Origin of the sequence: Brachybacterium nesterenkovii, assembly GCF_900163655.1 — a bacterium.
Classification (GTDB): Bacteria; Actinomycetota; Actinomycetes; order Actinomycetales; family Dermabacteraceae; genus Brachybacterium; species Brachybacterium nesterenkovii.
Genome location: NZ_FWFG01000059.1, coordinates 1 through 47,888, shown reverse-complemented (window position 1 = coordinate 47,888; position 47,888 = coordinate 1). Strand labels below are relative to the sequence as shown.

Here is a 47,888-nt window from a genome sequence, read left to right as displayed (position 1 = left end):
CCTCGCCCCTCGCCCCTCGCCCCGAGGAGAGCATCACCTGCCGGCCGGAAGCGCACGGCCGTGTGGTCACTTTTCGTCGGAATGCCTGCACGGAATGGTCGTTCCTCGTCGGAAAGAGGCTCGAATTCCGACGACAATCGACCAATCCGCCCACGGCCGAGCCCCAGCGGAACGCCCCGCCGCCCCGTCCCCCGCGGCTCGTAGGCTCGAGGCATGCCGATCCCCGACCCCGACACCCCGGAGTCCACCGCCTCGACGCCCGTCCAGGCGAACCCCGCCACGTCTAGCCCCGCCCGTGCGGAGCCCGACGCCCACGCGCCTCTGCCCCGTCCCGGGTGGGCGCCGTTCCTCGTGCCCGGGGTGCGCGTGGTGCTGCGCTACCGGATCGATCCCGACGCCTCTCCGCACGGCGAGAGCGTGACGGATGCGCTCGGGTACATCGAGAGCGTCGATGACGACACCGTCACGGTGATGACGAAGCGGGGCGCCGCCCGCGTGGTCCGCGGCCTCGTGGTCGCCGCGAAGCAGGTCCCGCCCCCGCCCGTCCGGCGCCGCCCGGCACCACCGCAGGCCTGACGCACTGACGGCACGCCCCGGCCCCGCCACCGGCACGAGGCCACGCCATAGAGCTGCGCGGGAGATAGGCCGGAGAATGCGCGAGCTCGTCATGCGGCGGCGCAGACCCCACCGCAGGCGTGACGCACCGCCGCGACCTCCCGCCGAGCGACGCCGACGCTCCATGGTCGACTCGCCGCAGCCCCGTCTCTCCGTGGGCGTCGGCTCTCGACCGACACCGACTCTCCGAGGACGTCGGCGCACCATCGACAGCGACCGTCCCCGCGGCCGTCAGCCCCGACGGACCCGCCTCGCCCGAGCCGTGAGCAGGAAGCCCACGCCGGCGACGGCGCACCATCGACAGCGACCGCCCCAGCGACCGTCCCCGCGGCCGTCAGCCCCGACGGACCCGCCTCGCCCGAGCCGTGAGCAGGAAGCCCACGCCGGCGACGGCGCACCATCGACAGCGACCGCCCCAGCGACCGTCCCCGCGGCCGTCAGCCCCGACGGACCCGCCTCGCCCGAGCCGTGAGCAGGTAGCCGATGCCTGCGACGACGTGCAGGGCGGCCCCCAGCCACACGAGGGCCTGCGCGGCGGCGATCAGGGACGGCGCCCAGGCGGCCGCGGCGGCCAGCAGGAACACCCCGATCATGAGGATCGCGGTGCGCGCCTTGCCGATCTTCGAGACGCCGAGGCTCTCCCGCAGCGCGGAGCGCCCCGTCGCCGAGGCCATCACGACGTCCACGACGAGCACGACCCCCAGGGCGGCCCACGGCAGCAGACCGGCGAGGGCGAGCGCGAGGCAGATGCCGACGAGGCCGAGGCGGTCGGCGACGGGATCGAGGGCCTCGCCGACGCGGCTGACCTGGTCGAGCCGCCGCGCGAGGAAGCCGTCGATCCAGTCGGTCAGCGCCCAGCACAGCAGCAGCACGACCGCCAGCGGATCGGGGCCGCCGCGCACGAGCAGGACGCACACGGGGACGAGCAGCAACAGGCGGACGAGGGTGACGGCGTTGGGGATCGTCGCCCAATCCGAGCGGCTGGTCGGCGTCCCGGGTCCGGGATCGGGGCGGCGCTCCCCGTCCTCGACCCGGTTCATTCCTGCTCCCGCGCATCGGCCGTGACGGATGCCCCGGGCCTCCGGGGGGCTCTTGGCCGACAGGCGCCGCATCCGCTGGACCCAGCAGAGCGCGAGGGCGAGCAGCGGGATGCCGATCCCGAGGATCTGCACCACCCAGCCCTGGTACTGCACCGTCTCGCCGATCGCCGCGGGCATGAGCACTCCCCCGCCGGCGCTCTGCCCGGCGAAGGGCAGGGCCACGAGGAACCACACGACGGCGAGAGTGACGACGCCCAGTCGGCGCCCGGTCGAGGCGAGCAGGAAGACGCAGCAGGCCGTCTGCAGCACCGCGCCCAGGATCAGGCCGATCGGCAGCTCAAACCCACCCGCGCCGCCCGAAGCCCCCGAGCCCCCGAGGGGCAGGCTCAGGCGATGGCAGGTGACCATGAGCAGCGCGGAGACGACGCCCAGCAGCGCCCCCATCAGGGCCTGCGCGATGCGGCTGGCCCGGTCGGTCCCCTCCTCGACGGCGGTGGGGTCTGCGTGAGCGGCCCCGCCTGGCGCCGCTGCTGCTCCGTGGGACGCCGCTGCGCCGCGCGACGCCGGACGCCCGGAGGGCGCGGCCGCGGATCGGGACGGCTGACGGCCGACGCGCGACGCCCCCGCGGGATCGGGCGCGCTCCGGTCCCAGTGCGCCCCGCGCACCGCTCCCGGAGCCGCCCGATCGGTCACACGGACGCCTTGGCGCGGGCGCGCGAGCGGGCGCGCTCCGTCGGGTCCAGGATGACCTTGCGGATGCGCACGGTCTCGGGCGTGACCTCGACGCACTCGTCATCGGCGGCGAACTCGAGGGACTCCTCGAGGGTGAGCTTGCGCGGCGGCACCAAGTTCTCGAAGGAGTCCGACGACGCGGCGCGCATGTTCGTCAGCTTCTTCTCCTTGGTGATGTTGACGTCCATCTCCTCGTTGCGGGAGTTCTCGCCGACGACCTGGCCCATGTACACCTCGGAGGTGGGCTCGACGAAGAACGAGCCGCGCTCCTGCAGGTTGATCATCGCGTAGGGCGTCACCGCGCCGGGACGGTCGGCGACGAGGGAGCCGCTGGCACGCAGCTCGATCGGGCCCATCCACGGCTCGTAGCCCTCGGCGATCGAGGAGGCGATGCCGGTGCCGCGGGTCTCGGTGAGGAAGCGGGTGCGGAAGCCGATGAGGCCGCGCGAGGGGACCATGAACTCCATGCGGACCCAGCCGGAGCCGTGGTTGGACATGGTCTCCATGCGGCCCTTGCGGGCGGCCATGAGCTGGGTGACGGCGCCGAGGTACTCCTCGGGCACGTCGATGGTCATGCGCTCGACGGGCTCGCAGCGCTTGCCGTCGATCTCGCGGGTGAGCACCTGCGGCTTGCCGACGGTGAGCTCGAAGCCCTCGCGGCGCATCTGCTCGACGAGGATCGCGAGCGCGAGCTCGCCGCGGCCCTGGACCTCCCACGCGTCGGGGCGATCGGTGGGCAGCACGCGCAGGGACACGTTGCCGACGAGCTCAGCGTCGAGGCGGTCCTTGACCTGGCGGGCGGTGAGCTTGTGGCCCTTGCCGTGCTTCCCGGCGATCGGCGAGGTGTTGATGCCGATGGTCATGGAGATCGCGGGGTCGTCGACCGTGATCAGCGGCAGGGGGCGCGGGTCCTCGACGTCGGTGAGGGTCTCGCCGATCATGATGTCCGCGAAGCCGGCGACCGCGACGATGTCGCCGGGGCGGGCGGCGCGGGTCATGGGCTCGCGGGTCAGGCCCTTGGTCTCGAGCAGCTCGGTGATGCGGGCGTTCTTGATCGTGCCGTCCTGGCGGGCCCACGCGACGGTGTCGCCCTTGGACAGCTCGCCGCTCTTGATGCGCAGCAGCGCGAGGCGCCCGAGGAACGGGGACGCGTCGAGGTTGGTGACGTGCGCCTGCAGCGGCATCTCGTCGTCGTAGGACGGGGCGGGGATCGACTCGAGGATCGTCTTGAACAGCGGCTCGACGGTCTCGGAATCCGGGAGGGCGCCGTCGGCCGGCTGGGTGAGGCTGGCGCGGCCGGCCTTGCCGGAGGCGTAGACGACGGGCACGTCCAGGACGGCGTCGAGGTCGAGGTCGTCGACCTCGTCGGCCAGGTCGGAGGCCAGGCCCAGCAGCAGATCGGTGGTCTCGGAGACGACCTCGTCGATGCGGGCGTCGGGGCGATCGGTCTTGTTGACCACGAGGATCACGGGCAGCTTCGCGGCGAGCGCCTTGCGCAGCACGAAGCGGGTCTGCGGGAGGGGGCCCTCGGAGGCGTCGACCAGGAGCACGACGCCGTCGACCATCGACAGGCCGCGCTCGACCTCGCCGCCGAAGTCGGCGTGGCCGGGGGTGTCGATGACGTTGATGATGATGCCCTCGGGGTGGCCCGCGGCGGCCGCGGAGGGGCCGTGGTACCGGATCGCCGTGTTCTTGGCGAGGATCGTGATGCCCTTCTCGCGCTCGAGCTCGCCCGAGTCCATCGCGCGGTCGTCGTGCTTGTCGCGGTCCCCGAGGGCGCCGCCCTGGGTCAGCATGGCGTCGACCAGGGTGGTCTTGCCGTGGTCGACGTGGGCCACGATGGCGACATTGCGCAGGTCGGTGCGGTGCTGGATGGACATGCGGGGGCAACTCGATTCGTCGATGGAGGCCGGCACTCCGACAGAGCGGCCTCCAGCATCCTACGGTCCGCTCTCCAGGCCGGTCAGGGTCGGGCGACGTGATCTTGGGCCCGTTCTGCGCGGCGCGAGTGGGATGCGCAGCGCGCCGCCGCCCTGAGGGGCGACGGCGCGCTGGATGCACCGGGACGGGCGGCCGTCAGGCGCGACCGGCCGCGGTGAACGGGTCCGTGGGCTCCCCGCCGAGCGGCGATGAGGGGCCCTCGACCTCGGCCTCGGCCGCCGCGGCGGCCTCCGCCGCCTCCTCCGGGTCGATGTCGACCTCGATGGTCTCGGAGCCCGCGAGCGGGATCGAGCCGCCGGGGATCGCCGCGAGCAGCCGCTTGGTGTAGTCCTGCTGCGGGGAGTGGAAGACCTCCTCGGTGGTCCCCTGCTCGACCACACGGCCCTTCTCCATGACGAGGGTGCGGTCCGCGATCTGGCGCACGACCGCGAGGTCGTGCGTGATGAAGATGTAGGACAGCCCGAGCTCGGCCTGGAGGTCGTTGAGCAGCTGCAGCACCTGCGCCTGGACCAGCACGTCGAGCGCCGAGACGGCCTCGTCGCACACGACGACCTCGGGGTCCAGCGCGAGCGCGCGGGCGATCGCGATGCGCTGGCGCTGGCCGCCGGAGAGCTCGTTGGGGTAGCGCTGGAGCATCGAGGCCGGCAGCGAGACCTTGTCGAGCAGGTCGCGCACCTTCGCCTCGCGGGACCTCTGGTTGCCGATGGAGTGGAGGCGCAGCGGCTCCTCGATCGTGCGGTAGATCGAGAACGTCGGGTCGAGCGTCCCGTACGGGTTCTGGAAGATCGGCTGGACGCGGCGGCGCAGGGCCATGAGGTCGCGCCCCGTGATCTCCGTGATGTCGCGCCCCTCGAACAGCACGCGGCCGGAGGTGGGCTGCAGCAGCTTGAGCACCATCTGGGCGACGGTCGACTTGCCCGAGCCGGACTCGCCGACGATCGCCGTGGTGGTGCCGCGCTCGAGCTCGAAGGAGACGTCATCGACCGCGGTGAACGGCGTCGACTTCCACGGGACCTTGCCGCGGATCGGGAACACCTTGGTGAGGTTCTCGACCTTCACGACGACGTCCGGGCCGTCGACCTGCCGCATCGAGCCGGTGAGGGTGGTGGGCTCGAGCGAGGACGCCGCGTGCTGGGCCTGCTCGAGCACCTCCTCGCGCTCCTTGGCGGAGACCAGGCGGCGGGACGACAGCGACGGGGCCGCCGCGATGAGCCGCTTGGTGTACGGGTGCTGGGGCTTCTGGAGGAGCTCGAGCGCGGGACCGGACTCGACGACCTGCCCCTTGTACATGACGACGAGGTGCTGGGCGCGCTCGGCGGCCAGGCCCAGATCGTGCGTGATCAGCAGGACGGTCGTTCCCAGCTCGCTGGTGAGAGAGTCGAGGTGGTCGAGGATCTGCTGCTGGACGGTCACGTCGAGCGCGCTCGTGGGCTCGTCGGCGATGAGCAGGCGCGGGCGCGCCGCGAGGCCCATGGCGATGAGCGCGCGCTGGCGCATGCCGCCGGAGAACTCGTGGGGGTACTGGCCGGCGCGGCGCTCCGCGTCGGGCAGACCGGCCTCCTCGAGCAGCTCGATCGTCCGCTTGCGCGCCGCACCGCCCTTGGCGACGCCGTTGGCGGCGAGCGCCTCGTCGATCTGGGTGCCGACCTTCCACAGGGGGTTGAGGTTGCTCATCGGGTCCTGCGGGACCAGGCCGATCTCGCTGCCGCGCAGGGCGAGGATCTCGCGGTTGGGGACGTCGGTGATGTCCTTGCCGCCGAAGCGGATGGTGCCGCCGGTGACCTTGCCGTTGCGGGGCAGGAGGCGGGCGATGGACATCGCGGTGGTGGACTTGCCGGAGCCGGACTCGCCGACGATCGCGACGGTCTGGCCGGGGTAGACGCTCAGGTTCGCGCCGCGGACCGCGTTGACGTGGCCCGTGGAGGTGGTGAACGTGATGTCGAGGTCGCGGATCTCGAGCAGCGGCCGCTCGGTGTCGCCGCCCTGGCCCGCCGCGTGCGAACCGGTCATGTCTGCGGTGGCGGTCATCGCTTCCTCGCCTTCGGGTCGAGGGCGTCGCGCACGGCGTCGCCCATCATGATGAAGCTCAGCACGGTCAGCGCCAGCGCGATCGAGGGGGCGAACAGCACCCACGGGTTGTTCTCGAGCGTGCGCATAGAGTCCTTGGCCGAGGAGAGGTCCGCGCCCCAGGACACCGCGTTGGTGATGCCGACGCCGAGGAAGCTCAGCGTGGCCTCCGCGACGATGAACACGCCCAGGTTCACCGTGGCCGTCACGATCACGGGGGCGATCGCATTGGGGATCACGTGGCGCAGGAGGATCTTGGTCTTCGAGGCGCCGAGCGCGGTCGAGGCCATGACGAAGTCCTGGTTCTTCACGGAGATGACGCTGCCGCGCATGATGCGGGCGATCGACGTCCAGCCGAAGATCGACAGGACGAGCGACACGGTCCACAGGTTCATGCCGTTGGGGAAGCGGTTGGCGAAGACGATGGCGCCCAGCACCAGCGGGATCGCGAAGAAGATGTCGTTGATGCGCGAGAGGACCTCGTCGAGCCAGCCGCCGACGTAGCCGGCGATCGCGCCGAGCGTGCCGCCGATGAGCGTGGACAGCAGCATGGTGAAGAAGCCGACGAGCACGGAGATGCGGGCGCCGTGCACGGTGCGGGCCCAGATGTCGTAGCCCTGGCGGCTGGTGCCGAGCACGTGCCCGCCCTCGCCGGGGGCCAGGTTCGAGTCGGAGATGACGCCGTAGGTCGGGTCGACCTTCGTGAACACGCCCGGGAAGGCGGCCACGAACAGCACGAACAGGATCAGCAGGGTCGAGACGACGAAGACGGGGTTGCGCAGCAGGGTGTGCATCGCCTCGCCCCACAGGGAGCGGGGCGTCGCGTTCGGGTCGACCGAGTCGACCTCCTGCAGCGGGGTCTCGCCGAGCGGAGCGACGTAATGGCCCTGGTCCGCGCGGGGGGCATCGGGGTTCATGACATCACTTCGCATAGCGGATCCTCGGGTCGAGCACGGCGTAGAGCAGGTCCACGATGAGGTTGGCGATCAGGAAGATGACCACGAGCAGCGTCACGATCGTGACGATCTTGGGGCTGTCGGACTTGGTGATCGCCTTCCACAGCTCCGAGCCGATGCCGTGGACGTTGAAGATGCGCTCGGTGACGATCGCGCCGCCCATGAGGGCGCCGAGGTCGGCGCCGATGAACGTGACGACGGGGATCAGCGAGTTGCGCAGGATGTGCTTGGTGACGACGCCGCCGCGGGACAGGCCCTTGGCCGTCGCCGTGCGGACGTGGTCGGCCGTCGCGACCTCCGCGACCGACGTGCGCGTCAGGCGCAGCACGTAGGCGAAGGACACGACGCCCAGCACGCAGCCGGGCAGGATCAGATCCCCGAAGCCGCCGCCGGAGGCGTTGACCGGCACGAGCTCGAGCTTGACGCCCAGGAGGAACTGGGCGACGAAGCCGATCACGAAGGTGGGGACGGCGATCACGAGCAGCGAGACCATGAGGAAGGCCGTGTCGATGATCGTGCCCTTCTTCAGGCCCGAGATCACACCGGCCGCGACGCCCAGGACGGTCTCGACGACGATCGCGATGAGCGCCATGCGGAACGTCACCGGGAACGCGGACTGCAGGGAGTCGGCGATCGGGCGCCCCTGGAGGGAGATGCCGAGGTCGCCCCGCACGAGGTTGCCCAGGTAGATGAGCCACTGGACGATCAGGGGCTTGTCGAGGTTGTACTGCTCGCGGAGCTGGGCGACGACCGCCGGCGAGAGGGGCTTGTCGCCCGCGATCGCCGCGATCGGGTCTCCGCCGGCGTAGAACGCCATGGCGTAGACGAGGAGGGTCGCGCCCAGGAACACGGGGATCATCTGCAGCACGCGCCGCGCGATGTACCAGATCACAAGGGTCACCTTCGAAAGGGGGTCGGGACGGTCGACGACGGAGGACGACCGCGACGGCGGTGCGGCGCTCGACGGCGCTCGCATCGTGCCGTTGGGGGCTCAGTGTACGGACCCGGCGCAGGACAGTCCTTCCCAGGTCCGGCATGACGACGGCGGGAGCGGGCCCCGCTGGGCCGGCTCCCGCCGTCTGATCAGCCGATCCTCGGGGGATCAGGCCTCCTTGGTGGCCTCGTAGCACAGCGGGACGGTGTCCCAGCCGAACTCGACGTCGCTCACGTTGTTCGAGTAGCCGCCGAGGGTGTTCTGGTACCACAGCGGGATGGCCGGGAGATCCTGCATGAGGATCGCCTGGGCCGCCTTGTACTTCTCGAGCGCGGCGGCGTCGTCCGCGGCCGAGAGGCCCTCGGCGAGCAGGCCGTCGAACTCGGGGTTCTTGTAGTCGCCGTCGTTCGAGCCCTTGCCGTCGGCCGCGGCCGTGGAGTAGAGCGGGCCGAGGAAGTTGAACACCGACGGGTAGTCGGCCTGCCAGCCCGAGCGGAACGCGCCCTTCATCTGGCGGTCCGTGATCTGCTTGCGGAACTCGCCGAAGGCCGGGAACGGCTGCGGCGTGGCGGTGATGCCCAGGTTGTTCTTGATCGAGTTGCACACGGCCTCGACCCAGTCCTTGTGCGGGCCGTCCGCGTTGTAGGACAGCGTGAACTCGCCGGAGAAGGGCTGCATGCCCTCGGCCTGCTGCCACAGCTCCTTGGCCTTGGCCGCATCGAAGGTCAGGACCTCCGCGCCGGGGATGTCCTTGGCGCCGCCGCCAGGGATCGTCGGAGCGACGAAGTCGGTGGCCGGGGTGCGGGTGCCGTTGAACAGCGAGTCGCAGATCTGCTTGCGGTCGATCGCGTAGGAGATCGCCTGACGGCGCAGTTTCCCGGCCTCGCCCGAGAAGTTCGGGTCGTTCTGGGCGATCGTGAAGGACTGGAACACGGCGCCGGGGGCGTTGACCGCACGGTCCCCGAGGTCCTCCTCGAAGGTCGACAGGACGGAGGTCGGCATCGACTGGCTGTCTACGATGTCGACCGTGTCCGTCTGCAGGTCGTTGTAAGCGGTCTCCGGATCCGAGTAGATCACGAAGGTCACACCCGAGTTCTTGGCCTTGCGCGGGCCGTCGTAGTTCTCGTTGACCGTCAGCACGATCTCCTGATCATGGGTCCAGGTCTCGAACTTGTAGGGGCCGTTGCCGACGGGCTTCTCCCCGAAGGCCTTCATATCCGCGAGAGCGGACTCGGGAAGCGGCATGTAGGCCGAATAGCCGAGACGCTTGGGGAAGTCCGACTGCGGGGAGACGAGCTTGACGGTAAAGGTCGTGTCATCGACGACCGCGAGGCCCGAGAGGGTCTCCGCAGTGGGCGTCTCGGCGGCGACGTCCTCGAAGCCCTCGATCGGTTCGAAGAAGGACTGCGCCTTCTGCGCGTTAGTGGTGAGCGCCCCGTAGTTCCAGGCGTCCACGAAGGACTTCGCGGTGACCGCGGAACCGTCGGAGAACTTCTGACCGGACTTGATCTTGATGGTCCAGGTCTGCTTGTCCTCGGAGTCGATCGACTCCGCGACCTCGTTCTCCACCTCACCCTTGGCCGTGTAGTACACGAGGCCGGAGAACATGGACTGGATGACTTTGCCTCCACCAGTCTCGTTGGTGTTGGTCGGGACGAGCGGGTTCTCGGGCTCAGAGCCGTTGGTGCGGATCGCGTCCGCGGCGGCACCCGAGCCGCCGTCGCTGCCGCCGTCGCTGCCGCCGCCGCAGGCCGCGAGGGCCACAGCCGAGGTGCCGGCCGCGGCGGTGCCGAGGATCATCGAACGTCGCGAAATCGCCATGGACGTCTCCTGTGTGTCGTGGGGCGCGCCCGGGCGGGGAGCACACGGGCGCCTTGGTAGATCAAGTCTCCCCCACGCCCCGACCCCCACAGGTCACAGTTCCGTCTCGGATTCGTCAAGTTCCCACCCGGCCGGGACACCTACGGCCTCACCTCATATGAACTACAAGCCGCGGAGGACCAGCCTTCCCACAGTCCACCGCACACCAAGACGGATCGCTTCGGAGCGCCAAAGATCTCCACAGCCACTCGACCTCGGTCACCTGACTGCGCGTCGAAAAATATCGTGCGGGTCAGCCTTGACGATCACTCGCCTTTCTGTGAAACCCATTTACACAGGGCCAACACAGGCCACCCTAGCCTCGGGATTCCACGGGGGTGTGGTCCCGATCGGCGGACGGCATAGAGAAAGGTGCTCCTGACCTGGAATGATACGGGTTGTTCAGATTCGTATTGATCCGCCGGAAGGAGCACCTTTCAGGTGTCCCACCCTACCTTGTTCTTCTACCCCCGCCCGCGCGTGGACATCGCTGAGGTCCCCGCGGTCTCGCACGCCGGCGCGGTGCTGTTGACCGACACGATCCACGCCACCGGCCTGGCTCCTTCGCTGCGTGAGGTGCTGGGTCCGTGGACGAAGCCGCTGGCAGAGCACCACGCGGCGAAGGTTTTGCTGGACCTCGCGATGACTCTCGCGGTGGGCGGAGAGGTCGCCTCGGATACCGATCTGCTGCGCTGCGAGCCGGGAGTGTTCGGTGACGTCGCCTCGGCTCCGACGATCTCCCGCATGCTCACCGTGCTCGCCCAGGATGCTTCTGCCGTGATCGAAGCGATCTCCCAGGCCCGTCGGACCGCGCGTGAACGAGCCTGGGCCCTTGCTGGCGGCCACTCTCCAGCCGCGGGGGCCAGTGTGAAGAAGCCGCTGGTCATCGACCTCGACGCCACCCTGATCACCGCCCACAGCGAGAAGGAGCAGGCCGCACCGACGTTCAAACGCGGCTTCGGCTACCACCCTCTATGCGCGTTCCTCGACCACGGCCAGACCGGGACCGGTGAGCCGCTGGCGATCCAGCTCCGTCCCGGCAACGCCGGCTCCAACACGGCCGCCGATCACATCACCGTTACCCGTGAGGCTCTTGCACAGCTCCCAGCGGCCCTGCTGGGCCGGGGCGGGCGGGGGTCGAAGAAGATCCTGATCCGCACCGATGGGGCCGGCGGCACCAAGGACTTTCTCCAGTGGGTGACCACACGGCGGCTGGCCTACTCCGTCGGGTTCACCCTCCCCGCGAGCACCCCTGACCTGCTCAAACGCATCGACGAGGCCGCGGCGTGGACCCCCGCCTATGACAGTGATGACGATGGCGTCCGCGACGGGGCGTTCGTGGCGGAGCTGACCGGACTGCTGGACCTTTCCGGCTGGCCTGCGGGGATGCGGGTGATCGTGCGGAAGGAACGCCCCCACCCCGGAGCGCAGCTGCTGATCACCGATCACGAAGGAATGCGCATCACCGCGTTCGCCACAAACACCCCGCGCGGCCAACTTCCCGTCCTCGAGCTGCGACACCGTCGCCGCGCGCGTTGCGAAGACAGGATCCGTAACGCCAAGGACATGGGCCTTGCGAAGTTCCCGTTGCAGGGGTACGCGCAGAACCAGATCTGGTGCCAGATCATTCAGCTCGCCTCCGAGCTTGTCGCCTGGATGCAGACCATCGCTCTGACCGGCCACGATGCCAGGAAGTGGGAACCCAAACGGCTCCGCGCGCGGTTGTTCGAGATCCCCGCGACCCTCGTGCGCCGCAGCCGGCACAAGGTCCTCCATCTCGCCCAGCACGCCCCTGAAGCCGTGAGGGTCCTGACCGGCGTCAACCGGCTCCGCACCGCCGTCGCACAGACCTGACCAAGCTGCTCCACCCGCCCCACCGACCAGCATCAACCTCTCGGGAGTGGAACCCGACCGCCCGCAACGGACACTGCGACGATCTGTCATACCCGGATGCCAGAATCAGCAGCTGAACACCGGCAACGACGCCGACTGCCCGCGCTCACCAACTCGATGAAAGATCGAGGCTAGGACCGACACCATTCCATTGTCAGCACCACTGCCACGTCCCCTTGTACTGATGCACAAACACGCCACGCTTAGGCGTTCCCGTGACTGAAGTAGATTTACCCGGGGCCAACGAAACGCATTTCCCCACGTATGCGGTGCCGTCAAGATAGACTACAGCCTTGATTCGCTTCGTTGCAGGAAAACAGTTCTTGGCGGTATAGGTCCAGCCGCTCCGGGTTCCGACGATTCGCGCCGTACCGCCGCATGGCCCAGAATTTGCAGCGAACGCCGGGATCCCACCTCCGAGGACAAGACTTGCTGACAGCAGTCCCGCGCCCACAAGCGCGGCACCCGTTCTTCTGACGTTACCCAAGAACCCCATTGGAACTCCTTTGTTTCGACTCGGTCAACTGCTGATAATTACATGCTCGGCAAGCATACAACGGCACGCCCGCCAGCGACAACGGCCGCAGTGCGGTTTCAGAGCGGATCATTCGCGGCGCCGCACCACATCCCTGCTGAACCGATTCTGGACGCCAGCTCATTCATCTCACCTCACTCCTTGACCATCTGGCTGTAGAGCGCGGAGCCGTTCCAGGTGAACTCGACGTCGGACATGCTCTGGGCGTAGCCGCCCACGTTGTTCTGGTACCACAGCGGGATCAGCGGCAGGTCCTGCATGAGGATCGCCTGGGCGGCCTTCGCCTTCTCCAGCGCACCGGCCTCGTCGGTCGCCTCCTGCATCTCGACCAGCAGGGCGTCGAGCTCGGGGTTCTTGTAGTTGGTCTGGTTGCCGCCCTTGCCGTCGGCCGAGTCGGTCGCGAACAGCGGGTACAGGAAGTTGAACGCGGAGGGGTAGTCCGCGACCCAGATCTGACGGAAGGGCACGTCGATCGTGTGGTCCGCGATGAGCTTCTTGTACTCGCCGAAGGACGGGAACGGCCGCGGCTCGATCTCCACGCCCAGGGTGTTCTTGATCGAGTTCAGCACGGCCTCGACCCAGTCCTTGTTGGCGCCGTCCGCGTTGTAGGCCATCGCGACCTTCCCGCCGGACGGGCTGATCTCCTCGGCCTGGGCCCACAGGTCCTTGGCGGCCGCGGCGTCGTACTGGAGCACCTCGCCGCCGGGGATATCGGTCGCGCCGCCTCCCTTGACGGCGGGCGCGACGAAGTCCGTCGCCGGGACGCGGGTGCCGAAGAACAGGCCGTCGCAGATGGCCTTGCGGTCGATCGCCCGCGAGACCGCCTGCCGCCGCAGAGCCCCGGCCTCGCCGGAGAACTGCTCGGACCACGACGGGATGCCCATGTAGATGAGGGTCGCGCCCGGCTGGTTGACCGCGCGGTCCCCGAGCTCGTCCTCGAAGGTCTCCAGGGCCGACGTGGGGACGGAGCCCAGCACGTCGAGCTCGTCCGAGACGAGATCGTTGTAGGCGGTCTCGACGTCCTGGTACACGGTGAACGTGACCCCGTCGTTCTTCGCGGCGCGCGGACCGTCGTAGTCGGGGTTCTTGACGATCTCGATGCTCTCGTTGCTCGTCCAGGCCTTGACCGTGTACGGACCGTTGGAGATCGGCTTCTTGCCGAAGGCCTCCATGTCCTTCAGACCCGCCTCGGGCAGCGGCGCGTAGGCCCAGTAGCCCAGGCGCAGCGGGAAGTCCGACTGCGGGGAGGTGAGCTTGACGGTGAACGTGGTGTCGTCGACCACCTGCAGGCCCGACATCGTCTCGGCGGTCGGATTCTCCGCGGCCACGGCGTCGAAGCCCTCGATGGGCGAGAAGAACGACTGCCCCACCTGGGCGTTGGTCGCCAGCGCGCCGTAGTTCCAGGCGTCCACGAAGGACTTCGCGGTGACCGCGGAGCCGTCGGAGAACGTCTGGCCGGACCTGATCTTGATCGTCCAGTTCTGCTGGTCCTCGGACTCGATCGACTCGGCGGCGTCGTTGGCGACCGTGCCGTCGACCGTGTAGTAGGACAGGCACGCGAAGCAGGCGGTGAGCACGTCGCCGCCCGCGAGCTCGGAGGTGTTGGTCGGGATCAGCGGATTCTCCGGCTCGCGGCTGTCGACCCGGATGACCGCTCCCCCTCCCCCGGCGTCGCTGGCGCCGGACCCCGAGCCGGAGCCGGAGCCGCAGGCGGTGAGGAGACCTGCCGAGGCGGCGGTCGCCGCCGTGCCGAGGATCATCGCGCGTCGGGTGAGGTGGTTCATGGGAGCTCCTGAGGTCGTGCATCCGATGGGCAGGGTCGGCACCGCGCGGACCCGCCCGCCCCGCGCCGCAGCGTGACGGGGGTCACTGCAGAATGCCAGACCCGCACCGTTCCGGCCCCCTCCGTCCGCCGCGGCGCGCGGATCGACACGAGTTCGTGACCTGCCGAGCGGTCGGCCGAGGCCCCGCTGCACGAGCACCGGCCGCCGTCCCGGGGCCCCGGTCCTGGCAGGGCGATGCTCCGCGCCCCCACAATGGAGGCATGACCGACATCGCATCCGCCGTCCCCGCCCCGATTGACCCCACCGAGACCGCCGCCTGGCGCGCGCTCGACCAGCACCAGGACGCCCTGACCGGCTCCCTCCGCGAATGGTTCGCGGCCGATCCGCAGCGCGCCGGCACCCTCACGCGCGAGGCGGGGGACCTGCACGTGGACCTGTCCAAGAACCTCATCACCGCCGAGACCGTGGATCTGCTGCTCGACCTCGCCCGCGAGGTGGGCCTCGAGGAGCGCCGCGACGCCATGCTCGCGGGGGCCCATATCAACACCTCCGAGGACCGCGCCGTCCTCCACACCGCCCTGCGCCGCCCCGCGGGGATCGAGCCCGCGCTCGTGGTCGACGGCCAGGACGTCGACGCGGATGTCCACGAGGTCCTCGGCCGCGTCCGCGCGTTCGCGCAGAGCGTGCGCTCCGGCGCCTGGACCGGCGTGACCGGCAAGCGCATCGAGACCGTCGTGAACATCGGCATCGGCGGCTCCGACCTCGGGCCCGTCATGGTCTACGAGGCCCTCAAGCCCTACGCGGACGCCGGCTCCGGGTCCGACGCCGCGGCTCCTCTCGAGGCCCGCTTCATCTCCAACATCGACCCGACCGACGCCTACGAGACGACCAAGGACCTCGATCCCGAGACCACCCTCGTGATCGTCGCCTCCAAGACCTTCACGACGCTCGAGACGATCACCAACGCGCGCCTCGTGCGCACCTGGCTGCTGGACGCGCTGCGCGCCCAGGGCGTCGAGTTCGACGAGGCCGAGGCCGTGGCCAAGCACTTCGTGGCCGTCTCCACCGCGCTCGACAAGGTCGCCGACTTCGGCATCGACCCCGCCAACGCCTTCGGCTTCTGGAACTGGGTGGGCGGGCGCTACAGCGTCGACTCCGCGATCGGCACCGTGCTGGCCGTCGTGCTCGGCCCCGACGTCTTCGAGGAGCTGCTCGCGGGCTTCCGCACCATGGACGAGCACTTCGCGACCGCGCCCCTCGCGGAGAACGTGCCCGTCCTCATGGGCATGCTCAACATCTGGAACGTGAACTTCCTCGAGGCCGAGACCCACGCGGTGCTGCCGTACTCCCAGTACCTGCACCGCTTTCCCGCCTACCTGCAGCAGCTGACGATGGAGTCCAACGGCAAGTCGGTGCGCTGGGACGGCTCGCTGGTCTCCTACGACACCGGCGAGGTGTTCTGGGGCGAGCCCGGCACCAACGGGCAGCATGCCTTCTACCAGCTGCTCCACCAGGGCACGCGGATCATCCCGGCGGACTTCATCGCCTTCGCCACGCCCGCGCGCCCGCTGCGCGACGGCGAGCAGGACGTCCACGAGCTGCTCCTGGCGAACTTCTTCGCCCAGTCCAAGGCGCTGGCCTTCGGCAAGACCCGCGAGGAGGTCGAGGCCGAGGGCACCACTGGCGCGCTCGTGCCCGCCCGCATGTTCTCCGGCAACCGCCCGTCCACCTCGATCATGGCGCCGGCGCTGACGCCGTCGGTGCTGGGCCAGCTCATCGCGCTGTACGAGCACATCACCTTCGTCCAGGGCACCGTGTGGGGCATCAACCCCTTCGACCAGTGGGGCGTCGAGCTGGGCAAGCAGCTCGCGAGCGCCCTGGCCCCGGCCGTCGCGGGCGACGAGGCCGCGATCGCCGCGCAGGACGCCTCGACCGCCGAGCTGATCCGCTACTACCGCGCTCACCGCGCGCGGGACTGAGGCCCGTCCCCCGCGTCCGGGCCCGCGCACGGGCGCGGGCCCGGGCCCAGCCCCAGGCCCTGGCACGACCGCCGGCGCGGACACCGCCACGGACCGCGGCGGGGACCTCGGCCTCACCGCCCCGCCTGCGCACCATCGCCCCGCTCGGTCGGGCGTAGCCTGCCGGACGAGCGCCCGTCGTCGCCGCACGACGGGCGCTTTCGCATCCCCGTATCCCGTCGCGCCCGGCACCGCTGTGCCGTCCCCGATCCCCGTCCCCCGCGCCGCTGAGGCGCGGGCTGAAACTCGAGGAGCCCTGTCGCTCATGTCCATTCCCGCACCGAGCGCGACGGCCGAGGCCGCCGCGCTCCCCGAGCAGGCCCCCCGCCCCGAGGACGCCCGCCTCCCCCTCGGCCGCAACCTCCTCTACGGCACCCAGCACGTGCTGTCCATGTACGGCGGCGTCGTGGCCGTCCCGCTCATCGTCGGCACGGCCGCCGGCCTGTCCACGGCGGACGTCGGCCTGCTGGTGGCCTGCGCGCTGCTCGTCTCCGGCCTGACCACGCTCCTGCAGTCCCTCGGCGTGCCGTTCATCGGTGCCCGCCTGCCGCTGGTCCAGGGCACCACCTTCGGCGCCGTCTCGACGATGCTCGTGATCATCGCCGACGGCGGCGGCCTGCCCGCGATCTTCGGCGCCGTGATCGTCGCCGGCGTCGTCGGCTTCCTGCTGGCCCCCGTCTTCTCGCGCCTGCAGCCGCTGTTCCCGCCGGTCGTGACCGGCACGATCATCGCGGCCATGGGCATCTCGCTGCTGCCGGTCGCGGCCGGCTGGATCATGGGCACCGAGGGGACGCCCGGCGCGGGCAGCGCGCAGAACCTGCTGCTGGCCCTCATCACGCTCGCCGCCGTGCTGGTCCTCTCGCGCATCCGCCGCCTCTCCGGCGTCGCGATCCTGCTGGGGATCGTGATCGGCACCGTCGTCGCCGCGCTGCTGGGCGCCGCCGACTTCTCGCAGGCCGCCGAGGGCTCGCTGCTCGCCCTCCCCCGCCCGTTCGCCTTCGGCGCGCCGACCTTCGATCTCGCGGCGATCATCCCGATGATCGTCGTCATCATCGTGACGCTGATGGAGACGATGGCGAACCTGTTCGCCGTGACCAAGGTGGTGGGCACGGAACTGCCGCCCCGGCGCCTCGCCGCCGGACTGCGCGCCGACATGGCCGCGACCGCCGTCGCCCCGCTGCTCAACTCGTTCCCGCCCACGGCGTTCGCGCAGAACATCGGCCTGATCTCCGTCAGCCGCGTCCGCTCCCGCTTCACCGTGGCCGCGGGCGGCGTGCTGCTGGTGCTGCTGGGCCTCGTGCCGGTGCTCGGCCGCGTCGTCGCCTCCGTGCCCACCCCCGTGCTCGGCGGCGCCGGCATCGTCCTGTTCGGCTCCGTCGCGGCGGCGGGCATCCGCACGATCGGCGAGGCCCCGCGCCGCGACGACATCGACTCCGGTCACGACACGATGATCGTCGCGGTGTCCCTGGCCCTCGCGGTCATGCCGATCGCCGTGCCCGGGCTCTACGCCTCGCTGCCGTCGCTGGTGGCGATGGTGCTGGGCTCGGGCGTGAGCGCGGCGGCCTTCAGCGCCGTGCTGCTGAACCTGCTGCTCAAGGGCCGCGGAGGCATCGCCCCGCGGGCGCACGACCACCCCTGACCGCCGCCCGTGATCGCGGCGCCCTGCTCCGCGACCACGGCCCGGAGACGCCGACGGCCCGGCCCCCTGCCCAGGGGGCCGGGCCGTCGTGCAGGCGGGGAACAGGCGCAGGCGGGCGAACGGGGCCCGCGGGGCTCAGGCTCTCCGCATCACGCGCCCTGCTGGGCGGCGAACTCGCGGACCGCGCGGTCCTCGTCCTCCGCCTCGCGGATGTAGAACTCGGGCACCTGGCGCTCGGGGTAGCGACACTTGACGATCTGCCAGCCGATCACGAGCAGCACCCCGAACACGGGGATCGAGGCGACCGTCCACAGCCCCATCGGGAAGGTCGAGCCGTCCTCGAGCGTGGCCGTGTTGAAGGCGATCAGCACGACGATGCCGAGGATCGCCAGCAGCGAGATCACCGCGGCGGGGATGCCGCCGGGCATCGGCAGCTCGGAGGCCTCGCGCCCCTTGAGGCGGCGCAGGGCGATCACCGAGAAGAAGATCGCCGCCCAGGACCCGAGCACGCCGATCGCGGCCGTCTCCATCGCGAGATCGAAGGCGAGCGACCCCGAGCCCTTGCCGCCCGTCACGAGGAACGCGACCACGAGCCCGACCAGGTAGAACACGGCGATCGCGAGGATCGAGGCGTAGGGCACGTGGCGCGCGTCCATCCGCGTGAGCCACTGCGGGGCGTGCCCGTGGTGGGCCATCGTGCGGAACACGCGACCGATCGAGTACAGGCCGGAGTTGGTCGAGGAGAACGCGGCGGTGGTGACGACGAGCGTCATCGCCGTGCCCATCCAGCCGGTCCCGAGCTGCTGGAACACCGTCACGAACGGGGAGACGCCCGCCTTGCACTGGTCCGAGGGCAGCAGCAGGGCGAGCAGCAGCACCGAGCCGACGTAGAACACGACGATGCGCACGATCACGGCGCGGATCGCGCGCGGCACCTCGGTGCGCGCGTCCTTCATCTCGCCGGCGGTGATGCCGATGATCTCGATGCCGTTGTAGGCGAACACGACGCCCGACAGCACGAAGATCATCGCCGCGACGCCGTGGGGGAACACGCTGCCGTTCACGGCGGTCATGTTGTGCAGGCCCGCCTCGTGCCCGCCGATCTTCGCCGAGATCAGCACCAGCACGGTGCCCACGAGCAGGAAGCCGACGATCGCGACGACCTTGATCACCGACGCCCAGAACTCGAGCTCGCCGAACACCCTCACGGAGATCAGGTTCGCGGTGACCAGCAGCACGAGCGCGATGAGGGAGGTCAGGAACCAGTGCAGGTGCGGCAGCAGGTTCTGGACGTACAGGCCGATCGCGATGAGGTCCGCGATGCCCGTCAGCCCCCAATTGATGAAGTAGGCCCAGCCGGCGAGGAAGGCGCCCTTGGCGCCGTAGAACTCGCCCGCGTAGAAGACGAGCGAGCCCGAGGTGCGGCGATACATGATCAGCTCGCCGATGGCCCGCATGAGGAAGAAGGCGAGGACCCCGCCGAGGGCGTAGGAGCCGATGAGGGCCGGGCCGACTCTCGCGAGGCGCCCTCCGGCGCCCATGAACAGGCCGACGCCGATCGCGCCGCCGATCGCGATCATCGTGACCTGGCGGTGGGTCAGGGTCTTGGCGTATCCCTCCTCCGACAGCTCCTCGGCGATGGTGGCCGGAATCACAGCAGTGCCGTCCGGTTGGTGGACGTGGCGAGTGGAGCTCATCGCTCCCGCTTTGCGGTCATCACGTGCGCGCCGGGGCCGTGGCCGCGGCGGCGCTCCGGGCGCGGGCACGCGCACCGGACTGGGGGAGAGTAGACCCTCCCGACCGCGCACGACGGCACATTCCATCGACCTCGACCCCTCGACCCCCGACGTGTCGGCCCCGCAGGTGCGCCATCGGGTATTCATGGACCGTTCGTCGGGGCGTCGCCGCGTCGCGGCGTTGGTCCCTCGGCAACGTCCCTGTAGGTCCGTAGAGTGGTGGCGGCCCTGCGACCCCTCCAAGGAGACCCACCTGATGAAGATCGGCATCCTCACCTCCGGCGGCGACTGCCCCGGTCTCAACGCCGTCATCCGCGGCGCCGTGCGCAAGGGGGACAAGACCTATGAGGACGAGTTCATCGGCTTCCTCGACGGCTGGCGCGGCGTGATCGAGGACGAGATCATGCCCATCCCCCGGCGCAAGGTCCAAGGCCTGAGCCGCCTGGGCGGCACCATCCTCGGCTCCTCCCGCTCGAACCCCTTCCACGACGACGGCGATGGGGCGGCGCTCGTCAAGCGCACGCTCGAGGCCCATGACATCGACGCGATCATCGCGATCGGCGGCGACGGGACGCTGTACACCGCCAACCGCCTGTTCCAGGCGGGGGTGCCCGTGGTCGGCGTCCCCAAGACCGTGGACAACGACCTGGACGCGACCGACTACACCTTCGGCTTCAACACCGCCGTCGAGATCGCGACGGAGTCCCTGGACCGCCTGCGCATCACCGGCGAGTCCCATCACCGCTGCATGGTCGCCGAGGTCATGGGCCGCAGCGTCGGCTGGATCGCCCTGCACTCGGGGATGGCCGCGGGCGCCCACGTCATCTGCATCCCCGAGTTCCCGCTGAGCATCGACGAGATCTGCGAGTACGTGCAGGCCACGTGGGATCGCAAGCGCGCGCCGCTGGTGGTCGTGGCCGAGGGCTTCACGCCCAAGGATGCTCCTGAGGGGCTCATCGACTACGACGTGGACGAGTTCGGGCGGCCCCGCTTCGGCGGCATCGCCCAGACCCTCGCGCCGATCATCGAGCAGCGCACCGGCATCGAGACGCGCGCGACCGTGCTGGGGCACATCCAGCGCGGCGGCGAGCCGACCGGCTTCGACCGGGTGCTCGCGACCCGCTTCGGCATGGCCGTCGTGGACCTGCTGCACCGCGGCGGGCTGGGCCGCATGGTGGCCCTGCGCGGCACCGACATCGTGGACGTCCCCCTGACCGAGGCCATCGACAACCCCAAGCGGGTGCCGCTCGAGCGCTGGGAGGAAGCGGCCGACCTCTTCGGCTGACACGCGGCAGAGGGGCCGTGCCGCGGCCCGAGCAGCAGCCCGGCCCGCGGCACGACCGGCACCTGCGTCGGCATGCGTGCCGGGCATCGCGCGCCCCGTGCCAGCGTCCGCGGTCGTCCACGCTCACGATGCCAGGCGCTGCATGTCGAGCACTGGCGCTATAGCGCCACCTCTCGTCAGAACCGCAACGGGTCCACGGTCGCACGTAGAGCAGGGCGACCGGGGCGGGCGTCGTTGCCGGGGTTCAGCGCTCGGCACCGACCTCCCCGAGGAGCGCACGGGCGTAGGAGGACTGCACGGACTCCTCGTCGGAGGGCTGGTAGATCCCGGCCCGGACGTCGCGGGAGAGGCGCTCGATCTCGCTGCCACGGGAGTAGTGGCGCCCGCCGCTGGAGCGCAGCACCTCGTCGACCGCGGCGATCGCCGCCTCCGTCGCGCGCGCCTTCACGCCCGAGAAGTGCAGGGACCAGCGCGGTCCGTGGTCCGTCGCGCCGGGGACGGCCTGGGCGGCGCCGAGGGCATCGAGGTCATAGGCGACCTTCTCGATCTGCAGCACTGCGCCGTCGCAGCCGATCGCGGCGCGCGCGAGGCGGCGGCGGATGTCGGGGTCGTCGGCGTGGACGATCCCCCGGGTGACCGAGCGCCGCGTGGTCGCGATGCCGACGCCGACCTGCACGGCGCGCTCGGCGATGCCGATGTACACCGAGGCGAGCAGCAGCTCGAACACGCCGAAGATCCCGAAGGGCAGCGGCTCTCCGTTCGGGCCGACCGGCGTGGTGGCGAGCACGGCCTCGGCGGGCATGACGGCGCCGTCCAGGCGCGTGGTGCACGACTGGGAGGCGCGCATGCCGTGGGTGTCCCAGTCGTCGAGGGACGCCACGCCCTCGCCGCGCTCGAGGATCCCGAAGACGAGGCGATCGGAGGCGGCATCATCCGCACCCGCGATCTTCGCGTGCGTCACGAGGCGGGTCCACGCCGGAGAGAGGGAGGTGAAGATCTTGATGCCGGTGAGCTCGTAGCCGCCGTCCTGGCGGGGCGCCGCCGTGGTCGCGGCGTCGAACAGCATGGCCTCGTTGCCCGCCTCGGAGATCCCGAAGGCGAACAGCTCGCCGGCGGCGGCCTGCTCGAGGATCGTCCGCGCACTCTCGAGCCCGCGCCGCAGCGCGACGACGGCGGCGCCGGTCACGACCAGGTGCATGTTGATGCCCAGTGCCGTCGCGGGCGCGGCGCCGGCCAGGCGGCGCTGCAGCCGGGTGACCTGCAGCAGGCTCACGCCGAGCCCGCCCATCTCGGTCGGGACGAACAGGCGCAGGTAGCCGAGCTCGCGGAGGTCGGCAAGGTCCTCGTCGAAGAAGCGGTTCTCGCGGTCGTAGACGGCGGCCCGCTCGCGGAAGGTCTCCAGCAGGGCATCGGGCAGGAGCCGTTCGGGCTCCAGCGCGGTCTGCTCAGCATCGCGGGCGGGATCAGTGGAGGGATCGGCGTTCATGTCCCCACGCTAGCGCGGGTCGGAACGGATCGGACCGCACGGCCGCGAGCACGCCCGGCCCTCGTCCGACGGCTCCTGGCGGCCCCGTTCCGCCGGACCCGCCGTGCGCCTCCGCGCGGTAGTCTTGACGTCAAGGGAGTTGCGGAGTCGCGCACCGCGCGCGACGCCCCCGAGACGGCTCCGCGCCCGCCCCGACCACGAGGAGTGCACCCACCGATGGCCACGAATCCCGCCGCGTCCCGCATCATCTACACCCACACCGACGAGGCGCCGATGCTCGCGACCGCCTCGTTCCTGCCGATCCTCCAGGCGTTCTCCGCCACCGCCGGGATCGACGTCGAGACCCGCGACATCTCCCTGGCCGGTCGCATCATCGCCGCGTTCTCCGACCTCCTGCCGGAGGACCAGCGCGTCCCCGACGCCCTCGCGGAGCTCGGCGAGCTCGCACGCTCCCCCGAGGCCAACATCATCAAGCTGCCCAACATCTCCGCCTCGGTGCCGCAGCTCAAGGCCGCGATCGCCGAGCTCCAGGGCCAGGGCGTCGCCCTGCCCGACTACCCGGACTCCCCTGCGACCGACGCCGAGCGCGATGCGCGCGCCCGCTACGACGCCGTCAAGGGCTCGGCCGTGAACCCCGTCCTCCGCGAGGGCAACTCCGACCGCCGCGCCCCGAAGGCCGTCAAGGACTTCGCCAAGGCCCACCCGCACCGCATGGGCGCGTGGTCCGCGGACTCCCGCACGAACGTCGCGACGATGGACGCCGACGACTTCCGCCACTCCGAGCAGTCGGTCATCATGCCGGCCGCCGACACGCTCACGATCCGCCTGGTCGGCGCCGACGGCGAGACCACCGAGCTGAAGACCGGCCTGGGGGTCCTCGCCGGCGAGGTCGTCGACGCCGCGCGCCTCAGCGCCCGGGCGCTCGACGCGTTCCTGGCCGAGCAGGTCGAGCGGGCCGAGGCCGAGGGCGTCCTGTTCTCGGCGCACCTGAAGGCCACGATGATGAAGGTGTCCGACCCGATCATCTTCGGCCACGTGGTCCGCGCCTTCTTCCCCCGCACCTTCGAGGCCCACGGGGCGGCCCTCGAGGCCGCCGGACTGTCCGCGAACAACGGCCTCGCCGGGATCTTCGCCGGGCTCGACGGCCTCGCGGACGGAGACGCGATCAAGGCCTCCTTCGAGGAGGAGCTCGCCTCCGGCCCGGCGCTGGCGATGGTCGACTCCGATAAGGGCATCACCAACCTGCACGTGCCCAGCGACGTGATCGTCGACGCCTCGATGCCCGCGATGATCCGCACCTCGGGCCACATGTGGAACGCCGACGGCGAGGAGCAGGACACCCTCGCCGTCATCCCCGACTCCTCCTACGCGGGCGTGTACCAGGCCGTGATCGAGGACTGCCGCGCGCACGGGGCCTTCGACCCGGCGACGATGGGCTCGGTCCCGAACGTGGGCCTCATGGCGCAGAAGGCCGAGGAGTACGGCAGCCACGACAAGACGTTCGAGATCGACCGCGACGGCCGCGTCGAGGTCGTGAATGCCGCCGGCGACGTCCTCATGAGCCACGACGTCGAGGCCGGGGACATCTGGCGCGCGTGCCAGACCAAGGACGCCCCGATCCGCGACTGGGTGCGCCTGGCCGTCGAGCGCGCCCGCCTGTCGCAGACCCCGGCGATCTTCTGGCTGGACCCCGAGCGCGCGCACGACCGCAACCTCATCGGGCTGGTCGAGCGGTACCTGGCCGACCACGACACCGAGGGCCTGGACATCACGATCGCCGCGCCTGTCGAGGCGTGCCGCACGTCGATCGAGCGGATCCGCCGCGGCGAGGACACTATCTCGGTGACCGGCAACGTGCTGCGCGACTACAACACCGACTTGTTCCCGATCCTCGAGCTGGGCACCTCCGCGAAGATGCTCTCGGTGGTCCCGCTGATGAACGGCGGCGGCCTCTTCGAGACCGGCGCCGGCGGCAGCGCCCCCAAGCACGTCCAGCAGCTGATCGCCGAGGACTATCTGCGCTGGGACTCCCTCGGCGAGTTCCTCGCGCTGGCCGAGTCGCTGCGCCACCTCTCGCGCGCGGCCGACAATCCGCGCGCCGCGGTGATCGCCGACGCGCTCGACCGGGCGACCGGCACCCTGCTGGAGAAGGGCCAGTCGCCGCAGCGCAAGCTCGGGACCATCGACAACCGCGGCAGCCACTTCTGCCTCGCGCTGCACTGGGCGCGCGAGCTCGCCCAGCAGACCGAGGACGCGGAGCTCGCGCAGGCGTTCGCGCGCCTGTCGGCCGAGCTCGCCGAGAAGGAGCACATGATCATGGAGGAGCTCCTGGCCGTGCAGGGCAGGCCCGCGGACATCGGCGGCTACTACCGTCCGGCCCCGGAGAAGACCGCCGCGGTCATGCGCCCCTCGGCCACGCTCAACGCGATCATCGATGCGATCGCGACCGCGCTCTGAACGGGTCTCCCGGCGTTCGGCTCTGAACGGCTCGCCCGGCGTTCACGGCTGGGCATTCCCCTCGGGGCGCTCCGCTGTGCGTTCTTCGGTGAGCCCTCGCCGTCGAGCCGCCGCACCCCTGCGCGCCGCCCCGTCGCCCTCCCGGCGGCGGGGCGGCGCCGTCATCCCTCCCGGCCCCTCCTGGGTCGTCAGCTCTCCACTCCATCCGTCCTCCGCTCCGTCCGCCCTCCGACCCCTGGGCTGGTCCTCTCCCCTTCCGCGCCCCGCGTGTTCTCCATCCCTCGCCCCTCCGTCCGCACCCCTCTGGAAAGGCCCCGCATCCCGTGCAGGTGATCCCCTCCCCCGTCGACGGCATCGACCTCGCCTACGACCTGACGCGGCCAGCGACAGGGGCCGCCTCTGATGCGAGGCCCGTCGTCCTCCTGCACGGCTCGGTCCTCACCCGCGCGATCTGGCGCGGGCTCGGCTACCTGGCGCCGCTCGCCGCCGAGCGCCCGGTCGTGCGCATCGACGTGCGCGGGCACGGCCGCTCGGGGCGTCCGCACGAGGCGGCGGCGTATACGCAGGAGGTGCTCGTCGCGGACCTGCTCGCGGTCCTCGACCATGCCGGGATCGAGCGCGCGCACCTGCTGGGCTACTCGCTCGGCGCCCGGATCGCGGTCACCGCAGCGGTGACGGTGCCCGAGCGGGTCGACCGCCTGGTGTCCCTCGGCGGCTCCGCGGCCGCGCAGTCCGGAGCGCTCGAGACCGTGTTCTTCCCCGGCGTGCTCGATGCCCTGCGCGCCGGCGGGATGGAGGCGTTCTGCGCCGGGCAGGGCCTGGGACCGGAGACGACGGACCGGCGGCGCGCCGCGACCCGCCAGGCCTTCCTCGCGGCCGATCCCCTCGCGATGGCGGCGCTCTTCGAGGCCACCGATGCGACGCCCGGGATCGACGATGCGCGCCTGGTCGCCTGCGAGGCGCCCGCACTGTGGATGGCCGGGACCCGCGATCAGCCGCGCTGTGATGAGTCCCGCCACGCCGCCGCCGTCATGCCGCGGGGGCGTTTCGTCCCGCTGCCCGGACGCACGCACGGCGGGACGCTCTCACCCGCAGGGCCGGTCCTCGACGAGGTGCTCCCGCTCCTGCGGGAGGGGTGACGACTGCTCTCAGCGGTCGGCGCCGTCCCATACCACACGCCCGTCGGCACCGAGGCGCGCGCCCTCGCTCGGCTCCGCAGGCTGCAGCCTCCCATCATGCATCAGGTGCATGCCCTCGGCTCCGGCCTCCAGCATGGCGACATCGGCGATGATCCGTCGGTGGCAGCGCCACCACACCGATTCCGAGCACAGGATCGCGGTGCGGGAGTCGCCCATGGCGGTCAGGAGGTCGTCGAACCCGGCGCGGAACTCCGGCGTCCGGGTATGGGCGGCGTAGGCGCGGAAGGCGGCGACCCGCCACCAGGTGTCCGGCGAGGCCGCATCCTGGTCCTTCGTCAGGTGTCGTCTGCCACCCAGCCGCTCGTCCCAGCGGTAGGCGACACCGGCCTCGGCGCACAGCTCGGGGACAGCACCCTTCGCCGCGGCGTCGTTCGTGCGGGACCCGGGGAAGCGGCGCACATCGATGAGGTACTCGATGCCTGCACCGGTGAGCAGCGCCGCGAGGTCCTCGCGGTCCAGTCTGCCGTGACCGACGGTGATCAGCGCGGGCACGTCACAGCACCTGCCGGACGAGGGCGACGAGCGCGACCACCACGATCACGCCGCGCATCGCGGACTCGGGGAGGCGCTTGGCCAGATGCGAGCCGCCGTAGCCGCCCGCGAGCGCGCCGACGGCGATCGCGGCCGCCGCCTCCCACACGATCGGCGCGCCCCAGATCCAGTGCGCGGCGAGGTAGACCGCCACCGCGGTCGCGTTGACGAGCAGGCTCAGCAGGTTCTTCATCGCGTTGATGCTGGTCATGGCGCGCCCGGTGAACGCGCCCAGCACGCCCAGGTACAGGATCCCCTGGGCCGCGGTGAAGTAGCCGCCATACATCGAGGCGACGCCCATCGAGGCGAGCAGCGCCGGCGAGGTGTACACGCCGCCTCGCGCGCCCTCGGCACCGCCCTCCCGCGCGCCCTCGGCACCGCCCGGCGCACCCTCCGCGACACCCGCCCGCGCGCTCCGGCGCTCGCGCAGCGCGGCGATCGCACGGGTGATGCGCTTCTGGGAGACGACGAGCACGAGCGCGAGGACGATGAGCACCGGCACGACGACGTCGAGGGCCTCGCTCGGCGAGACCAGCAGGAGGCAGGAGCCGAGCGCCGAGCAGACGAGCGTGGTCGCGAGCAGCGGGCCGATCCGATGGGCGGCTCTCTCGGCGGCGATCTCCCGGCGGTACCCGGCGACGGAGCCGACGGTCGAGAAGAGGATGCCGAGGGTGTTGGTGCGCACCGCGGTGCCGGGGGCGACGCCGAGCGCCAGCAGCACCGGCAGCGTCAGCAGCGAGCCGGAGCCGACGGCGGCGTTGATCATGCCGGCCAGCGTGCCCATGAGCAGCAGGACGGCGAGCGCGCCGAGGCTCATCCGCTGCGGCGACCGGTCATCGTGCGGCCTCCTCGAGCGCGGCGACGAGGATCGGCACGTGGCTGCTCTCGAGGTCGCGCACGGCCGTGACCAGGGTGATCGTGGTGGCGTCAGCGGCCTGCTCGAGCAGGTCCCCGGCGGCCCCGGAGTCCTCGAGCTCGGCGCGATAGCGGCGCGCGAACTCGTCGTGGTCGATCTCGCCGTGGTGGTAGGCCTGCCGCAGCTCGGTGCTGGGCGTCGCCGCCTTCGGCCATCCGGTCAGGGCCAGTCGGTCCTTGCGGATGCCGCGCGGCCAGAGGCGGTCGATGAGGAAGCGGGCGTCGCCCCCGCCCGGTCCTCCGTCATCGAGGAGGTCCCGGGCACGGGCGACGTCGATGCTCGGGGCGGCGCGTCCTGTCACCGCAGAGCGGCGAGCGCCGCGTCGTAGTCGGGCTCCTCACCGGTCTCGGGCACCTGCTGGGCGTGGAGGACGGTCCCGTCGGCGTCGAGGACGACGACCGCGCGCGACAGCAGGCCCTCGAGGGGGCCGTCGGCCATGGTCACGCCGTAGTCCTCGCCGAAGCTCGAGCGGAACGCCGAGCCCATGACGACGTTCTCGATGCCCTCGGCGCCGCAGAACCGAGCCTGGGCGAACGGCAGGTCCTTCGAGACGCACACGACGGTCGTGTCGTCGAGAGTGCTCGCGAGCTCGTTGAAGCGGCGCACGCTCATCGCGCAGACGCCGGTGTCGACGCTCGGGAAGATGTTCAGGACGACGCGACGGCCGGCGAGGTCGGCCGAGGAGACGGCGCCGAGGTCACCGCCGACGAGCTCGAAGGCGGGGGCGGAGGTGCCGGCGGCGGGGAGATCGCCGACGGTGCGGACGGGGGAACCCTGGAAGGTGATGTCAGCCATGGGGCCATCCTGTCGCGTCCGCCGCCGGGCGCACAACCGGAGCTCAGAGCGTCGCGCGCAGGCGCTCCGTCTGCTCGGCGACATCGAAGTCCGCGGCCGGCCACTGGGGATCGATCTCCCGCAGCGCCGCGAGCAGGCGGTCCTGCACGGCCAGGCGCGCGTACCACTTGGCGTCGGCGGGGACGACGATCCACGGCGCGTGCTCCGTCGACGTCGCCGTGAGCGCACGGGAGTACGCCTCCATGTAGTCGTCCCACTTCGCGCGCTCGTCGATGTCGCCCGGGTTGAACTTCCAGTGCTTGTCCTCGCGCTCGAGGCGCTCGAGCAGCCGCTCCCCCTGCTCCTGGCGCGAGATGTGGAGCATGATCTTGACGATCCGCGTCCCGCGCTCGACGAGTCCGCGCTCAAAGTCGTCGATCGCCCGGTACCGGCGCTCGATCTCGGCCTCGTCGGCCCAGCCGTGGACGCGGTGGATGAGGACGTCCTCGTAGTGGGAGCGGTCGAAGACGGCGATCATGCCCGGCGCGGGCGCATGGGGCTCGATGCGCCAGAGGACGTCGTGCTTCTTCTCCTCGTCCGTGGGGGCCTTGAAGGCGGTGATATCCACGCCCTGGGGGTCGACGGCGCCGACCACGTGGCGCATGATCCCGCCCTTGCCCGAGGTGTCCATGCCCTGCACGACGAGCAGCACCGCGGGGCCGTCCTCGGTGCCGTGGGCGGCGGCGAACAGGCGCTCCTGCACCTCGGAGAGCTTCTCGGCCCCCTCGGCGAGCGCCTTCTCCCCCTCCTCCTTGTCCTGGTCGACGCCGGGCGTGGAGCCCGGATCGATCGCGGTCACGTCGACCGTGCTTCCCGGGGCGATGCGCACACCGAGGGCGCCGTCCTCGCCGCCATGCTTCTCGGCCTGATCCTTCGCCGAGCGGCGCGCGGTCGTGGTGTCGTCCTTCGTCGAGCGGTTCATGCGGACACCGTAGTCGGACACCCCGACGAACGAGGGGATCGCCCGTTTCGCCCGCTCTGCGAGGTCGGGCCGACCAGGGGGTAGGAATCGCCGACCACGCGGTCGCGAATCCGCATTCCCACAGGTCAGAACCGCCGTCACCCCCGAATCCCCACGTCCCCTGGATGCTCTCTGGGCACGTTCCCGGTGACCGCCGTTACCTTCGATCCGCAGTCCTCGCCAGCGGCACCGGCGGCCCCGGGATCCCTCCCGATGAGCCCGCCGGAACCCCGCCGCCAGCGGGATACGAACCGCCAACGAAAGGAATCCCCCATGGCTTTCAGCGGCAGCATCCAGGACCTCCAGCGCGCCGAGGTCGTCGACTCCACCGGCACCAAGGTCGGCAAGGTCGGCCAGGTCTACCTCACCAACGACAGCCAGGAGCCGTCGTGGGTCACGGTCAACACCGGCCTCTTCGGCACCAAGGAGACCTTCATCCCGCTCGCCGAGGCGACGTTCTCCGGCGTCGTCATCACCGTCCCCTACGAGAAGTCCTTCATCAAGGACGCCCCCCACGTCGACGAGGACGGCGAGATCTCCGCCCAGCAGGAGGAGGAGCTCTACCGCTACTACGGCGTCGCCGATGACCGCGGCACCGCCGCCACCGGCCGCGGCACCGACCGCGACGGCCTGGGCGACCGCGACCGCGACGCCGCCCCCGCCGGCACCGCGGGCACGGACGTCGGCACCGACCGCGACCGCGATCTGGACCGCGACCGCGCCGGGAAGGACGCCGACGGCGTGACCCTCCACGAGGAGAAGGTCGTGGTCGGCACCGAGCGCCAGCAGACCGGCAAGGCCCGCCTGCGCAAGTACGTCGTGACCGACATCGAGCAGGTCGAGGTCCCCGTGCAGCGCGAGGAGGTCGTCCTCGAGCGCGAGCCCGCGACCGGCCGCGACGCCGGCCGCGTGGGCGAGGAGGAGGTCGAGGTGACCCTCAGCGAGGAGCGCCCCGTCATCAACAAGGAGACCGTCGCCACGGAGAACGTGAGCCTGGGCAAGCGCACCGTCGAGGACACCGAGACGGTCCGCACCGAGGTCGCCCACGAGGAGGTCGACGTCGACGGCGTGCAGAACGCCCGCACCGACGCCGATCGCGACGGCCGCGACCGCATCTGAGCCGCAGCCTGCACGCGATGGCGATCCATCGCACCGGTCCCGTGAGGGGCTGACCCGGAGGGCCCCGACCGCCATGGTCGGGGCCCTCCCTGCGTCCCGTCCACCCTGCCGATGGTCCTCGACCTCCTCCCCGGCACGGTACTAGGTTGGGAGAGGACAGCGCGGAACACCCCGCGCACGGCACACCCCCTGAGGAGAATCGTGTCCGACGCCAGCACCGAGAGCACCATCCAGAGCACCGTCCCCGAGAGCACCGCCCCGACGCCCGCCGTCCCGGCCTGGCCCGACGGCGCCGCGCACCCGCTCACCGACACCGAGCTCGAGCGTCTCCACCGCTGGTGGCGGGCCGCGAACTACCTCTCCGTCGGGCAGATCTACCTCAAGGACAACCCGCTGCTGCGCCGCCCCCTCACCCGCGAGGACGTCAAGCCGCGTCTGCTGGGCCACTGGGGCACCACCCCCGGCCTCACCTTCCTGTACGCGCACGCCAACCGGGCGATCGCCCAGCGCGGGCTGAACGCCATGTTCGTCACGGGCCCCGGCCACGGCGGGCCCGGCCTGGTGGCCGCGAGCTACCTCGAGGGCACCTACTCGGACATCTACCCGAACGTGTCCCGCGACGAGCGCGGTCTCAAGCGCCTGTTCACGCAGTTCTCCTTCCCCGGCGGCATCCCCTCGCACGTCGCGCCCGAGACCCCGGGGTCGATCCATGAGGGCGGCGAGCTCGGCTACGCGCTCTCCCATGCCTACGGCGCGATGTTCGACAATCCGGACCAGATCGCCTTCACGGTGGTCGGCGACGGCGAGGCCGAGACCGGCCCGCTCGCCACCTCCTGGCACTCCAACAAGTTCATCAACGCCCGCACCGACGGCGTGGTCCTGCCGATCCTGCATCTGAACGGCTACAAGATCGCCAACCCGACCGTCCTGGCCCGCATCGGCGACGACGAGCTGGGCGCCCTCATGCGCGGCTACGGCCACGATCCCCTGTTCTTCACCGGCGGCTTCGACGGCGAGGACCCGGCGGCGGTGCACCGCCGCTTCGCCGAGCTCCTCGACACCGCCCTGGACCGCATCGCCGCCATCAAGCGGGACGCCGCCGCTGCCGCCGAGCGCGGCGAGGAGTTCGAGCGCCCGGCCTGGCCGATGATCGTCTTCCGCACCCCCAAGGGCTGGACCGGGCCCGCGTCGATCGACGGCAAGCAGACCGAGGGGTCCTGGCGCTCGCACCAGGTGCCGCTGGCCAACGCCCGCGACACCGACGAGCACCTCGCTGACCTCGACCGCTGGCTGCGCTCCTACCGGCCCGAGGAGCTGTTCGACGAGGCCGGCGCCCCCGCGCCGGACCTCGCCGAGGCCGCGCCCGAGGGGACGCTGCGGATGTCCGCGAACCCGATCACCAACGGCGGGGTCGTCCTGCGGTCCCTGCGCCTGCCGGACTTCCGCGACTTCGCGGTCGACGTCCCCGAGCCCGGCGCGACCATCTCGGAGCCCACGCGCGTGCTCGGCGAATGGCTGCGCGGCGTCGTCGAGAACAACCCGGAGAACTTCCGCATCTTCGGGCCCGACGAGACGGCGTCCAACCGCCTGCAGGCCGTGTACGACGTGACGGCCAAGCAGTGGAACGCGGACTTCGAGGAGCACGACCGCTCCGAGAACCTGGCGCGGGCCGGCCGCGTCGTGGAGATGCTGTCCGAGCACCAGTGCGAGGGCTGGCTCGAGGGCTACCTGCTCACCGGGCGCCACGGGATGATGAACTCCTACGAGGCGTTCATCCACATCATCGACTCGATGGTCAACCAGCACGCGAAGTGGCTCAAGGTCACCAACGAGATCGAGTGGCGGCGCCCGATCGCCTCGCTGAACTACCTGCTGAGCTCGCACGTGTGGCGCCAGGACCACAACGGCTTCAGCCACCAGGACCCCGGCTTCATCGATCACATGGTCAACAAGAAGGCCGAGATCGTCCGGGTCTACCTGCCGCCGGACGCCAACACGCTGCTGTCGACGTACGACCACGTGCTGCGCTCGCGCCAGTACGTGAACGTGGTGGTCGCCGGCAAGCAGCCCAACCCGAACTGGCTGTCCATGGAGGAGGCCGTCACGCACTGCACGCGCGGGCTGGGCATCTGGGACTGGGCCGGCACCGAGGTCGAGGGCGAGGACCCGGACGTGGTGCTCGCCTGCGCGGGCGACATCCCGACGATCGAGACCCTCGCGGCGGCGCAGATCCTCCGCGAGGAGATCCCCTCGCTCAAGGTGCGCGTGGTCAACGTCGTGGACCTAATGCGCCTGCAGGACGAGACGGAGCACCCCCACGGCCTCTCGGAGCGCGCCTTCGACGGGATCTTCGGCTCCGACATCCCGGTGGTGTTCGCCTACCACGGCTACCCGTGGCTGATCCACCGCCTGGCCTACCGCCACGACCGCCATTCCCGCATACACGTGCGCGGCTACAAGGAGGAGGGCACCACCACCACGCCCTTCGACATGCTCATGCGCAACGACACCGACCGCTTCCACCTGGTGATGGACGTGATCGACCAGGTCGACTCCCTCGGCTCGCGCTGGGCCCCGCTGCGCCAGCGGATGGAGGACGAGCGGATCCGCGCCCGCGCCTACGCCTACGAGCACGGCGAGGACCTCCCGGAGATCGCCTCCTGGCAGTGGGGCGACGGCGGGGATGAGCCCGACCAGCGGTCCGCGACGCTCGCGACCGGCGGGGACAACGAGGGCTGAGCCCCTCCCCCTGCCGCAGCGGAGGGCCGGCACCTGCCTGGACGGTCGGGCGCCGGCCCTCCTGCGGTGCGGGCGCCGCGGACTGTCGAGGAGGCGGCGGCGCCCGGTCGAGAGATGACCCGGCGGCGCCCGGTCGAGAGGTGACCCGGCGGCGCCCGGTCGAGAGATGGCGCTATAGCGGGGGCTGCGACGATATCGTCGCAGCCCCCGCTATTGCGCCAGTGCTCGACGTCAAGCGCTCGATGTGGCCCGCGGAGGAACGGGCGAGGACGTGCTCGGTCCGTCAGCGCGGGGCAGGCGCGGGCGCGGCGTGCTCGCGGTCAGGGCGCAGGACCCAGCTGAGCGCGACCCCCACGCCCAAGACGATCAGCACCACCGAGGCGATCGCGTTCCAGCGCACGCCCGCCGCATCGAGGATGCCGCCGCCGAGGAACGCGCCGCCGCCGATGGCGATGTTGAACATCGCGGCATTCACGGCGGTCCCGGCCTCCTCGAAGCGCCCCGCATGGCGCGTCACGAAGGACTGGATCGACACCGAGACCGCCCCGGCGAACAGACCCCAGACGGCCATGACGGCGACGGCGGGCCCTTCGCCCCGCGCGAGCAGGAGCAGCAGCACGAGCGAGACGGCCATGCCGGCGGCCACCAGGCCGACGGCCGCGCCCGGCGAGCGGCGCACCACCGGGGAGATCGCGAAGTTCCCGATCAGCCCGGCGATCCCGAACACGAGCAGCAGCATCGGGATCACGTCGACCCCGATCCCGGCCACGTCCTGCAGGAGCGGGCTGACGTAGCCGTACGTCACGAACTGGCCGGTGACGATGAGCGCGGTGAGCGCGGCCGCCGTGAGCACCGGGCGGGTGCGGGCGGCGCGTCCGAGATCCCGCAGCGCCATCGTCTGCTCCGTCCGCACCGGGCGCACGAGCACCAGCTGGATCAGGGCGACGACCGCCGAGACGGCCGCGACCACGCCGAAGGCCTCTCGCCACCCCAGATGCGTGCCGATCCACGAGGCGAGCGGGACGCCGAGCACGAGGGCGGCGCCCGTACCCGCGAACGCGACGGTGAGCGCGCGACCGGCATGCTCACGAGCGAGCTGGCGGATCGCGACGATGGGCAGCGTGGCCCAGTACAGGCCGATCGCGAAGCCGGTGAGCACGCGGGACCCGAGCAGGGTCACCACGCCCGTGCTCAGCGCGGTCGCCGCGCTCGAGATGACCACGCATCCGAGGGCGATCACGAGCACGAGGCGCCGGTCGAGGCGGCGGGCGAACAGCGGCGCGAGGAGCGCGACGACGGCGGCGATGATCCCCGGAAGGGTAATGGACATGCCGGCGAGACCGCGGCTGATCCCGAGGTCGTCGGCCATGAGGGTGAGGACGCCGATGGGCAGCTCCTCGATGGTGATGAGCATGAAGATGCCCAGGGCCAGCGCGACGATGGAGAGCCACGGGCGCAGACCGGAGGGCGGGAGCGCGCTCGAGCCCGGCCCGGCCGCGAAGGGACCGGTGGCCGAGCGGGTGTCGAGGAGCTCTTCCGTCACGGTGAACGAGCCTAGCCGCGACTCTTCGCGCAGGTCACGGCCCCGTGGGAGGAGTCACCGCACCGCTCCCGCGCGCGGGGGCCAGCCGCTACGATCACAGGACCGCCGAGGCCGGGGCCTGGTGCTCCGCGCCCGTCGACCACCACCGCTCACGGGGAGGCGAGATGGCACCGCATCCGAAGCAGCCCGACGCCGCCGCATCTGCGCACGAGGCCGCATCGGTGCACGAGCCCGCATCGGTGCACGAGACCGCATCGGCGCACGAGGATGCGGCCGCGGCGCGCGCACGCCGGATCGTGCGCGTCGAGGGCCGCGTCCAGGGCGTCGGCTTCCGGATCTCCACGCTCATGCAGGCCGAGCGCCTGGGCATCGTCGGCACCGTCCGGAACCTGACCGACGGGTCGGTCGAGGCCGACGTCGAGGGCTCGCCGGAGCCCCTCGCGCAGATGGTCGCGTGGCTCCGAGAGGGGCCGCCGAGCGCCCGAGTGGACAGCGCCGATGCGCGGGAGGCGGCGCCGCGCGGAGCCACGGCGTTCCGCATCATTTGAGAATCCCCGGCGCTGCGTCCCGCGCGGAGGCAGCCCCGCACGGAGGAAGTCCCGCGCGGAGGTATGACGGACGCGGCGGTATGACGGACGCGGGTCGTCCGTGTCACGTCCCGGGGCGCTCTCGGGCACCACGCCGTACCCTGAACCCGCAGCCCCGGCTCCGCGAGCCCGTCTCCCTCGGACCGCCTGCGCTCCCCACTCCACGGCCTCGCGCCCCGGACCGAAGGACTCCCCCATGGCAGGTGGACTCGCCGCCCTTCTCGACGACATCGCCGCGCTCGCCAAGCTCGCCGCGGCCTCCACCGACGACGTCGCCGCGGCCTCGGCGCGCGCGAGCGTGAAGGCCGCCGGCGTCGTGGTCGACGATGCCGCCGTGACCCCGCAGTACGTCCAGGGCATCGACCCGAAGCGGGAGCTGCCGATCATCTGGCGCATCACGCTGGGCTCGCTGCGCAACAAGCTGCTGATCATCCTCCCGGTCGCGCTGCTGCTGAGCGAGGTCGCGCCCTGGCTGCTCACCCCGATCCTCATGCTCGGCGGCACGTACCTGTGCTTCGAGGGCGCGGAGAAGATCCTCGAGCTGGTCACCGGGCACACAGAGGAGAAGGCGGCCGCCGAGCAGGGGCCCGAGGCGGAGAAGCGGATCATCTCGGGCGCGGTCCGCACGGATCTGATCCTCTCGGCGGAGATCATGGTGATCTCGCTGAACGAGGTCATGCAGGAGACGATCTGGCACCGCCTGGCGATCCTGGTGGTCGTCGGCATCGCCATGACGGTCATCGTCTACGGGGCCGTGGGCCTGCTGGTGAAGATGGACGACGTCGGCCTGTCGCTGACGCGCCGCAGCAGCGGCGGCTCGCAGGCGCTCGGCCGCGGGCTCGTCAAGGCCATGCCGATCGTCCTGGCGATCATCTCCTATGTCGGGATGATCGCGATGCTGTGGGTCGGCGGGCACATCATCCTCAAGGGCCTCGACGAGTTCGGCGCCCACTACCCCTACGCGTGGGTCCATCACCTCGAGGAGTGGGCGCACACGCTGCCCGTCGCCCCCGGCGCGATCTCGTGGCTCCTGGGCACCCTGTGCTCGGCCGTGTTCGGCCTGATCTGGGGTGCCGTGATCGTCGCGATCCTGCACGTGCTGCCGTTCGGGAAGCAGGACGGCCACGCCGACGCGGAGGGCGCGGCATCTGACGGCGCCGCGGCGGAGGGCGCGGCACCGGAGGGCGCTGCGGCGAAGGGCGCGCACCGCGCCTGACCCCCGGGCGCTCCGCACCCGGCATGGAGCATCCGGCGTTCCCCCGCTCGACGCCCCGCATGCCGCATGCGGACGGCGGGCCCCCGACGCGATCGCGTCGACGCCCCGCCGTCCGCGTGCCCGGGATCAGCCGCGCGAGGCGACCGCGGTGAGGGCCTCGTCGATCGGGGCTCCCCCGCCGTTGAACTCGATGACGGCGCCGCCGAGGTCGTCGCGCTCGATCACCGCGGCGATCACGCGCGCCACATCGGCGCGAGCCACGTCTCCGGCGCTGTCGGCGGCCACATCGATGCGCCCGCTCGGCTCGTCCAGCGTGAGGCGGCTGGGTCGCAGGATGGTCACGGCCGGACCGTCGGCCTCGAGCAGGTGGGCGTCGGCCTCGCTCTTGGCCTGCGCGTACGGGTAGAAGTCGTCGTCCTCCGGGACCCCGTGGTCCGGGCCGGCGCCGAAGTAGCTGACCATGAGGAAGCGCCCGACGCCCGCCCGCGCGGCGGCGTCGTAGGCCGCGATGGCGGCGTCGCGGTCGACGGCCCAGGTGCGCTGCGGGTCTCCGCCGCCGGCTCCGGCCGACCAGACGACGACGTCGTGGCCGCGCACGAGGCGCTCCCAGCCGTCGGGGCCCAGATGCTCGATGTCCTCGACGACGGCGCGGGCGCCGGTCGCCTCGACCTCTGCGGCATGCTCGGGGTTGCGGATCACGGCGTCGACCGTGTGCCCGGCCTCGGTGAGCAGCGGCTCGGCGAGCAGCGCGATCTTCCCGTGTCCTCCGATGAGTGCGATATCCATGCCTCCACGCTCCCACTCGGGCGCGGCCGCGTCGAGGCCCGTCCGCCCGGAGCGGACAGACCGTGCGATCGCAGCGCGGGCAGGCCCGCGCAAGCAGGAGGCACGAACGGCGGGCGCCCCGCCGAGGGAGCGCCCGCCGTGCAGGGGCGGGGAGGTCAGGCCTGCGGCGTGACCGGAGGCTCGGCCGACCAGGGGAAGACGATCCACTCGTCGGTGCGGCGCCACACGAAGTCGGGGTCCACGACGGAGGCCGACTTGGCGTACAGGACGGCGCTGCGGGCCTCGGCGCCCATGCCGCGCAGCAGCTCGAGCACGAGGGCGAGCGTGCGCCCGGAGTCGGCGACGTCGTCGACGACCAGCAGGCGCTTGCCGACGATCGACTCGGCGTCCAGCATCGGCGCGAGCAGGACCGGGTCCGGCAGGGTCTCGCGCACGTCGGTGTAGAACTCGACGTTGATCGCGTCGGCGAGCTTGAGGCCGAGCGCGTAGGAGAGCGAGCCGGCGGGCAGGAGGCCGCCGCGGGCCACCGCGATCACGATCTCGGGCTCGTAGCCGCTGTCGGCGATCTGCTGCGCGAGCTCGCGCGAGGCCGAGCCGAAGAGCTCCCACGTCAGGACCTCCTTGGTCTGCAGATCGCTCGAGTCGGCGTGGTAGGCCTGGTTCATGCGGGTGCTCCTGGGTGCGCGCGGCGTCGTGGGACCCGGCCGATGCTACTCGGCCTTCGGATCATCGCCCTCGTCGAGGTCCGCGTCATCGGCCTCGACGACCGGCAGCTGTCCCGTGTACGTGCCGGTCGCGTAGTCGTACTCGACGACGTTGCCGTCCTCGTCGCGCCGCACGTACCAGTCGGTGACCTCCTCGGCGGTCGAGTCGAACTCGGCCCCGGTGGCGTACTCGGCCGTGGACTCCGTCGTCGGCTCGACGGCCAGCACGAAGTCGTCGCCGTGCTCCTGCACGCCCTGGCGCACCGCGTTTGCGACGGCCACCTGCTCGTACCGGCTGCGGATGATCAGCGGATCGGTGCGCATCTCGCGGACGAGCGCGACGCACATCGCGATGATGATCAGCGCGAACGGCAGGGCCGTGACGGTGATGAGATTCTGCAGGCCCTGCAGGGCGTTCTGCCCGCCCGCCAGCAGGATCACCACGGCGATGCCTGCCATGCACAGCGCCCAGAACGCGGTGACGAGGCGGTTGGGCGAGGGGTTGCCCTTCTGCGAGAGCTGCGAGTTGACCAGCGAGGCGGAGTCCGCGGTGGTGATGAAGAAGATCGCGAGCATGACCATCACGACCGGCACGATGATCTCGTAGCCCGGGAAGTGCTCCATCATCCGGAAGAAGATCTCAGGGGCCGGCGGCATGGAGTCGACGGTGCCGTCGGGGGCGATCGCCCCATCCGGGTTCGCGATCCCCGTCGTGCTCCCCTGGGCGTCGAGCTGCGAGGCCTGGCGCTGCAGCCAGATCGAGGTGCCGCCCATGATCGCGAAGGCGAGGACGATGATCGTCGACGGGATGGTGAGGACACCGACGACGAACTGGCGCACGGTGCGGCCGCGGGAGATCTTCGCGGTGAAGACACCGACGAAGGGGGCCCACGAGACCCACCAGGCCCAGTAGAAGGTGGTCCAGGACGACAGGAAGGCCTGCATGTCCTCGCCCTGGCCCATGTTGGCCGAGAGCATCTCGGGCATCGAGCCGACGTACTCCATGATCACGCCGGGGATCACGTTGGCAAGGAACGCGGTCGGGCCCACGACGAAGACGAACACCGCCAGGCCGATCGCGAGCGCCATGTTGATGTTCGACAGCCAGCGGATCCCCTTGGCGACGCCGGAGACGGCCGAGAGGATGGTGCCGATCGTGAGGATGCCGATGATCACGAGCGCGACGGTGTTGGCCTCCGCGCTCCAGCCGGTCACCAGCTGGAAGCCGCGGCCGATCTGGAGGGCCCCGATGCCGAGCGAGGCGGCGGTGCCGAACAGGGTCGCGATGATGGCCAGGGCGTCGATGATGCGGTGGCCGGGATCCGAGCTCTTGCCGCCGAGCAGCGGCTGCAGCACGGAGCTCATGAGCGGGACCCGGCCGCGGCGGTAGGAGACGTAGGCGACGGCGAGGCCGACGATCGCGTAGATCGCCCACGCGTTGACTCCCCAGTGCAGGGTGGCCTGCGCCATCGCGCCGGTGACGGCCTGCAGGCTGCCGGCCTCGTAGGAGCCGGGGCGCGGCGAGAGGTAGTAGGTGAGCGGCTCGAAGGGGCCGAAGAAGATGATGCCGATGCCGATGCCGGCGCCGAACAGCATCGCCGTCCAGGAGGCGGTGGAGTACTCGGGCTCCTCGCCGTCCAGGCCCAGCGGGATGCGGCCGTAGCGGGTGAAGGCGAGCACCAGCAGGAAGATCACCATCCCGATGGAGATGATCGAGAAGATCCAGCCGAGGTTGGTCATCACCCAGGTGAGCGCGGCGGTCGAGGCGTCGAAGACGCCCAGCGGCGAGACGACGCCCCAGGTCACGAACGCGATGATCAGGAGACCGACGGTCACGAGGATCGGCTTGTCGATGCCGTAGCGGATCCTCTGGTCCTCGATGGAGACACCGGGGACCAGGGCGGGGTGGATGTCGTGCGGGTAGGTGATCTCCCGCAGGAAGTGCTCGGCGCGGTCGCGGGCTCCCCGGAACGGCGCCGCGTCGCGGCCGGCGTCCTCCCCGCTGTCCTCGCCACCGGGGGCGGCGGCGCCCACCGGGCTCCTCTCCGGAGCGTCGGCACGGCGGTCGTGGACGGGGCGGTCGCGGTCTGCGGGCGGCTGGGGCATGTCTCTCCCGGGGCATAGGTGCGCGGCGTTCGAGGTCAGGCCCGGACACTGTAGCGGATGTGGTGCATGACACAGCAGTGATCCACCTGCAACAATATTGTTCTTCCTGGTTTTTCCTTTCTTTCTGTGGCCTTGCGGCGCTAGTCTCGTCTCAGCAGCACCGGCACCACCCCTTCGACGACGCAGGCGGACCCCATGTACGCGCAGCAGCGGCACCGACAGATCCTGGACGCGCTCGACGCCTCCGGGCGCGTGGGCGTGGCCGAGCTCGCGGAGTCCTTCGGCGTGACCACGGAGACCGTCCGCCGGGACCTCGACCGCCTGGCCGAGCAGTCCCTGCTGGTGCGCGTCCACGGCGGCGCGATCGCGCGCCGCACCGCCGTCATCGAGCCGGACCTCGCGACCCGCAGCTCCACCAATGTCGAGACCAAGCGCCGCATCGCCGCCGCCGCACGGGCGCTGCTGCCCGTGGACCCGGAGGCCTCCGTGCTCATCGACGCGGGCTCGACGACCGCCGCCCTGGTCCCCCACCTGAGCGGGCGCCGCGGCGTGCTCGTCACGCACGGCCTGGAGATCGCCCGGGCGGCCATGGCCCTGCCCGCGAGCGCGGATCGGCCCGATGTGCATCTGCTGCCCGGCCGGCTGCGGGCCGGGACCGGCGCGGCCGTCGGGGCGACCACCGTCGACGCGATCCGGACGCTGCGCCCCGCCATCGCGTTCCTCGGCTGCAACGGCATAGACGCCGAGGGCTTCACCACCCCCGACCCCTCCGAGGGCGCCGTGAAGGCCGCCATCGCCCAGCGCGCGGACCTGCGCGTGATCCTCGCCGACTCCGCGAAGGCCGGCGCTCACCATCTCGTCACGTTCGCGACCGCCGCGGACATCGACGCCGTCGTCTCCGACGCCGCCCTGCCCGACTCCATCGTCCGCCCCCTCATCGACTCCGGGATCGAGGTCATCCGCGCATGATCATCACGCTGACAGCCAACCCCTCTCTCGACCGCACGGTCCGTCTGGGCACGCCGCTCGTGCCCGGCGGCGTGCACCGCATCGTCGAGGACACGACCCAGGTGGGAGGCAAGGGCATCAACGTCGCCCTCGGCACCGCCCGGGCCGGCGTCCCCTCGCTCGCGATCGCCCCGGCCGCCGCCGCCGACCGCTTCACGGTGCTCCTGCAGGAGGCGGGCGTCGACTTCCTGACGACGCCGGTCGCCGGAGCGGTGCGCACGAACATCACGGTGCTCTCGCCCCCGGACGAGACCACGAAGATCAACGAGCCCGGCACGGAGCTGTCGGCCGAGGAGATCGCGGCGCTCGAGACCGCGCTGCTCGAGCACGCCGGCGAGGGCGACCACGTGATGCTCTCGGGGTCCCTCGCCCCCGGCTTCCCCGGCGACGAGTACGCGCGCCTGGTCCGGGCGCTGCGCGAGCGCGGCGCCTGGGTGGGGGTCGACACGTCCGACGCCCCGCTCACCGCGCTGGCGGCCGCGTTCCCGGCCGCGGCGCCGGATCTGCTCAAGCCCAACGCCGAGGAGCTGGGCCAGCTCACCGGGCTCGACGGCGCGGCGCTCGAGGAGGCGGCCGGTCGAGGCGAGCTCGCTCCGATCGCCGATGCCGCCCGTGCCCTCCTCGACCAGGGCCTCGGCTCCGCGCTGGTGACGCTCGGCGGCGCCGGCGCCCTCCTCGCCTCGGCCGAGGGGAGCTGGTTCGCCCCGGCCCCCGCTCCCGAGCGCGTGATCTCGACCGTCGGCGCCGGGGACTCCGCGACCGCCGGGTACCTGATCGGCCTGGCCCGCGGCGAGGACGCCCCGTCCCGCCTCGCCCGGGCCGTCGCCTACGGCAGCGCGGCGGTCGCCCTCCCGGGCACGACGATCCCGCGCCCCGATCAGGCGCATGCCGATCCGAGCACCGTCCGCCCGCTCTGACCTGTCCGCCGCACCACCCGTCCCATCCCATCCCATCCGCCACGACCCCGCCGGGGCGCAGATGCCCCGGCCCGCCACGACCCGCTCCCCCGGGAGCACGCACGACGAAGGAGACATCCCATGTCCGAGCCCCTCATAACGCCGCAGCTCGTGCGGCTCGACGTCCCATCCCCCGGCGACAAGCACGCCGTGATCGCGGCGATGGCCGATCTCATCGCCTCCTCGGGCCGCGCCGAGCGCGACGGCCTCGAGGCGGGCCTCCTCAAGCGCGAGGAGTCCTTCGCGACCGGCATGCCCGGCGGCTTCGCGATCCCCCACTGCCGCACCGAGGCGGTCCGCGAGGCGGCGCTCGGCCTGATCCGCCTGTCCGAGCCGGTCGATTTCGGCTCCTCCGACGGCCCGGCCGACCTGGTGATCGGCATCGCGGCCCCGGCGGGCACCGATGACCAGCACCTGAAGCTGCTGGCCCAGCTCTCGCGGGCGCTGATCCGCCCGCAGTTCCTCGCGGACCTGCGCGCGGCCCGGACGCCGGAGCAGGCATCGGATCTGATCATGGGAATCATCGAGCCGGAGGCGGGAAGCACTGCGCCGGAGGCGGGAAACACTGCGCCGGAGGCGGGAGGCGCGGCAGAAGGTGCGGCGGGAAGCGCTGCGCCCCAGGCGGCGCAGCCCGCCGAGGACGGCGCCGGTGCCGGAGCGCCCGTTGCGGCGGCCTCCGGTGCGACGGCCACCGCCGCCGCGTCCGCCGCGGGCGCCTCCGCCGACGCCCCGGTCCTGCTCGCGATCACCTCGTGCCCCACGGGCATCGCCCACACGTACATGGCGGCCGAGTCCCTCGAGAACGCCGCCGCGGACAAGGGCGTCGAGCTGCACGTCGAGACCCAGGGCTCGGGCGGGATCAACCCGTTCACGAGCGAGCAGATCGCTGACGCCTCGGCGCTCATCATCGCCGCGGACGTCAACATCTCCGGCCGTGATCGCTTCGCGGGCATGCCGCTCGTCGAGGTCCCGGTCAAGCGCGCCATCTCCCACGGCCCGCAGCTGATCGACGAGGCCGTCGCCGCCGCGAAGGATCCTGCCGCCCGCCGCGTGACCGGCGCCGCCGCGTCCGCATCGGCCTCCTCCTCGAGCGGTGAGGCGCAGACGACGAGCTGGCCGCGCCGCATCCAGGCGGCCGTGATGACCGGCGTCTCCTACATGATCCCGTTCGTCGCCGCGGGCGGCCTGCTCATGGCGCTCGGCTTCCTGCTCGGCGGGTACGACATGGCGTTCGTCTTCGATAAGGTCTCCGTGGAGAACTCGCTGACGAACCTGCCCGGGCACGTGGCCTACGAGGGTCCGAACGGGGCGGCCACCACGCAGGCCTCGGGTCTGCTGCTCTACCTGGGCTCGGTCCTGTTCGCCCTCGGCAAGGCGGGCATGGAGTTCCTGGTCCCGGCGCTCGCGGGCTACATCGCCTTCGGCCTCGCCGGCCGCCCGGGCATCGCCCCCGGCTTCATCGGCGGCTTCGTGTCCGTGACCATCGGCGCCGGCTTCCTCGGCGGTCTCATCTCGGGCATCCTCGCGGGCGTCATCGCCCTGTGGCTCACCGGCTTCAAGCCGCCGCGCTGGCTCGCGGGCCTCATGCCCGTCGTCATCATCCCGCTGGTCACCTCGCTGGTCGTCGGCGGCCTGATGTTCCTCGCCCTCGGCAAGCCGCTGGCGGCTCTCATGGGCGGTCTGCAGTCGTCCCTGGAGGGCATGAGCGGCTCCTCGGCGATCCTCCTCGGCGCGATCCTGGGCCTGATGATGTGCTTCGACCTCGGCGGGCCCGTCAACAAGGCGGCGTACCTGTTCGCGACCGCGGGCCTGTCCCAGGGCACCGACGCCTCGTTCCAGGTCATGGCCGCGGTGATGGCCTCGGGCATGGTGCCGCCGCTGGCGATGGCGCTGTCCACCGCGGTGCGCAAGAAGCTGTACACCCCGGCCGAGCGCGAGAACGGCACCACGGCGTGGCTGCTGGGCGCGGCGTTCATCTCCGAGGGCGCGATCCCGTTCGCCGCGGCCGATCCGCTGCGTGTGATCCCCTCGATGATGGTCGGCGGCGCCGTCACCGGCGCCCTGTGCGAGGCCCTCGCGGTCGGCTCGCAGGCGCCCCACGGCGGCTTCTTCGTGTTCTTCGCGATCAACCCCTTCTGGGGCTATGTGCTCGCGATCGTGATCGGCACGCTGATCTCGGCTGCGCTCGTCACCGTCCTCAAGGAGATGACGGGGGCGAAGAAGGCCGCGGAGGTCGTCGCCGCCTGACGCCCTCCCCTTCCCCGTCGACGGGCGCTCCGCTGCTGCGGGGCGCCCGTCGTCGTCCTGCCCGTCGTCCTCTCGCCGCTCCTGCGGCGCGGCGGCCTCGCAGGATCCGTCGCCTAGGCTCGTCGGACGACACGCCCACCCCGCCCGTTCATCGCCCGCCGGGCCCCGTGCAGGAAGGAGCCCGCGTGGACGCCCCGGACCTCGGTCGCATGGCTCCGTACGGCGCCGCCCACCTGGCGGCGCTCGCCGTGATCGCCGCCGCCGTGGCTCTCGCCGTCATCGCGGGACGCCGCATGCGCGGGACGCCGCGGGAGGCGGCGCTGACCCGGGGGCTCGGCTGGTCGATGCTCGCCCTGACCGTCGCCTGGACCGCGTGGGGCTTCCTCCCGCAGACGTGGGACGTGGAGCAGTCGCTCCCCTTCCACTTCTCCGACGCGCTGCGGGTCATCACCGCCGTCGCCCTCATCACCCGCAGCGGATGGGCCGTCGCCCTCTCCTACTTCTGGGGGCTGACCCTCAACACCTAGGCGATCCTCACCCCCGACCTCGTGTACCTGACGCATCCGGGCCTCGAGTACGCCGCGTACTGGGTGCTGCACGCAATCGCCCTCATCGCGCCCGTGCTGCTGGTCTGGGGCCTCGGCTACCGCCCCACCTGGCGGGGGTACGCGGTCTCGTTCGCGGCGACGCTCCTGTGGGCGCTCGTGGCGATGACCGCGAACGCGCTGACGGGGGCCAACTACGCCTACGTGAGCCGCGCCCCCGAGGGGCCGTCGATCCTCGACCTCCTCGGCGGATGGCCGCTCTACCTGCTGTGGGAGGCGGTGCTGATCGCGCTCGTGTGGGCTCTCATGACCTGGCCGCACACGGCCCTCGCCCGACGCCGCGGCGAGGACGCCCTCGGGGCGGGCGGCCTGGTGACGCGGGCGGCCTGGTGACGCGGGCGTCCCTCAGGCCCGGGCGCCGGCCCGGCCGCTGAGCTTCGCGAACGCCGTGAGCGCGATCGCCCCGGCCATGAGCACGTACAGCACGATCGCGATCGGGCTCGAGACGAGCGCGGAGACGTCCCCGTCGGCGCTCTGGATCGCGTCGCGCATGTTCGTCTCCGCGAGCGGGCCCAGCACCATGCCGATGATGAGCGGCGCGAGCGGGTAGTCGAAGGTGCGCATGAGGAACGCGACCACGCCGATGACCAGCAGGATCAGCAGATCCGCGATGGAGGACCCCGAGGCGTAGATGCCGAGGGCGCTGAAGACGGTGATCCCGGCGTACAGGTAGGGCTCGGGGATCAGCAGCAGCTTGGCCCACAGCATCGCGAAGGGCATGTTGATGATGAGCAGCACGATCATCGCGATGAAGAAGCTCGCCAGCAGCGCCCACACCAGCTCGGGCTTCTTCTCGAACAGCAGCGGTCCGGAGGGCAGGCCGAACTGCGTGAACGCCGACAGGATGATCGCGGAGGTCGCGGAGATCGGCAGGCCGAGCGCGAGCAGCGCGTCCATCGACATGCCGGTGGTCGCGTTGCCCGCGGCCTCCGGGGCTGCGAGCCCGCGGATCGCGCCCTTGCCGAAGCGGGGCTCGGCGCGGCGGGCATCCAGCCGCTTCTCCGCGCCGTAGGCGAGGAAGGTGGGGATCTCGGAGCCGCCGGCGGGGATCACGCCGAAGGGGAGGCCGATCGCGGTGCCGCGCAACCATGCGGGCAGGGCCTCGCGGAACTCAGCACCGGACAGCCACGGGCGCCCGGCGGGCCGCAGCAGCTCGCTCTCGCCCTCGGCGTGGCGGGCGATGCAGGCCACGTAGATGACCTCGCCGAGCGAGAGCATTCCCACCGTCACGGTCACGAGCGAGAAGCCGTCGAACAGCAGCGGGGAGCCCATGGTGAAGCGGGGGGCGCCGGAGACGCCGTCGATGCCGACCACGGCGATCGCCAGTCCCAGCGCGAGGGACAGCAGGCCCTTGACGGCGCTGTCGGTGACGACGGAGCTGGTGGCGACGAACGCGAACAGCGCCAGGGCGAAGAACTCGGCGGGGCCGAAGCTCGCGGAGACCTCGGCGAGCCAGGGCGCGAGGAAGACGACGAGCACCGAGGAGACCATGCCGGCTCTTCACAGATGAGGGTGTAGCGGTCGATGGCGGTGTGGGCGCGTCGGTCCGGGGATAGACGTCGAGGTCTCCCGAAGATGGAAGTTCCTACGCTCGCCATCTGGAAGACCTCGACGTGCCCAACGCTACCTTCACCGCGCCCGATCTCGATACCTTCTGCCAGCTCGATCGGCTGGGCCTGACCGCGACCAAACAGTCGATCGGCGCCGACCGCTCGATCCTCGAATGCCGCGTGCTCGACCCGGACAACTGGTGCCACCAATGCGGTCAGCAGGGCGTCTCCCGAGGAACCGTCGTCCGTCGCCTCGCCCACGTCCCGATGGGCTGGAGGCCCACGATGTTGCAGGTCAGAGTGCGCCGCTACCGGTGCCCGGACTGTCGCAGCGTGTGGCGGCAGGACACCTCGGCCGCCGCCGAACCTCGCGCGGTCCTTTCCCGGCATGCAGCGCTGTGGGCGCTCAAGGGCGTAGTCATCGATCGCTTGTCCGTCGCAAGGATCGCCGCCGGGCTCGCGGTCGCCTGGAACACCGCCAACGACGCGATTCTGGCCACCGGCCAGGAACTGTTGATCAACGATCCCACCCGGTTCGACGGGGTCCGTGTGATCGGCGTGGACGAGCACGTGTGGTCCCATACCCGCCGGGGCAGCAAATACGTCACCGTCATCATCGACCTGACCCCGATCCGCGACGGCACCGGCTCCTCCAGACTTCTGGACATGGTCCCGGGGCGCTCGAAGAAGGTGTTCAAGGCCTGGCTCGATGGCCAGACCGCCGAGTTCCGCGACGGAGTCGAGGTCGTCGCAATGGACGGGTTCTCCGGTTTCAAGACCGCGACCGCCGAGGAGCTGCCCGAGGCGACAGCGGTGATGGATCCCTTCCACGTCGTTGCCCTGGCCGGCGAGAAGGTCGATCAGTGCCGCCAACGCGTCCAGCAGGCCACCCTCGGCCATCGTGGCCGGTCCGGGGACCCGCTCTACGGGATCCGCCGCGTGCTGCACACCGGCGCTGACCTGCTCACCGACAAGCAGATCACCCGCCTGAAGGCCGTGTTCGCCAGTGATGAGCACGTCGAGGTCGAGGCGACCTGGGGCGTCTACCAGCGGATCGTCGCCGCCTACCGCCATCCCGACCGCGCTGCCGGGAAGCGAGAACTGCAGGCAGTGATCGACGACCTCACCGACGGGGTGCCCAAGCAGCTCAAAGAACTCATCACCCTCGGCCGGACACTGAAACGCCGAGCCCTCGATGTGCTGGCCTACTTCGACCACCCCGGCACCAGCAACGGCCCGACCGAGGCGATCTGTGAGTCTGGATCTGGCTGGTCTGGGACTGGCCGGTCAGGATGGATGTCGG

The 47,888-nt window shown here is 71.3% G+C and carries 33 protein-coding genes and 2 pseudogenes; 16 read left to right on the top strand and 19 right to left on the bottom strand.

From position 1 onward, the window contains the following. The first annotated feature begins 213 nt into the window (after positions 1–213). Positions 214–576: a putative acetyltransferase gene (locus tag FM110_RS06665; RefSeq protein ID WP_234991979.1), complete on the top strand. Its 363-nt coding sequence runs from the start codon at positions 214–216 to the stop codon at positions 574–576. 476 nt (positions 577–1,052) lie between these two features. Here FM110_RS06665 and FM110_RS14530 read toward each other — a convergent pair whose 3' ends face one another. The 6 genes from FM110_RS14530 to FM110_RS06625 form a co-directional block, all read right to left on the bottom strand. Beyond that, positions 1,053–2,099, bottom strand: a complete 1,047-nt coding sequence (locus FM110_RS14530; protein WP_234991978.1) for a CDP-alcohol phosphatidyltransferase family protein — start codon at positions 2,097–2,099, stop codon at positions 1,053–1,055. A 245-nt stretch (positions 2,100–2,344) separates the two neighbouring features. Next, the gene (gene typA / locus FM110_RS06650) at positions 2,345–4,267 is read right to left on the bottom strand and encodes a translational GTPase TypA (protein WP_087103814.1); all 1,923 of its coding nucleotides are present in this window, start codon (positions 4,265–4,267) and stop codon (positions 2,345–2,347) included. A 196-nt stretch (positions 4,268–4,463) separates the two neighbouring features. Next, the gene (locus FM110_RS06645) at positions 4,464–6,356 is read right to left on the bottom strand and encodes an ABC transporter ATP-binding protein (RefSeq protein ID WP_407641032.1); all 1,893 of its coding nucleotides are present in this window, start codon (positions 6,354–6,356) and stop codon (positions 4,464–4,466) included. Further along, positions 6,353–7,327, bottom strand: coding sequence for an ABC transporter permease (locus FM110_RS06640; RefSeq protein WP_087103812.1), 975 nt, complete (start codon positions 7,325–7,327; stop codon positions 6,353–6,355). Before FM110_RS06640 ends, FM110_RS06645 begins: the two co-directional genes overlap by 4 nt. Next, positions 7,317–8,243 carry an ABC transporter permease gene (locus FM110_RS06635; protein ID WP_087103810.1) on the bottom strand — a complete coding sequence of 309 codons (927 nt, stop codon included), beginning with the start codon at positions 8,241–8,243 and terminating at the stop codon, positions 7,317–7,319. The genes FM110_RS06640 and FM110_RS06635 overlap by 11 nt, the downstream gene beginning before the upstream one ends. A 210-nt stretch (positions 8,244–8,453) precedes the next feature. Next, the gene (locus FM110_RS06625) at positions 8,454–10,106 is read right to left on the bottom strand and encodes a peptide ABC transporter substrate-binding protein (protein WP_087103805.1); all 1,653 of its coding nucleotides are present in this window, start codon (positions 10,104–10,106) and stop codon (positions 8,454–8,456) included. A 480-nt stretch (positions 10,107–10,586) separates the two neighbouring features. Here FM110_RS06625 and FM110_RS06620 point away from each other — a divergent pair, with 480 nt between their 5' ends. Continuing rightward, a complete protein-coding gene (locus tag FM110_RS06620; RefSeq protein ID WP_087103803.1) occupies positions 10,587–11,999 on the top strand; it encodes an IS1380 family transposase in 1,413 nt (470 codons plus the stop codon). Between the two features lie 708 nt (positions 12,000–12,707). Here FM110_RS06620 and FM110_RS06615 read toward each other — a convergent pair. Then, positions 12,708–14,357: a peptide ABC transporter substrate-binding protein gene (locus FM110_RS06615; protein WP_234991976.1), complete on the bottom strand. Its 1,650-nt coding sequence runs from the start codon at positions 14,355–14,357 to the stop codon at positions 12,708–12,710. Positions 14,358–14,617: 260 nt separating this feature from the next. Between FM110_RS06615 and pgi the strand changes: the two genes are divergently transcribed. Next, positions 14,618–16,336 carry a glucose-6-phosphate isomerase gene (gene pgi / locus FM110_RS06610; RefSeq protein ID WP_087103801.1) on the top strand — a complete coding sequence of 573 codons (1,719 nt, stop codon included), beginning with the start codon at positions 14,618–14,620 and terminating at the stop codon, positions 16,334–16,336. A 304-nt stretch (positions 16,337–16,640) separates the two neighbouring features. After that, on the top strand, positions 16,641–18,014 hold the full coding sequence (locus tag FM110_RS06605) for a nucleobase:cation symporter-2 family protein (protein ID WP_087103799.1): 1,374 nt from the start codon (positions 16,641–16,643) through the stop codon (positions 18,012–18,014). Positions 18,015–18,163: 149 nt separating this feature from the next. Here the strand turns inward: FM110_RS06605 and FM110_RS06600 are convergent, their stop codons facing one another. After that, complete coding sequence (locus FM110_RS06600; RefSeq protein WP_087103798.1) at positions 18,164–19,711, bottom strand: amino acid permease; 1,548 nt, start codon at positions 19,709–19,711, stop codon at positions 18,164–18,166. A gap of 295 nt (positions 19,712–20,006) precedes the next feature. On the opposite strand from FM110_RS06600, the gene FM110_RS06595 reads away from it, so the two are divergent. Next, positions 20,007–21,035 carry a 6-phosphofructokinase gene (locus tag FM110_RS06595; RefSeq protein WP_087103796.1) on the top strand — a complete coding sequence of 343 codons (1,029 nt, stop codon included), beginning with the start codon at positions 20,007–20,009 and terminating at the stop codon, positions 21,033–21,035. Positions 21,036–21,279: 244 nt separating this feature from the next. On the opposite strand, the gene FM110_RS06590 is transcribed toward FM110_RS06595, so the two are convergent. Further along, positions 21,280–22,521 carry an acyl-CoA dehydrogenase family protein gene (locus FM110_RS06590; protein ID WP_087103793.1) on the bottom strand — a complete coding sequence of 414 codons (1,242 nt, stop codon included), beginning with the start codon at positions 22,519–22,521 and terminating at the stop codon, positions 21,280–21,282. 216 nt (positions 22,522–22,737) lie between these two features. On the opposite strand from FM110_RS06590, the gene FM110_RS06585 reads away from it, so the two are divergent. Further along, positions 22,738–24,978, top strand: coding sequence for an NADP-dependent isocitrate dehydrogenase (locus FM110_RS06585; protein WP_087103791.1), 2,241 nt, complete (start codon positions 22,738–22,740; stop codon positions 24,976–24,978). 329 nt (positions 24,979–25,307) lie between these two features. Next, positions 25,308–26,117, top strand: a complete 810-nt coding sequence (locus FM110_RS06580; RefSeq protein ID WP_234991973.1) for an alpha/beta fold hydrolase — start codon at positions 25,308–25,310, stop codon at positions 26,115–26,117. 9 nt (positions 26,118–26,126) lie between these two features. On the opposite strand, the gene FM110_RS06575 is transcribed toward FM110_RS06580, so the two are convergent. The 5 genes from FM110_RS06575 to FM110_RS06555 are packed head-to-tail and all read right to left on the bottom strand — an operon-like array spanning position 26,127 to position 29,380. Continuing rightward, a complete protein-coding gene (locus FM110_RS06575) occupies positions 26,127–26,669 on the bottom strand; it encodes a DUF488 domain-containing protein (protein ID WP_200810187.1) in 543 nt (180 codons plus the stop codon). A 1-nt stretch (position 26,670) separates the two neighbouring features. Further along, a complete protein-coding gene (locus FM110_RS06570) occupies positions 26,671–27,525 on the bottom strand; it encodes a sulfite exporter TauE/SafE family protein (RefSeq protein WP_087103787.1) in 855 nt (284 codons plus the stop codon). Between the two features lie 16 nt (positions 27,526–27,541). Beyond that, the gene (locus FM110_RS06565) at positions 27,542–27,925 is read right to left on the bottom strand and encodes a DUF488 domain-containing protein (RefSeq protein WP_087103785.1); all 384 of its coding nucleotides are present in this window, start codon (positions 27,923–27,925) and stop codon (positions 27,542–27,544) included. Continuing rightward, positions 27,922–28,419, bottom strand: coding sequence for a thiol peroxidase (tpx, locus tag FM110_RS06560; protein ID WP_087103783.1), 498 nt, complete (start codon positions 28,417–28,419; stop codon positions 27,922–27,924). Before tpx ends, FM110_RS06565 begins: the two co-directional genes overlap by 4 nt. A 43-nt stretch (positions 28,420–28,462) precedes the next feature. Continuing rightward, positions 28,463–29,380 carry a PPK2 family polyphosphate kinase gene (locus FM110_RS06555; RefSeq protein WP_087103818.1) on the bottom strand — a complete coding sequence of 306 codons (918 nt, stop codon included), beginning with the start codon at positions 29,378–29,380 and terminating at the stop codon, positions 28,463–28,465. A 312-nt stretch (positions 29,381–29,692) separates the two neighbouring features. Between FM110_RS06555 and FM110_RS06550 the strand changes: the two genes are divergently transcribed. Both FM110_RS06550 and FM110_RS06545 read left to right on the top strand, forming a co-directional pair. After that, entirely contained in the window at positions 29,693–30,538 is an 846-nt protein-coding gene (locus tag FM110_RS06550) for a DUF2382 domain-containing protein (protein WP_087103781.1), read from the top strand. A 228-nt stretch (positions 30,539–30,766) separates the two neighbouring features. After that, the gene (locus FM110_RS06545; protein ID WP_087103816.1) at positions 30,767–33,277 is read left to right on the top strand and encodes a phosphoketolase family protein; all 2,511 of its coding nucleotides are present in this window, start codon (positions 30,767–30,769) and stop codon (positions 33,275–33,277) included. Between the two features lie 283 nt (positions 33,278–33,560). Here the strand turns inward: FM110_RS06545 and FM110_RS06540 are convergent, their stop codons facing one another. Next, positions 33,561–34,820 carry an MFS transporter gene (locus FM110_RS06540; protein WP_087103779.1) on the bottom strand — a complete coding sequence of 420 codons (1,260 nt, stop codon included), beginning with the start codon at positions 34,818–34,820 and terminating at the stop codon, positions 33,561–33,563. Between the two features lie 164 nt (positions 34,821–34,984). On the opposite strand from FM110_RS06540, the gene FM110_RS14525 reads away from it, so the two are divergent. Continuing rightward, complete coding sequence (locus FM110_RS14525) at positions 34,985–35,368, top strand: acylphosphatase (protein ID WP_087103777.1); 384 nt, start codon at positions 34,985–34,987, stop codon at positions 35,366–35,368. 235 nt (positions 35,369–35,603) lie between these two features. Beyond that, positions 35,604–36,623, top strand: a complete 1,020-nt coding sequence (locus FM110_RS06530) for a DUF808 domain-containing protein (RefSeq protein ID WP_087103775.1) — start codon at positions 35,604–35,606, stop codon at positions 36,621–36,623. Between the two features lie 126 nt (positions 36,624–36,749). On the opposite strand, the gene FM110_RS06525 is transcribed toward FM110_RS06530, so the two are convergent. The 3 genes from FM110_RS06525 to FM110_RS06515 all read right to left on the bottom strand — a co-directional run bounded on the left by FM110_RS06525 (position 36,750) and on the right by FM110_RS06515 (position 40,219). Then, entirely contained in the window at positions 36,750–37,409 is a 660-nt protein-coding gene (locus FM110_RS06525) for an NAD(P)H-binding protein (RefSeq protein ID WP_087103773.1), read from the bottom strand. A gap of 155 nt (positions 37,410–37,564) precedes the next feature. Next, positions 37,565–38,074: a phosphoribosyltransferase gene (locus tag FM110_RS06520; protein ID WP_087103771.1), complete on the bottom strand. Its 510-nt coding sequence runs from the start codon at positions 38,072–38,074 to the stop codon at positions 37,565–37,567. A 45-nt stretch (positions 38,075–38,119) separates the two neighbouring features. Continuing rightward, positions 38,120–40,219, bottom strand: a complete 2,100-nt coding sequence (locus FM110_RS06515) for a BCCT family transporter (protein WP_087103769.1) — start codon at positions 40,217–40,219, stop codon at positions 38,120–38,122. 195 nt (positions 40,220–40,414) lie between these two features. On the opposite strand from FM110_RS06515, the gene FM110_RS06510 reads away from it, so the two are divergent. From FM110_RS06510 to FM110_RS14975, 4 genes and pseudogenes are all read left to right on the top strand, one after another. Then, positions 40,415–41,188 carry a DeoR/GlpR family DNA-binding transcription regulator gene (locus FM110_RS06510; protein ID WP_087103767.1) on the top strand — a complete coding sequence of 258 codons (774 nt, stop codon included), beginning with the start codon at positions 40,415–40,417 and terminating at the stop codon, positions 41,186–41,188. Next, on the top strand, positions 41,185–42,144 hold the full coding sequence (locus FM110_RS06505) for a 1-phosphofructokinase family hexose kinase (RefSeq protein WP_087103765.1): 960 nt from the start codon (positions 41,185–41,187) through the stop codon (positions 42,142–42,144). The genes FM110_RS06510 and FM110_RS06505 overlap by 4 nt, the downstream gene beginning before the upstream one ends. A 120-nt stretch (positions 42,145–42,264) precedes the next feature. Next, positions 42,265–44,430: a PTS fructose transporter subunit IIABC gene (locus FM110_RS06500; RefSeq protein ID WP_087103763.1), complete on the top strand. Its 2,166-nt coding sequence runs from the start codon at positions 42,265–42,267 to the stop codon at positions 44,428–44,430. A gap of 209 nt (positions 44,431–44,639) precedes the next feature. Next, positions 44,640–45,368: pseudogene (locus FM110_RS14975) on the top strand (YwaF family protein). A gap of 12 nt (positions 45,369–45,380) precedes the next feature. Here FM110_RS14975 and FM110_RS06485 read toward each other — a convergent pair. Continuing rightward, a pseudogene (locus FM110_RS06485) lies at positions 45,381–46,529 on the bottom strand (tripartite tricarboxylate transporter permease); the annotation flags it as partial. A 119-nt stretch (positions 46,530–46,648) separates the two neighbouring features. Here FM110_RS06485 and FM110_RS06480 point away from each other — a divergent pair. Continuing rightward, the coding region (locus tag FM110_RS06480; RefSeq protein ID WP_143276295.1) for an ISL3 family transposase at positions 46,649–47,888 on the top strand (1,240 nt) is incomplete at its 3' end.

Coding starts and splice junctions, on each gene's coding strand:
- FM110_RS06665 (WP_234991979.1), top strand. CDS start 214: ATGCCGATCCCCGACCCCGACACCCCGGAGTCCACCGCCTCGACGCCC.
- FM110_RS14530 (WP_234991978.1), bottom strand. CDS start 2,099: ATGGGGGCGCTGCTGGGCGTCGTCTCCGCGCTGCTCATGGTCACCTGC.
- typA (WP_087103814.1), bottom strand. CDS start 4,267: ATGTCCATCCAGCACCGCACCGACCTGCGCAATGTCGCCATCGTGGCC.
- FM110_RS06645 (WP_407641032.1), bottom strand. CDS start 6,356: ATGACCGCCACCGCAGACATGACCGGTTCGCACGCGGCGGGCCAGGGC.
- FM110_RS06640 (WP_087103812.1), bottom strand. CDS start 7,327: ATGCGAAGTGATGTCATGAACCCCGATGCCCCCCGCGCGGACCAGGGC.
- FM110_RS06625 (WP_087103805.1), bottom strand. CDS start 10,106: ATGGCGATTTCGCGACGTTCGATGATCCTCGGCACCGCCGCGGCCGGC.
- FM110_RS06615 (WP_234991976.1), bottom strand. CDS start 14,357: ATGAACCACCTCACCCGACGCGCGATGATCCTCGGCACGGCGGCGACC.
- pgi (WP_087103801.1), top strand. CDS start 14,618: ATGACCGACATCGCATCCGCCGTCCCCGCCCCGATTGACCCCACCGAG.
- FM110_RS06605 (WP_087103799.1), top strand. CDS start 16,641: ATGTCCATTCCCGCACCGAGCGCGACGGCCGAGGCCGCCGCGCTCCCC.
- FM110_RS06600 (WP_087103798.1), bottom strand. CDS start 19,711: ATGAGCTCCACTCGCCACGTCCACCAACCGGACGGCACTGCTGTGATT.
- FM110_RS06595 (WP_087103796.1), top strand. CDS start 20,007: ATGAAGATCGGCATCCTCACCTCCGGCGGCGACTGCCCCGGTCTCAAC.
- FM110_RS06590 (WP_087103793.1), bottom strand. CDS start 22,521: ATGAACGCCGATCCCTCCACTGATCCCGCCCGCGATGCTGAGCAGACC.
- FM110_RS06585 (WP_087103791.1), top strand. CDS start 22,738: ATGGCCACGAATCCCGCCGCGTCCCGCATCATCTACACCCACACCGAC.
- FM110_RS06570 (WP_087103787.1), bottom strand. CDS start 27,525: ATGAGCCTCGGCGCGCTCGCCGTCCTGCTGCTCATGGGCACGCTGGCC.
- tpx (WP_087103783.1), bottom strand. CDS start 28,419: ATGGCTGACATCACCTTCCAGGGTTCCCCCGTCCGCACCGTCGGCGAT.
- FM110_RS06555 (WP_087103818.1), bottom strand. CDS start 29,380: ATGAACCGCTCGACGAAGGACGACACCACGACCGCGCGCCGCTCGGCG.
- FM110_RS06550 (WP_087103781.1), top strand. CDS start 29,693: ATGGCTTTCAGCGGCAGCATCCAGGACCTCCAGCGCGCCGAGGTCGTC.
- FM110_RS14525 (WP_087103777.1), top strand. CDS start 34,985: ATGGCACCGCATCCGAAGCAGCCCGACGCCGCCGCATCTGCGCACGAG.
- FM110_RS06530 (WP_087103775.1), top strand. CDS start 35,604: ATGGCAGGTGGACTCGCCGCCCTTCTCGACGACATCGCCGCGCTCGCC.
- FM110_RS06525 (WP_087103773.1), bottom strand. CDS start 37,409: ATGGATATCGCACTCATCGGAGGACACGGGAAGATCGCGCTGCTCGCC.
- FM110_RS06520 (WP_087103771.1), bottom strand. CDS start 38,074: ATGAACCAGGCCTACCACGCCGACTCGAGCGATCTGCAGACCAAGGAG.
- FM110_RS06515 (WP_087103769.1), bottom strand. CDS start 40,219: ATGCCCCAGCCGCCCGCAGACCGCGACCGCCCCGTCCACGACCGCCGT.
- FM110_RS06510 (WP_087103767.1), top strand. CDS start 40,415: ATGTACGCGCAGCAGCGGCACCGACAGATCCTGGACGCGCTCGACGCC.
- FM110_RS06505 (WP_087103765.1), top strand. CDS start 41,185: ATGATCATCACGCTGACAGCCAACCCCTCTCTCGACCGCACGGTCCGT.
- FM110_RS06500 (WP_087103763.1), top strand. CDS start 42,265: ATGTCCGAGCCCCTCATAACGCCGCAGCTCGTGCGGCTCGACGTCCCA.